Genomic DNA, 55,172 nt, shown 5'->3' with positions numbered 1-55,172 from the left:
CGACGTACAATAATATCCCAACCCTTGATTTCGGGCAACAGATCACGGTGCTGGAACAAGTCAATAGCGGGATTTGCACCAATCTTCGAAAACGCCTTTTAAAAAACTACAACACACTCCTCGCCCGTAAATCGCGAGTTATAGACGATCCCATCAACGTCGGTTTTATCATGGAGCGCTTTCGATAAGGCTTGACCTTGTGCATGATCACGAGCGCCTTTTGCATCGGTATCCATGCCGATTTCATAGGCTTTGCCACCACGCAAGTCTAACAACATGACGTGCGATGATGTATCGATGACCGCAATCGCCAGGCTATCAAGCCGTTTGTAACTGATATATCTGCTTGACTTACCTACATACATGTCTCGAATGACCGCTTCGGCAAACGATGTTTTAAAATCGCTTGCGATGTATAGGACCTTGCATGAATTGTCAGGGCTACTGAAACGACTTGAACCATAGCCTGCAGCTTACGGCGTAGCGCGATGCTTTGCGGTTATAATACGAAGCCATCCAACAAAGCGAAAGGTTACGATAGAGCAATTTAATTAACTGAGACTGATCTTCATTAGAAGTCAACCGACCCTTCTGCCGCGCTCACAACCTCATCAGCCCGCCCTTCCAGAAGTCGGTCAATAGGAAGAGCCCCATCCATTCCATAATTCTTTGTTACAAGCCATTCCCACGCCGTTTCGTCATCTTCAAAATGCTTCCAGACTTCCGCAATGCCTTCTACAGGTGCATTTCTGTTGAACTGTCGTATCGGATAAACGAAATTTCTTACGCCCTTCCTGAGCGCCAGAATTTTATGTTGATTTCTCCAATTCGCAATCGTCTGAGGCACGATGCCGAGTTGCTTGGCCAAGGCGCCCACACCCATCACCTTGGAGTTGACCCATGCATCCAGGGGTACGTCCTGGCTGATATCAGCAATGAGTTTGCGCCCTTCCTCGGGCGACAACGACTCACCTAGACCGGGCCCCTTTTGGATGTTCATGAGCACGTAATTGTCAGGGGCAGGATCACTACCCGCCCCTTGCTTCCCTTGCTCCGCTTCCTTAGCATCCTTCGCTACGCTATGGATGTTTTCGAAGATCATACGCAGGGCTTCGGGATTCTCTGTCAGGACAGATTGCAACCGCGCCAGCATATTGGGCTTATAGGAGCGAATCTGTGCGAGAAGCTTGCCTTCAACGTCCGCAAGGATCGAGACACGTTCGCGCTTTTTGATGGCTGACATATCGGCCCCCCCTTTTGTCCATTCTATCCAGTATGGCCAATTTGTTAATTCCCATCCTCCTCTCGCGTTGCCATGGTGAGAAACTCCGGCGCCGCGCACTGCGTAAGGGATGGTTACCCCGGAGGGGGCGTGGCAGCTTTGCTGGCTTGGTGAACCTGGTTTTGCTGGCACCTTCGGCGAGCACGAAACCAAGCGAGTACATCCCGGTCCCTTAAGGCTCGAGCTTACAGGGAGGCATCCAAATCCTTGCTTACCAACTGAATGCGCCTTGAGCATTTGATTTTGACCGTTCGCCGCCACCTGCCGCGCCCAGGCCGATGAGTTGGGGTTAGACCAAGCAACACGCCGCGCCATCGTCGCAAAGGCCGAAGCCCGCGCCGCTGCCGGGCCCGACCTCGGCATGGACACGCGCAGGACGGCCGCCGATCGCGCCGTGGCTTTCGCCGCCGCCAGCCTGTCCGAGCGGGATGCGACCTTTTCCGCTGCCCTGCTCGAACGGGCGGCAGGAGAGGCGGCGCAGCGCCACCGGGGGCCTGCTCGTCTCCACCGCCTCCGTCACCGCCATCCATGGCAGCGCAGGCACCGCCAAGACCACCACCGTCCTCGCCACCTATGCCAGGACCGACCGCGACGAGGGGCTTGTCGTGCGCGACCTTGCGCCTACCGCGACCGCCGCCGATGTGCTGGGCCGCACCGTAAACGCCGAGCCCATGACGGTCGCCAGGATGCTGAACGGCGGCGAAGAGATCGAGCAGGGCCGTGAGGCCTGGATCGTGGACGAGGCGTCCATGCTCTCCGCCCGTGATGCAGCGAGGCTGCTGGCTCTGGCCCGCGAGGCTGGCGCGCGGCTCGGCACCTATCTGATCAACAACGGCCTGCTGCCCTGGTTGCCCCCGCAGTACAAAACGGTGTTCCACATGCCGGTTAATGGCTCGATCCACTATGGCTTCATCATGTCAGGCGCGGCGCTGATCGCCGCTTTCGCATGCGCTTTGGCCATCGACAAGGTCGGGCGCCGCCGCTGGTATGTCGGCGCGCTGCTGTTCGCCCCACTGCCCCTGGCAGCGCTTTATTGGCAGGGCGCAACCTCGGCCATGGCCGTGCTGTGCCTGGCCACCCCCGCCTTTGCCGCGATGCAGACGGTGACCTATTCGCTCTACCTCTTTCGGGTGATCTGGGCCGGCAGGGTGTGATCCGGGGAAGCCCGTGCGCACAACGCTCAGCAACAAGGCCGCGCCATGTCCGCTCGATCACGTCAACCAGCAGTTCATGCCCCGGCGATCAACATGCCGCGGGTGTCGGACTTCATCTGTGGACGCCCCGAAAGAAGCAAGAGGTAATTCAGGTATAAACGGCGGGTCGTCGGATGCTGCCATCTGTCCGGCCTGTTGGTGCAGCATGATGCTGCTGGCCTGTATGGAAGTACGCGGACCGGATCCATATCACAACGGCGTGCTTGGTTGGCACGGTGGAGTCCTCTGGTTTTTCCTGCCCCGTCTCATCGACTGTTTCGCAATACACTCCTTTGTTCACCGACCCTACCGACGACCTCTGATCGTGGCTGTAGCGCTTATGCTATCGCCACGTTCGGAGCCCGGTAATCCTCCTTGCTGACAAGCAACGCCAACACCACGCGTGCCATCTTGTTGGCCAGGGCCACGGTGACCAGCATGCGAGGTTTGCGCGCTAGCATGCCTTCAAGCCATGATCCAGCCGGGGGCCTCTTCTGGCGGCATGACGGACAACAACGCTACTGCCGTTGACCAACAGCCGCCGTAATGTGCGATCACCCATTTTCGTAATTCGTCCCAGCTTCGTCTTGCCCCCAGTGGAGTGCTGAAGCGGTGTGAACCTCAGCCAGGCAGTAAAATCACGCCCGCGCCGGAAGGTCTCGGCGACCGGCGCCAAAGCGGCAATAACGGTCGCGGTAATTGGCCCAATGCCTGGAATGGTCATAAGACGCTGGCACACCTCATCCTCACGAGCCCGCCGCCCAATCTCTTTGTCGAGCCCATCGACCCGGGCATCAAGGAACGTGAGCATCTCATGCATGACGCGCAGCATCGACCGCGTACCCTTGGGCAGACTTTCGCCCATATCGTCGTCAAGCAGATCAGCCAGCATCCTAACCCATGCCGGGCCCTTTGGCGCGACCCAGCCATATTCTGTCAGATGGCCACGGATCGCATTCATCAGCAGAGTGCGCTATAGAAGATCGCGGGCACGAAATACGAGTCCCGAAGCCTGATGTTCCTCGCTCTTCACGGCCACGAACCGCATATCGGGTCGCTGAGCTGCTTCGCAGATCGCTTCGGCATCAACAGCATCGTTCTTCTGCCGTTTCAAAAAGGGCATCACATAGGACGGCGGGATCAACCGGATCTCATGCCCCTGGCGTTGCAGCCCACGAGCCCAGTGATGGGCACCGCCGCAAGCCTCCATCGCGATTGTGCATGCAGGTTGGGCCGCGAGGAATTCCAGCACCTTGCCGCGCGTGAGTCGTCGACTGAATAGCCCTCGCGCATCGGCGCCATATGCCTGGAAGACATTCTTCGCGATATCCAATCCGATAATGCTAACCTCATTCATGGGACGCCTCCTCACGCAGGTGCCCTATGACACCCACCTTGCCACATTCGTGACGTCGGGGGGCGTCCATCCCATCACAACACATTGGCCACTCAAGATCATCCCGCTCGAAGCGCGCCCTTCTCATGCTGACAAGGTGGTGTTTCCGGTTTTGAGCAACCTGAGCAGAAGCAGTCACTTTTACTCTTCCGAGGTCTTGCTAAATGCCGGGCCTAACCGCCCTACCCACCCTTGGCCGTGTGATCCAGCCGCAGGAACCGCGCTGCATTGTTATAGAGAATGTCACGCTTCTGCTCCGAGGTCAGATAATCGGCGTTCTGCACGATGCCGATCGAATAGGCCATCAGGCCGGGCCAAGCCAGCTGATCGGTGCCGAACATCACCCGATCCTCGAAACCGGCGTCCACGATCCGCTGGATGTAGCGGTTCACCTCTTTCAACGGATAGCTCCAGATCAGCCCGGCAATGTCGACATAGACGTGGCTGTTGGCCTGAAGAAGGGTCAGCATGTTGTCAATCATCGGATAGCCGGCATGCATCACCTGCACCCGCAGGCGCGGATGGCGCGCCAGCAACTCCTCCAGCAGCAACGGGTTTCCTGCCGAACCGCGGAAGGCAGGCATCGCCACATTGGCCCGCCCCGATCCGCCCGTGCCCATGTGAATGGCGACGGGAACATCCAGCTTTTCGGCCAGCGCGAAATAGGAGTCCACGCTCATGTCGCTGGGCGATGTGCCCTGATATTGCAGGCCGATTTCGCCCATCACCTTGAAACCGTCGCGCGTGAAAGCGATGTTGAGCATCTTGAGCTGCTCGGCCTCAGGCGCCGTGTGGGGGCCGGTCTGGAAGGCGGTTCCGGGGATGACACGCCCGGGGGCGGCCTCCTGCCATTTCCTAACCTCCTCGGGCTGACCAAAGACCACGCCGATAACATTCAGCCGTTCCATCTCCGCCAGCACATCCTTGCGGTATTCGCCCTTTTTCGCCGGATAAAGTTTGGGCGTGCAATCTTCCTGAGACCAGCCAAAGGATGCTTCCCTGCCGTCACGCGGGTCGGAGGCGAGGAACTTCGACTGGTTAGGACACACCGGCTGAGCCCATGGCGCATCCTCCATGGCATGCATATGCACATCGATCACCGGAGCGCGCTCGCTGCCGGTGTTCTGCGCGAAGGCGGCCGGGGCGCCGAGCCAGCTCAGGGCCGTCAGCGCGGCCATGGCACAAGATCCTGCTCGCATTGCTTGTCTCCTGATGGGAAAGAAAGGGCAGCCGCGCCCGCAATTGGCGCGGCTGCCCATAAGGGTCAGTAATGGAAGCCCGCGCGCAGCCCGAAGGTGCGCGGGTCAGACATGGTGACCGAGCTGGCGCTGCCAGCGACCAGCGAGACATTGTTTTCGATGTTCTTGATATAGGCGCTCAGATACCAGCGGTGGCCGGGCGCATTGTAGGTGACGCTGGCCTGGGTTTTGGTCTGGGCCGGGGTCCACAACTTCAGCCAATAGGGCCCGTTGTCGCCGAAGACAGTCACCGAATAGGCCGTGGACAGGCGCGTGCCCACATTCAGTTGCACATCACCCTCGCCCACCGGCACCAGATAGCTGGCATTGACGTAGATGACGCGCGAGGGCGTGCGATCCAGCTTCTGCCCGGCATAATTGGCCAGCTGGCCACTGGAATTGACGGTGCAATTGCCGGAACTGTCCAGGCCGCTGGGGCAGAACTGGCGATAATGGCCGTCGGTCAGATCGATGCCGGTGGTCAGGTTGAAATTGTGGACGGGGGTGAACTGCGCTTCGAATTCCCAACCAAGCACCGATGCCTTGCCGGCATTGGTGGTGATCGTCTGGTTGGCGCCATTGACCGGAACGATGGCGCTCAGTTGCAGGTTCTTATAGTCGTAATAGAACAGGTTGGTGTCGATCTTCACGCCGGGAAAGATCGTGCCGCGAAAGCCCAGTTCGTAATCGACCAGGGTTTCGGGTTGGTAATAGATCGCATGCTGGTCACCCAGGGCATAGTTGCAGCGTTCTCCCTGCGTCGTCACCAGTGACTGGCCCACGGCTCCACTGGAACATCCGTCGCCAAAACCGCCTTCCTTGTAGCCGCTGGCCACCGAACCATAGAGCAGGCCCCGCCCGATATCGGCGTCGAAGCCGCCACGCCACGTGACCTTGTTGCTCCTGATCTCACCGTCATTGACATAGCTGCGGTCGGCCGCACCGGGTGTGAGGTTGTAGAGCCCGCCAGCATAGACATTCGATCCAAGGCTGTTGATGTGAACCGTATGGCCATAGCGGCTGAGATCGTCGGCGGTGTAGCGTACGCCGGCGGTCAGGCGGATGTGGTCGGTCACCTTGTAGGTGCCCTGCGTGAAGGCACCCTTGGTGGCCGAAATCGTGTGCTGCGGGAAGCCGTAGATATAGGTGTTGCCAAAGGCTGCCGGCGCCAGATTGTAGATGTAATAGGCGATTCGCGATTCTTCACGAAAGTAATAGAGGCCGCCCTGGATTTTCAGCGGACCCTGCCCCGTGCTGGCCAACCGCAGTTCATGCGATTGCTGCGTATAATCTCCATTGAAGGTACCCGGAAGATTGACGCCAATCAGCGCATTGCCGTTTTCCTTGGCATTGTATTGTCGCACCGATCCCAGATAAGTTCCCTTGAGCGGGCCAAAATTATAGTTCAGTTCGGCATCCAGATTGTAGGCAATGTCGTTTACATCAGGCTTGGAGGAATTGACGTTGCCGCCACCATACTGATTGGGAGATATCCCTGTCGGCAAAGGCGTGTTGAATGAGGCAGAGGCCAGCGTGCTGGTCAGCGCCTGGCTGGTGTTGCCAATCGGCGCCCAGGTGGCGGTGCGTGGCGAACCGGCGGTGGCACCGGGCTGGATGTTGTAGAAATTGCTGGTCGGCAAAGAAGAATCACGCGATCCATTCAGCTTGGAATAAGCTCCGCGCAGCAGAAGGTCGCCATTCTCGCCCAGCTTGAAGAGGCCCTGCAGGCGCACGCTGATATTCGTGCGGAAGTTCTTGTTGAAATAGGGGTCATTGCCGGCCGGTTTGGTGTATGTGTCCCGCGAGTCATAGTTGACTGAAAGACGGAATGCCGCCCAATCCGTCGCCTGAGCGTTGAAGAAGGCATCGGCATTGATGGCATTGTACTTGCCATATCCGATATTCCCTCCCGCCGAGAGCTTGCCGAATTCGGGCTTGTTGGTGATAACATTAATCACACCTGCCGTGGTGTTGCGGCCATAAAGCGTACCCTGCGGCCCCTTGAGAACCTCGATATGGTTGATGTCAAGGAAGCTGACATCCGCCTCCTGCGGGCGGGCAATGTAGATGCCATCGAGCAGGAAGGCCGCGGAAGGATTACCCTTCTCGGTGCCATCCGTGCTGGTCACACCACGGATGGTGATCTGCAGGCCATTGGTGCGGTCGATCGAGAGGTTCGGTACCTGCTCGCCCAGATTGGCTGGATTGGCTATGCCCTTACTGCGCAATCCATCACCGGATATTGCGGTGATCGCCACCGGCGTCTTGGATAGCAATGTGCTTTCGCGCGTTGCAGTAACGATGATGTCACCATCAGGTCGTGATTCATTTGTTTGAGCATTAGCGTTCGACGACGCAACAATGGATATGGCGGATACAAGGCCCGCCAAGGCAATCTTCTGCATTTCCCCTCTCCCAGCTGGCATTCACGTTTCTCGTGATCTGCCTTCTTATAGGTTTTACAACGGAGGTTTTCTGTCAAGTCCAGCAAACGACTTGAAGGAAACTGTGACAATTTGGCATCTTAAACTGCAAATGCGATTATCATAGGAATCCATGCAGATAACAATCCATCTGGAAGATTTTTACCTCTGCGCAGGCCACAGTACGGAGAATGAATTCCTATGCGCTCCTCCTGCACCAAGACCGCAGATGAACCAAAAACGGACTGCACGGGAGGGGTTTGAGGATTCGCGCTTGCCCAGCATCAGGAAGCGCCCGCTCCATCTCGCGGGCAGGCACAGGGCAAAGCCGATATCAGAGCCCGAAACAGGGTGCAGAGGCTTGCTGACGGGACACACATCAGCTTCGCTTTCGACCGGGACTTCCGTCGCAACCAATGTGGCACATGACATTGCCGAGGCAGCAGTGGCGGTGGCCAATAGCAAGGCCCCAACCAGACTCATCTGGTCAATCCCAATTGTCGGCTACAAGCTCTGCGTGGCATCGTGTGCAACAACACCGAAATGATCGGCATGCTACCGACCTTTTCCCTCACCACCATGGCTTTTGCTTCCATGTTGTCCGTTCAGGAGGCTACACCCCTGGCACCCAAGCGCCTGCAACGCGTGCGCCCTCCCTCATCCCCAATGTTTACAGCTGGCAGGATGGGGAACCGCCTCTATGATGTGAAAGACAATAAAGATATAGTCTTATAAGTTCGTGTTATAAGAACGTTCTCACCGAGGCAGAAGCGATCCACAACGCGAAAGGGAAGAGCCCATGCTTTGCTTGGCGGAAAGAGGACAGGATCAGAGAGGTCCGTCATGACAAGAGCCAATGTCTGGCGAACTGGCCGACAGGTATCGCTAACATTACCGCCATTCATAGCGCTTGATCCGGCCGTCTAAACCCTCCCTCCGTTAGCTTGATTTCGTCACCAGTGCATGACCGGGTCGCCTAAGGCGTCTTCGCTTGGACGCGTGCATTGCACCCTTCAGGCATAACAGGAGCAAGACCATGTCATTCACGCTGGAACCGATCGGCCATGTGCAGGGCGGGCGGGCCGAACCGCTCGACGATCACTGGGGCACGAGCCGCTCCGCCATCGCGCTTGACGAGGTGCGGTTCGGACCGGATGCACTGGCGGCCCTCGCCGCTTTCAGCCATGCCGAAGTTCTCTTTCTCTTCGATCCTGTGGCGGCGAAAGCGGTCGAGACCGGTGCACGCCACCCACGTGGGCGCGGGGATTGGCGGGTAGCCCGCTCGATCGGAAGCTGAAGATCGATCATTTGAAAAGGCTTCTTGAGAATGGGATATCCGCGGAAGCGCTCATCAACCCCTTGGCGGAGCATAGCTAATCGCCATGCCCGCTTCGCACATGTCAGAAGCTGAATGCGACGCGACCGTAATAATAGCCCCCACTGGGATTATAGGGCGAAGGGCCGTAATACCCCTGCCCGGTCTGGGGACTGCCAGGACCGTTGGTGCCAGGGCGCACGTTGAACAAATTGGTAGCCCCGAGCTGCAAGGTCGCAAAACGGGTCACCCGCGCCGATATGCTGGCATCGGTGATCCAGCTGGCGTCGAAATGGCGATCATCGCCACTGGCCTGCCGATACCAATAAGCGCCGTAAAGCGTGGTCGAGGCATTGAGCGTGAAGATGCCCTTTTGCCAGTTGGCGTTGACGTTCAGCTTGGTCTTGGGATTGATATCGGTCAGTTCGCCGCGCCGGTCATTGCCGAAAAACACCGATCCCGAAGACAGCGCAACACCATTGAGCAGCGCAGGCAGCGGCGCCACCCAACCGGCCCGCGTGCGGTTGTAATCGAAGGCCACCGTCAGGTTTACTTTGCCGAGCGTGCCCAGCCCCTTGCGGTAATCGGCCACCAGATCGAGGCCGATGGTGTTGGTGTTGGCGGCGTTGAGGAAATATTCCACCTGCGTGCCGGTGCCCGAAACGCCATTGGCATTCAGAATGGCATCGATGCCGCTGCCATAGAGGCGCCCCGATCGCTCGATCCGATTGTTGATGCGGATCCAGTAACCATCCAGCGTGACGTTGACGTTGCGCGCGGGGGTGAACACCACGCCAAGCCCGGCATTGAGCGAGCGCTCGGCCCTGAGCGGCTGCGCGCCCAATTGGCGGCCCAAGGCGGAATTGGCATTGACCAGCTTGGCCACCGTCGGTTGCACCGTCGAGACGCCATTGACCGAGACGACCGCCGTGCGCCCATCGGTCTGGGTATAGCTGGTCTGGGTCAGCGAAGGCGCGCGAAAGCCGCTGCCCACCGTGCCGCGCAGGGCAAAGACCGGTGAGATATCATAGCGCGAATTGAACTTCACCGACAGCGGATTGCCCGAGGAATCGCTGTATTGCTCGGCGCGGATCGCGGCATCGACAAACCAGGCCTTGGTCACATAGGTCGAAAGATCGAGATATTGCGCGAAAACCCCGCGCGAAGCATTCACCGCATCGCTGGCTGACAGCACGATGGCCCCCTGCACCACCGGCGAGGCCAGGGCGCCCACATTCCAGTCGTAGGTCTGGTCGCCCACCTTGTAATAATAGCTGGCGTTCTGCCATGCGGAGGGATCGCCCGCCCAGGTCTGGAAGGCATCGCGACGATACTCCAGCCCCGCCGCCACGGTGAGAGGCGCGGCCAGCCCGATATCGACATTGCGGTTCACATCGAGGTTGCTGTCCCACTGGCGGATTTCAAAGGTGGCCAGATTGGGCCAGAAGGTCGGCCCCGTCGGCCCCAGCGCGGGGCGCAGGTTCAGCTGCGACCATTCATGGTTGCGGTTCTTGCCATAATCGGTGGACAGATCGACATGCCAGCCCGCCACCTGACCGCGTAGGCCGATGGTGCCTTCGGCATCATGCTCGGTGAAATTGATGAGCGGATAATAGCCATCGGGGAAGATGGCGGAAAAATCAGCCGTGCCATTGGCGCGGCGATAATTGTTGCCGATCGCCGAATCCCGGTGCGAATAGGTGCCGAAGCCATAAAGCTCAAGCGAGCCCAGCGGCACCGCCGTGTCGATCACGATATCATGCGCGCGGATGCGGGGATCGCCGTTCTGCGCACCATCACGGTTCCAGGCGGCGTTCCTGGCATTGGCGGCGGCAATGTTGGCATTGACCTGCGCCACGCTCTGGCCGCTGGCAGCGGCCACGCCCGCTGCCGTGCTGCCCGAGGGCAGGCCATAGGCATTGGTGTCGGTGGCCAGCAGGGTCCACCAGTTCATGCCCCGAAAGCGATAGTCGGCGGCGATATGGAACCAGCCCGTGTCGCCAATCTTCAGACCATAGGCGATCTGGGCCTTCCAGCTGTTGCGGTTGCCGCGCCCATTGTAGCTTTCGCCATCGGTAAAATCCGCCTTGAAGCCGGCGGAATGGTCAAGGTTCAGGTTGAACACGCCGGCAATCGCATCCGAGCCATATTGCGCGGCGGCGGAATCCTTCAGCACCTCCACCTTACCCACCGCGATGGCCGGGATCAGATCGAGATCGGGCGCATTGGCGCCGCTGGTGTCCTTGGGCGCGGCATTGGCCATCAGGCTGGAATTGTGCCGCCTTTTGCCATTGACCAGCACCAGCGTATAGGCCGAGGGCAGGCCCCGGTTGCTGACATTGCGCACCACCGAGAAGAAACCCGCATCATTGGCCCCGAAATTGAGCGCGGGCAGTGCCTTGGCCAGCCCCTCGGTCAGCCCGACGCTGCCCGTCTGGGCAAATTTGGCGCCATCGACCACCTCGATAGGCGCAGGACTGTCGGTCACGGTGCGCGGCACACCGCGCAAACCGGTGACGATGATAGCGTCCTTTTGCCCGGCCGCATCATCGGCCGCCGCTGCGGCCGGAGCCTTGGCCACGGCATCGTCCGGTGCGGCCTGCGCCACCCCGGCAACAGACGCGCAAGCGGCGGCGCTGGCCAGCCACAGGCTGCGCCACGTTCTCTTCACTTTCATTGATCCCCCCCTTGAACAGGCCTATGCGCGGCGCATGCCTGACCGATGGTCAGGCCGCCGTCCGTCATCAGTTTGAAAAGGCGCCCCTGAACCGCTCAACCGGCGAGCACGCCCAGCACCGCATCGCGCCGAACCACCCGGCGCTGCACCAGCGCGATCAGGGCGGATTCCAGCGGATCGCTCCCGCGCAGGATGATATGATCGACGCCGATGTCGTAATAGGCCAGCACGGCCTCCACGACCTGATCGAGCGTGCCGACCAGATTGACGGCATCGCCTGCCGGGGCGACCAGAGCCTTGCGCGGAGCCAGCCCGAGGCGCTGCAACATCGTCGGCCCGGATTTTTGCCCGGCATCCTTATGAGCCGCCATGACAGGGCGAATGGTCAGCGCGATCCCAGGCGAATGCCCCTGACGTTTGCTCTGCGGGCGCAGGCTGCGGGCCTGACGGGCGACCTCCGTCGCTGCTCCGGGTTGCAGGAGGTGGATGGCCGGGGCCGTCGGATCGATCGTATCGGCGGAGGCCGTGAAGCTGATGGGCATGTCGGAAAATCTCGCTGTCGGAAGATGGCGCGAGAAATGAAGGAAAGTCCTCCCCGTTCAATCGAGTTATGGTCGCAAAATATCAGCACAACTCATAAAGCATTTTTCATGCAGAAAACGTGCTGTTAAATCGAGATAAAATCATCAAATCCCGGCACGTAAAGATTTACTTTTCCACCAGGGAAATCTCCTTTGTCACGTCAAGACCAGCACGGGCTGGCCGTTTTTCGTGGATCTATCACCCCTGCTCATATGGCTATTGGATCTTGTCGTTGGCGGCATCTGTGCCCGCCTTTCTAATCTCTCATGCGATTGCCGGCATTCGGCCCTCACCAGCGCCAGAGAAAGCCTCGCCCATGACCCAACAGCCTCAACGCCTGCTCAAGCTCGGCCTCGTCACCACCGGCGTGGGCGGCCCCGGCGAATTCAGCCGCTGGCTCGATCCGGAGATCCCGGTGGACGCCAGCGTCAACATCGACTGGTACATCGACATCGTGCGCCAGGCCGAGGCGGCCAAATTCGATCTGGTCTTCATCGTCGACAGCCAGTTCATCACGCCTGACAGTCCGCCGCATTACCTCAACCGCCTCGAACCGCTCACCCTGCTCTCGGCGCTGGCCGTCGCGACCAGCCATATCGGGCTGGTGGGCACACTGACCACCTCCTACAACGCGCCTTTCAATCTGGCGCGCCGCCTCGCCTCGCTCGATCTCATCAGCAAGGGCCGCGCGGGCTGGAATGTCGTCACCAGTGGAGACGCGGGCACATCGGCCAATTACGGGCTGAAGCAGCACTATGATTACGACACGCGCTATGGCCGCGCGCGCGAATACATCGATGTGGTGCAGGGCCTGTGGCGCTCCTATGAGGATGACGCCCTGCCGCGCGACCGCGCCACCGGCCAGTTTCTCGACCCCACAAAGCTCCACGCGCTGAACCACGAGGGGCCATATTTCTCCGTCGCCGGGCCGCTCAACATCCAGCGCTCGCCGCAGGGCGAGCCGGTGATCTTTCAGGCCGGTGACAGCGATCAGGGCCGCGATCTGGGCGCGGCTCACGCCGACGCCATCTTCACCCACGCCCAGACCCTCTCGCAAGGCCAGGCCTTCTACGAGGACATCAAGCGCCGCGCCGCCGCACTGGGCCGCGCCCCCGAACAGATCGTCATCATGCCCGGTTTCACCGTCTTTGTGGGTGACACCGACGATCATGCCCGCGAGCTGGAGCGCCACTGGCGCGCGCATGACCATTCCTTCGCTCAGGCGCTGGGCGAGCTGGGCCGTGCCTTCGGCTGGCACGATTTCCGCCAATACGATCTGGACGCCCCCTTCCCCGCCGCCGCGCTGGAACACGCAAAACTGAGCTTCTACACCCAAGCCAAAAAGCTGACCGACCATGCCGTGGCGAACAGCCTCACCTTGCGGCAGGTGGTGGAACAGAGCCGCAGCGGGCGCCGCAATCCCTTCGTCGGATCGGCGGAAACCGTCGCGCATGAGATCGCCCGCTGGTTCGAGGGGCGCGCACTCGACGGGCTGAACATCCACGCCGGCCATCCAAGCCAGTTCCGCCGCTTCACGCAGGAGGTGGTGCCCATCCTTCAGGCGCGCGGCCTCTTCCGCACCGACTATGCCCATACCACGCTGCGGGGCCATCTGGGCCTGCCCATTCCCGCCAACCGCCGCGAAGCCGCGCGTGAGGCGGTGGAGGCGTGACCATGACCATCACACGGCGCAGTGCTCTCCGGGGCATGCTGGCAGGCACTTTGGCCAGCACTGTCGCCCTTGCCGCGTGCAAGCACCGCGCCAGGGGGCTGGTGCTGGGCGATCAGGTCCATCTCATCGAATCCAAGCTGAGGGCCGCCCATGCGCTCGATGGCACGACCTACCCCCTCAGCTTCGCTAATTTTCAGGGTGCCGCGCCCCTGCTCGAAGCGCTCAATGCCGGAGCCGTGGACACCGCCCCGGCAGGCGACCTGCCGGTCATTCTGGCCGCCGCCGCCGGGTGCAAGCTGAAGATCGCCGGGATCAACCAGACCAGCGGGCGCTCGATGGCGATCGTTGTGCCGCCCCGCTCGCCCATCGCCTCGGTCAAGGATCTGGCCGGGCGCAGCGTGATCGTGTCGAGCGCGCGCGGCAGCATCTCCCATTATCTGCTGCTCGAAGCGCTGCGCGAGGCGCATGTGCCCATCGGGAGCGTGAAGATCGGCTTCATGCTACCCACCGAGGCCGCCGCCGCCTTCGCCTCGGGCCAGATCGAGGCCTGGGGGACCTTCGGCATCTATCAGGCCAAGGCGGAGGCCGCGGGCGCCCGCATCCTGCGCGACGGCACCGGCATCGGGCCCGGCTATGGCATCATCGCTGTGTCCGAAGCGGCTCTGGCCGATGCCGACAAGCGCGCGGCGCTGGCCGATGTGCTGGCGCGCAGCCGGACCGCCAACCAATGGTGCCGCGACCATATCGACGCCTATGCCGCCCTCTATGCCAGACAGACCGGCATCGCACCCGCGCTGGCCCGCATCATGGTCGGGCGCGAGAACCCTGCCCTTGTCGCGCCCGACGCGGCTTTCGTCGCCGCGCTGCAAAGGGCGGCAGACCGCTTTCACGAGGATTACGGCGTGCTGCCCCGGCGGGTGGACATCGCCGCGCTGATCGCGCCGGGGCTGCTCCCGGCCTGAAGAACCCTCCGGCTTACCCTTCCGTCAAGGAGACCGTTATGACCACGCATCGCCATTTGCATCTGGGCGCCATTCTTGAAGGCGTCGGCGCCGAACACACCAGCTGGCGCGATCCGGCCCTGCCCGGCAATGCCAGCATCGATATCGACTGGTACATCGCCCATGCCCGCGCCGCCGAGCAATCGCTGTTCGATCTGGTGTTCATCGTCGACAGCCCCTTCATCACGCCCGAGACCGCGCCGCATTTCCTCAACCGGCTCGAACCGCTCACCCTGCTGTCGGCGCTGGCGACGCACACCTCGCGCATCGGACTGGTGGGCACGCTGACCACCTCCTATTGGGAACCCTACAATGTCGCGCGCCAGTTCGGCAGCCTCGACCATATCAGCCGGGGCCGCGCGGGATGGAATGTGGTGACCACCGGCCTTGAGGGCGCCGCCGCCAATTACGGGCGCGACGCCCATTTCGACCATGCCGAACGCTATGCGCGCGCCGCCGAATTCGTCGATGTGGTGCAAGGCCTGTGGGACAGCTATGAGGACGATGCCTTCCCCCGCGACCGGGCGGCAGGCGTCTTCCTCGACAAGGCGAAACAGCATCGGCTCGATCACAAGGGCACACATTTCAGCGTTGCGGGTCCGCTGGCGCTCAGCCGGTCGCGGCAGGGGCAGCCGGTGATCTTTCAGGCGGGCGAATCCGACGCTGGCCGCCAGCTTGGCGCCCGCATCGCCGAAGCCACCTTCGCCTCGGCGCAGGACATCGAAAGCGGCATCGCCTATTATGCCGACCTCAAGCGCCGCGCCGCCGCGCTGGGCCGCAATCCGGACCACATCAAGGTGCTGCCCGGCCTGTCACCCACGCTGGCCGACACCGATGAGGAAGCCCGCCGCATCGCCCGCGAGGCCGAGGAAGCGCTCGACCTCGACAAGCTGCTGGTGCAGTTGGGCCGCGCCTTCAACTATCACGATTTCCGCCAGTACAAGCTCGATGCGCCCTTTCCCGACCTGTCGGGCGTGACGCTCAACAGCTACAAGGGCCATGCCGAGCGGATCATCCGCGTCGCCGCCGAAAAGCGCTACACCCTGCGCGAGGCCGCCTATGCGCTGGGCCGCTGGCAAAGTCCCTTCGTGGGCGGCCCGGAAACCGTCGCAGACGAGATCGAGCGCTGGTTCACCAACCGCGCCGCCGATGGCTTCAACCTGCGCGTGACGCGGCCCGGCGATTTCCTGCTGTTCCGCGAAAGGGTGGTGCCGCTGCTGCAACGCAAGGGGATCTTCCGCACCCGCTACGAGCATGACACGCTGCGCGGCCATCTGGGCTTGCCGGTGCCCGAACATCGCCATGCCAGCCAGCTGGCGCAGGCCGCCGAATAGCATGGGCGAACCGATCCGCCTCGCTTGCGACGTGCTGGTGATCGGCGGCGGCATGGCGGCGGCTTGGGCCGCCATCGCCGCCGCCGAGGCAGGCGCCCATGTGGCGATGGTCGATAAGGGCTATTGCGGCACCAGCGGCGTCACCGCCACGGGCGGCCCCAACCACTGGTGGGTGCCCGAAGACCCGGCGCTGCGCGCTCAGGCCATCGCCCGCCAGTCCTCCAAGGCGCAGGGTCTGGCCGATGAGGCATGGATGGAGCAAATTCTGGCGCTGACCTTCCGCCATTTACCCACGCTGGCGCCATGGTATCCCTTCGGGTCGGACGGCGCTGGCGGGATCTATCATTCGGGCGTGCGCGGGCCGGAATATATGCGCGCCCTGCGCAGCTTCGCGCTGGCGCGCGGGGTGACCATTCTCGACCATCACCCCGCGCTCGAATTGCTGGCCGACCGGGAGGCGCGGGTTTCAGGCGCGCGCGGCCATGCCCTGCGCCACGATGCGCCATGGGACATCCGCGCGGGTGCCACCATTCTGGCGACCGGCGGCTGCGCCTTCCGCTCGGGGCTGATCGGCAGCGCGCTCAACACCGGCGATGGCTATCTGATGGGCGCCGAGGCCGGGGCCGAGCTGTCAGGCATGGAATTCTCCATCGCCTTTTCCCTCTCCCCCGCCTGGGCCTCCACCCGCACCCTGCCCTTTACGGCAGCGCGTTTCTTCGACGAGGCGGGCCATGAAATCGACGTGCCCTCGCCACGTGCCGGCCATGCCCATCATCAGGCGCTGGGCCGGGCCATGCTGGCAGGCCCCGTCTATGCCGACCTCTCCGAAGCGCCCGCCGCCCTGCCTCCGATCCTGCACCGCATCCAGCCGCTGACCACCGCCAGTTTCGCCCGCGCCGGGATCGACCCGTTCCGCCAGCGCTTTCCCGTCCGCCTGTTCGGTGAGGGCACCATTCGCGGCACAGGCGGCCTGCGGATCCTCGACCAGGAGTGCCGCACCAGCGTCGCCGGGCTCTTTGCGGCGGGCGATGCCGCCACGCGCGAGCTGGTGGCCGGGGCTGCCAGCGGCGGCGGCGCGGTCAATTCAGCCTGGGCCCTGTCGTCCGGACGCATCGCCGGGGAAGCCGCCGCCAGAGAGGCGCGCCCCATCCGCCCGGATAGCGCGCTGACGGGCCTTGGCCGCGCGGGTTTGCACCCAACCGCGGAAGCCCGCGCTCTGGACCAGCGTGGCCTTGCCGCCAGCATCGAAAGCCATATGCACCATTACGACCGCGCCCTGTTTCGCCGCCGCGCCTCGCTGAGCGCCTCGCTCGATACGCTCGGCTGCCATTGGGATTTCATTGCCGCGCATGGTCAGGCCACAGGCGCCGCCGCCCTGCCCCTGCGCGAACTGGCCGCCATGGCCGCCACGGCGCGCTGGTGCACCGCTGCCGCGCTGGCCCGCGACGAAACGCGCGGTGTGCATGTACGGATCGATGCGCCTGACCTCGCCCCCTCGCGCGGCCACCGGCTGATCGTGGGCGGGCTCGACACGGTGCGCCTGCGCCCCGATGTGCTGCTGGAGGATGCGGCATGATCGAAGTCATTCGCGAGGATCTTTGCACCAGCTGCAACCGCTGCGTGGAGGTCTGCCCGACGCTGGTTTTCGATGAGGGAGGCAAGACCCCGCTGATCGCCCGGCCCGATGCCTGTCAGACCTGCTATCTGTGCGAACTCTATTGCCCCACCGGCGCGATCCATGTGGGGCATGACCAGTTTGCGCGACAGTCCCCGGCCCCCGATCACAGCCTGCACGCCAGCCTCATCGCCGCCGATCATGGCTGGGCGGCCCCGCTCGATGCCGGGCAGCTTGATGATTACCGGCTGCTCGGGCCCCTGCTCAACGAAGGGGTAGAGATCGCCGCGCGGCGTCAGATCAAGGGTTGAAACGCTTCGGCCACGGTGCGGTGCGGCACCAGCGCCTTGCCCCAGGCGTAAGTGTCCACCACCTGTTGCTGGGCTGCGATCAGCGCCTTATCGAGCGGTGCGGCCTGAAACGCATTCCTTTCCGCCACAACCCGCGTGATCGCCAGCGGCATGCCGGTTTCGCGCGCCAGAACTTGTGCGTAGGCCTCCCGGTGCGAGAGTGCCCATTGCTGCGCCCGGCTCTCGCGTTGCAGGAAATCGGTGAGCGTCGCGCGCTTGTCCGCCACGGCCTGACGGTTGGCGACATCGAAGCCGGTCGTCACCATCAGATCATGCCCATCGACCAGCACCCGCGCGCCATCGGCCAAAGCGAGCACGGTGTAGGGCGTCCATGTCGCCCATGCGGCAACCGCGCCGCTGCGCAAGGCCGCCGCCGCATCGCTTGGGGAGAGGAAGACGAAATGCACCGCATCCGCGCTCAGCCCGGCCTGATGGAGCGCGCGCAGCGCCAGATAATGGCCAATGCTGCCGCGCGTGGTGGCCAGTCTGCGCCCGGCCAGATCGGCCAGCGTGCGTGCCGGCGATGCGCCCGGCACCAGAATGGCCAGCGTCTCTTTCGGGCGATCGACCACCCGGCGCGCCGCCACGGCAAGGATGGGCTGGCCCGCCTGCCAGGCAAAGGCGAAAGGCCCATCGCCAACCAGGCCAACATCGACCGCGCCCGAGGAAATGGCTTCCAGCAGATTTTGCGCGGCGGGAAATTCGGACCATTCCACGGCATAGGGCGCCCCCGCCAAAGCGTCCGAGGCCAGCATCAGCGCCTTGGTGCCGCCTTTCTGGCTGCCCACCCGCAGCCTGTCGGCAGGTCCATGGCATCCTGCCAGAGCCCCTGCCCCCAGCGCGGCGGCCAGCGCGAGAACACCGCGCCGGTGCATCCGCTCAGGCAGCATCGCGTTGACGGCGCGCGGCGGTGTAACGGTTTTCCGGCACATCGAGCCCCAGCGTTTCGCGGAAGGTGGTGCCGGGGTAATCGCTCTTGAAGATGCCGCGCTGTTGCAGGATCGGCACGACCTGATCGACAAGGACCTCAAGTTGGCCGGGCAGGGATTCGAACAGGTTGAAGCCATCGGCTCCGCGATTGTCGAGCCAGAGCTGGAAGCGATCGGCGATCTGTTCGGGCGTGCCGGTGAAGTGGCTGCGCGGCGTGGCCACCTTGAACGCGATCTCGCGCAGCGTCAGGCCCTGAGCCGCCCAGCCCAGAATGCGCTCGGAGGCACTCTGGTTCGACTTGCGGCCCTCCTCAGCCACCTCCAGCGGGAAGGCGCCATCGGGATCGTAGACGCTGAAATTGTGATCGTTGAACGATCGGCCCAGCGCGCGCAGCGCATTTTCAAGCGTCACCAGCCCGGCCAGCTCGCCATGCAGCCGCTCGGCCTCCTCCTGCGTCGATCCGATCAGGGGCCGCGCGCCGGGCAGGATGGCAAGCTGGTCGGGATCGCGACCGAAGCCACGCGCCCGCGCCTTCACATCGGCATAAAAGGCCTGAGCCTCGGCCAGATCCTCCTGATGGGTGAAGATCGCCTCGGCATGGCGCGCGGCGAAATCGCGCCCGTCTTCGGAAGATCCTGCCTGAAAGATCACCGGCTGCCCCTGACGGCTGCGCGCGATGTTGAGCGGCCCCTTCACCGACAGAAAGCGCCCCTTGTGGTTCAGCTCATGCAGCTTTTCGGGATCGAGGAACTGGCCGCTCGCCTTGTCGCGCACCAGCGCGTCATCCTCCCAGCTGTCCCACAGGCCCTTGACCACATCCAGATATTCCTGCGCCAACGCATAGCGTTCGCCATGGTCGAGATGGCGGTCGCGTCCGTAATTGGCGGCGCTGCCCGCCAGCCAGCTGGTCACGACATTCCATCCGGCGCGCCCGCCGCTGATATGGTCGAGGCTGGCGAATTGCCGGGCCAGATTGAAGGCTTCGGTGTAAGTGACGGTGGCCGTGGCGACCAGACCGATATGGCTGGTCACCGAAGCCAGCGCCGAGAGGATGGTGAAAGGCTCAAAGCGGTTGAGGTAATGCGGCGAGGAACGCGCATTAATCGACACACTGTCGGCGACGAAAAGATAGTCAAGCTTGCCGCGCTCGGCCGCCTGCGCCTGGGCGATATAGAAGGGCAGGCTGGTCGAGGCATCGACCTGCGCCTGCGGGTGGCGCCAGTCATCCCAGCCCGGCCCCACGCCATGCAGAATAAAGCCGAGTTTCAACTGCCGCTGCGCCATATGTCCATCCTTCCAGAGCTTTGGCCGATGTTACCCTGCCCGCTTGCGCACCACCAATTGGAAGGGCTGATAGCAGGCTGAGAAGTTCTCAAGCCCGGCGAAGTTCTCAAGCCCGGCAAGGCCCCTTCACGAAAAAGGGCGCGCCAGGCAGGCGCGCCCTGTTCCCGATACCTGCGGCGCGGATCAGAGATCGTAGCCGGGGGACAGGCGCCCCACCTTGCGCAGCACCGCTTCCCAGGCCAGCTGGTCATGCGGTTTGCGCTTGTCGCGGTGAACGCCTGCGGTGCTTTCCCCGGCCACCTGGCGCCGGGCTTCCTCCTGCGCCTCCTCGGGCGCGATCAGCACATGATCGCGCCCGACCGACAAGGCCGCCACCTGCGCCGAGCAGGCCTTTTCCAGCCCATAGATCCCCGCCCAGGCCTCGCCCGGGGCGCGGCCCAGCGCCAGCGTGCCATGGTTGCGCAGCAGCATGATCTTGCGGTCGCCCAGATCGTCGCGCAGCCTTTCGCGCTCGTCGAGATGCAGCGCCACCCCTTCATAGTCGTGATAGGCCAGACGCGGGATCAGATAGAGCGCGCTTTGCGTCAGCGGCAGCAATCCCTCGGCATGAGCCGAGACACCAACACCATGGGGCGTGTGGAAATGGGCGATGAACTGAGCATCCTCACGCGCGGCATGGATCGCGGAATGGATGACATAGCCGGCATAGTTGATGCCATAGTCGCTCGGCCCGATGATCGTCCCGTCCAGATCGACCTTGACCAGGCTGCTCGCGGTGATCTCGTCGAAGGTCAGGCCAAAGGGGTTGATCAGGAAATGATGTTCAGGCCCCGGCACCCGGGCCGAAATATGGGTGTAGAGGAAATCATCGAAATGATGGAGGGCGGCAATACGATAGAAGGCCGCCAGATCCTTGCGCACCTGCCATTCGGCCGGGCTGATGGTGTCGGGGCGGGTCTCGGCTTCGCGTTCCAGAACGGTGGCCATGATGGTTCTCCTCAAGAGCATCGCGCGAAAAGGTGGGATCCGGTTTTTCGCGACAAGGATGCGGCAGCAAACGCCCTAGCTGGCGAGCGCGGGCGCTTTGGTGCCTTGCGCTTCGAATTCTGCGATACGGCGGCGCACCACGGGGATCAGGTCGCGCCCATAGGTGATCGCATCGGCCAGCGGATCGAAGCCACGGATCAGGAAATGGTCGATGCCGATGCGATAGTAATCGAGCAGCGCGTCGGCAATCTGCTCGGGCGTGCCAACAAGGCCGGTGGAATTGCCCTGAGCGCCGGTCAGCGCGGCGATGCCGGTCCACAGGCGGGCGTCGCGCTTGTTGGCGCTGGCGGTCTGCAACAGGCGCAGCGAGCCTTCATTGGGCGGGCGGTGGCCGCTGGTCGGCAGCCCCGCCGCCTCGCGGTTGGCGCGCACCTGCTCCTCCAGCTCGCGGGCGCGTTTCCAGGCGGCTTCCTCGGTGTCGGCCACCACGGGGCGCAGCGAGAGGGAAAAGCCCGGGTTGCGGCCATAATGCGCGGCGGCATGGCGCACCGTGCGCACGCTTTCGCTCACCTGCTCGAGCGTTTCGCCCCACAGCGCATAGACATCGGCATGGCGCCCGGCGACAGGGATCGCCTCTGCCGAGGAACCACCGAAGAAGACCGGCAGATTGTCCGGCTTGATCGAAGCAAAGCCCTGACGGACCTCATAGAAAGCGCCCTTGTGATCGAAGGGACGCAGCGCGGTCCATTCCTGCCTCAGGATCTCAAGATATTCGTCCGTGCGGGCATAGCGCCGCGCCTTGGTGGTCTGCGTGTCACCGTCGCGGGCCATTTCCTCGTCAGCGCCGCCGGTGATGATATGCACCGCCACGCGCCCGCCCGAAAGTTGGTCGAGCGTGGCCAGCTGCCGCGCCGCCAGCGTGGGCTGCGTGAAGCCGGGGCGATGCGCCACCAGAAAACCCAGCCGCTTTGTGATGGCTGCGGCATGAGCCGCCACGATCTGGCTTTCTGGGCTGGAGGAGCCGAAGGGGATCAGCACGCGGTCGAAATCGCCCTCCTCCTGAGCGCGCGCCGCTGCTTCGACATAGGCAACGTCGAGCACGCGATCACGGTTGGCGGCATGGATTTCCGAGCTGTTGTTGAAGCCGATATAGCCGATGAATTTGACGGACATGACGAAGGTCCTTTTCAGATGACGAAGAAGCCGTGGGTGCCATCGCGCTCCAGTTGCGCGACAAGGCCATATTCCCAGTCGAGATAGGCCTGCATCGCGGCCTGTTTGTTGTCGGTGCCCTCATAGGGGCGCTTGTAGCGGCCCTCCGGGCCACGCGGAGCGGGAGCGCCGTCAGGGCCGATGGCCAGTTCGCCGCTGGCTGCATCGGCGTCGAGGACATAGACCTCCCAGCCCAGCTGGGCGAGCCAGCTCGCGCTCATGTCGGCGCGGGGGCCAAGCGTATCGACCAGCACGATGCGCGCGCCGCGCACAGGCGCGAAATGGTCGGTTTCCTGCACCAGCTGCCCGCCCTGCGCATTGCGGAAGCCGGGAAGGTGACCAGCCTCGTAATCCTCGGGCAGGCGCACGTCATATTGGTAGAGCGTGCGGGTGGTGTCGGCGCGCAAATGGTCGAGTTCGGTCAGCGTGAGGCGTTTGACCCCGGCGCGATAGGCAACCTCGCGCGCCTTGGTGCGTGCCTCGTCGGCCAGCGTGCCTTCCGGAGCGGGGGCGCGGCGCTGCTGGCCGGTTTCCAGATCCTGGCCGGCCAGGGTCCAGCCGATGGTGCCGTTGCGCAGCGCATAGATGCGGTTGGGCAGCCCGGCGTTGATCAGCGACTGGGTGCCGATGATCGAGCGCGTCCGTCCCGCGCAATTGACGATGATGGTGGTGTCGGGATCGGGCGCCACGGCGCGGGCGCGCAGCACCAGTTCGGCACCGGGGGTGGAGACACCGCCGGGAATGCTCATCGTGGCATATTCGTCGAAGCGGCGCGCGTCGAGAATGGCAATGTCGGCCTTCTCGTCGATCAGCGCCTGCACATCGGGAGCGGGCAGGCTGGGCGTATGGCGGCGGTGCTCGACCAGTTCGCCAAAAGCCTTGGAATAGCTGTTCACATCCTCGAACAGCTCGTAGCCGGCCTCGCGCCAGCCCTGAAGCCCACCGGCCAGAGCCACGGCGCGGGTAAAACCAAGCGCGCGCAACTGGTCCAGAGCAGGGGCGACCAGGTCATCCCCGTTGTCGTACACGACCACCTGCGCATCCTTGCGCGGCAGGCGCCAGGCAGCTTCGGCCTCGATCCGGCGGAGTGGGATCTGCGCGGCGAACAGCGGGTGGCCCAGCGCGAACTCGGCTTCCTCGCGCAGGTCGATCAGCGCGATTTCCTCGCGGGCTAGCAGCGATTGACGAACATCCTGAGGGCGAATTTCCTGAACACTCATCGCCTGAATCATCATAGACTTTCGGACCTTTTCCAGAGATTGGGGAGGCGGGCATTGGCGTAGCCCGAGATGAAGCGCTTTTCGCGGCCAGCCAGGTCATAGGTGGCGCGCGCCACCGCCCCGATGTTGCCGCCATAGATATGGATGGAGATCGAGGGCGCATCGGCCAGCCCGTTGCTGACGCGATGGATGTCGCCCTGTGTGGGGGACAGCAGCTCGATATCGCCGCGTTCCAGCAGGCTGGTGCCGGTGGCGTGCAGGCTGCCATCAGGCCGCCGCGCGAAATGCTCGGAGCGTTCCTGACCGCGCAGCACGCCAACCAGACCCCAGACGCGGTGATCGTGAATCGGCGTGCCCTGCCCCGGCCCCCAGACGAAGGAGACGATGCTGAAGCGCTCAGCGCTGTCGCAATGGAGCAGATATTGCTGATAATGATCGGGATGGGGGCGCGCGAATTCGGCGGGCAGCCAGCCGTCACGTGCGATCAACCGCGCCAGCAGCGGGCGGACGGCAGGCAGGATTGCCTCATCCCCAGCCTCGAACTGTTCGACCAGAACGCCAAGGCCGGTGACGAGATCGCGCAAGGGGGCGAAATCCTCCTGCGCGCGCGGCGCGGGCGCCAGCACTGTGCTCACAGGGCCAGCTCGGCGCGGAAGGGCACCACGCTTGGGATGCTGGGGGGCACGCTGGTCAGCGCGCCCTGATCGCCCCCCAGGACGGAGAGCAGACGGGAACGCAACCCATGCGCCAGATCCCCACGGGCGCCGCGCGGCGTGGTGATCCGCTCCTCGGCCACAATGCGCCCCTTGTCGAGGACCAGCACGCGATCGGCCAGGGCAATGGCCTCGTCAACGTCATGGGTCACCATCAGCACGGCGGGCTTGTGCCTTTGCCACAAGTCCAGCACCAACTGGTGCATGCGCAGACGCGTCAGCGCATCCAGCGCGGAAAATGGCTCGTCGAGCAGCAGCAGCTTGGGCTCACGGACCAGCGCGCGGGCCAGTGCCACGCGCTGCGCCTCACCGCCCGAGAGCGTCAGCGGCCAGGCTTCCAGCCGGTGCCCCAGTTCCACCTCGCGCAAGGCCGCCTCGGCGCGCTCACGCCGTTCGGCGCCCTTCAGGCCCAGGGCGACATTGCGCCATACCCGCTTCCACGGCAGCAGCCGCGCATCCTGAAACACCACCGCGCGCGAGGATGGCACCTGCACATCCTGCTCCGGCGCCGGATCGAGGCCCGCCAGCGTGCGCAGCAGCGTGGTCTTGCCCGAACCGGAGCGCCCGAGCAGCGCGACAAACTCTCCCTCGGCAATATCGAGGTCGAGCCCGTCGATCACGATGTTCTCGGCAAAGCGACGATGGAATTGCCGCAGGCGCACGACCGATGGCGCAGGCTCTGCCGGAACCGGTGTCTGGTCAGGAAAGGCGAAATAAGAGAGGCGAGCGTCCATGGTCCAGGTCTCCGGGCGAAAATGGGAAGAAGGATCAGGCTTCGGCGATCAATTTGGGGCGCCAGGCCAGAGCGCGGTCCTCGATGGCGCGCACCAGCGCATCGGCCCCCAATCCCAACGCCGCATAGACCAGCAGGCAGACGACGATGATGTCGGTGCGCATGAAATCCCGGGCATTGTTGACCAGATAACCCAACCCTGCCGAAGCGTTTACCTGCTCAGCCACCACCAGCATCAGAATGGCGATGGACAGCGAATAGCGCAGCCCCACCAGCAGCGAGGGCAAGGCCCCGGGCAGGATCACATGCCAGATCTGCTCCAGACGCGAGAGGCCGAAGCTGCGCGCGCTTTCCACCAGCCGCACATCCACGCCGCGAATGCCGCCATAGAGGTTGAGATAGACCGGAAAGATCGAGGCAAAGGCGATCAGCGCCACCTTGGGTGTTTCACCAATGCCGAACCACACGATGAACAGCGGGGTGAGCGCCAGGGCGGGAATGGTGCGCTTGATCTGGATGATCGGGTCGATGGCATATTCCCCGCGCCGGGACAGACCTGCTACCAGGGCCAGCACCACGCCGATGCTGACCCCGATCGTCAACCCCAACGCCACGCGCCAGAAGGAGACCACAAGGTTCTCCGCCAATTCTCCCGACGTGATCATCTGCACCAGCGACTTGATCACCGAGGAAGGCGCGGCCAGCGTCCTTTCCGGGATCACGCCGAGCCGCGAGGCGGCTTCCCATACAGCCAGCAGAACCACGGGGGACAGCCAACGCGTGGCGCCGATCCGGTGCTGGAAGGAACGGTTCTGGGGCATGGCTTCGCTTTCCTGTGGCCGATGTGCCGACGAGAGAACGCCTCAAACTCTACATTATCAATTGAGTTTTAATGCCCACTTATGCGGGATGCTTATAGATGGCGACGAAAACACTCGTCCGGCCTTGTGTTTCGCGCTCCTGTCCCGCGCTACCGAACAGAGGAAGAAATACTTCCCCTCACACAATCTCTATTTTTTTGGTAGGAATAAAAGGATCGCTCATAAGCCTGGCGAGAACCCCTCCCATCATCGAGAAAATCATGCCCGTCAATCTGCCGACCAACCTGCTGCGCAGCTTCGTGGCCATCGTCGATACCGGCTCGATGCTCAGTGCCGCCGACAAGGTCTTCGTCACCCAGTCCGCGCTCAGCCTGCAAATCAAGCGGCTGGAGGAACTGCTGCAACTGCCGCTGTTCAACCGCGACGGGCGCCGCCTCTCCCTGACGGCCAGCGGCGATCTGATGCTGGGCTATGCGCGCCGCGTGCTGCAATTGCATGATGAGGCGGTCAATGCGGTGACGGTCGGTCATTTTGCCGGGCCCGCCCGCATCGGCATGGTTCAGGATTTTGCCGAAACCCTGCTCTCGGGCCTGCTGGCCCAATTCGCTCAGTTGCATCCCGATGCACATATCTACTCCCGCGTCGCGGGGACCGCCGAACTGATCGACCTGCTGGACAGAGGCCAACTCGATATCGTGCTCGGTTTCGCCGGGGGCCATGATGCCCATGCCGTCACCCGCGCCCCCATGGGCTGGTATGGCAAGAGCGACACGGCCAGCGCCGGTGAAGTCCGTCTGGCCGTGCTCGAAGCGCCCTGCCGCTTTCGCGATGCCGCGATCCGCGCTCTGGACGATGCGGGGCGCCCCTATCGCATCACCGTCGAAACCCCCAATCTGACGACCTTGCGCGCGGCGGTGGAGGCGGGCCTTGGCGTGACCTGCCGCACGCGCCTGTTCTCAGCAGAGGAACCACTGGTCACCCCCGACCTGCCCGGACTTCCTGATGTCTCCTGCATCCTGCGCACCGCCCCGACGCTGGACGGGCCGACCGGACATCTGGCCAATCTGGTTCGCGATACGGTTGGCGCTCTCTGACCGGGCAAAACCGGAGCGTGGGCATATAACCGATTCTCAAGGTTTGAGCCCTCCTTCTCATTGGGCAAGCCCTGTCAGCCAGCGCTAATCTTGCGGTATCCAACGCAAGAAGGGCCCCGGCATGACCGCAACCGCCTCCTCATCACCCCATCCCCTCACGGATCTCCCCGTAGCGACGCCGCTGTCCGCGCGCTTTGCCGCGCTTCAGGCGGAACGGGAGGCCAACTGGCCACCGGCTCAGCTCTCCGCCAACGCTCATCAGCGCAAGCTGCTGTTGGATGCGCATGATGCGCAAAACCATCCGCTCCCCGGCGCACCCATCGCCCCGTTCACGCTGATCGGCGCGGATGGCGCCGCCATCACGCAGAACGATCTTGCGCCGAACGGACCGGCGGTTCTGCTGTTCTATCGCTTCGGCACCTGCCCCGCCTGCAACATCGCCCTGCCCTATTACCAGGAAGCGCTATGGCCAAGCCTGAAGGCAGCGGGCATCCCGCTGCTGGCCATCAGCGCCCAGACGCCGGTGGACACCGGCATCGCGCTGCGCGGTAATCTGACCTTCCCTCTGGCGAGCGACCCGGATTATGCGCTGGCACAGCGCCTTGGCATCACCTTCTTTCCCGAGGCGCAACCGCCTGTCGAGCCCGGGCAGGACTGGATCGGTGCCACGCTGGGCACGAACAGCTATGAGATGGTGCAGCCCGCCGCCGTCATCCTGAATGCGGATGGCACATTGCGGCATCTGATAGTCAGCCCCGACTGGCTGGACCGCCCCGAGGCGGAAGATATTCTCGCCCACCTGCCCGAAGTGGCCTGAAGCAACAACAGGCGGCGGCCCTCCGCCGCCTGACTCATCAATACCCTCTTTCAACATCCACCAGATCGTGCGGTTTCTGTCCCCGCGCAAAACGGTCGATGTTGTCAACCAGCTTTTCCAGCAGACGTGCGCGAGCATGGGTGTAATTGGACGAGATATGCGGCGTTATCCGCACCCTGGGATGCGTGTAGAGCCGATGGCCTTCGGGCAAGGGCTCGGGGTCGGTCACATCCAGCGTGGCAAAGCCCAATCGACTCGTATCCAGCGCCCCCAGCAAGGCCTCCTGATCCACCACGGACCCCCGCGCCACATTGACAAGATGCGCGCCAGGCCGCGCCCTGGCCAGCAGCCGGGCGTTGAAGAGCTGCAGCGTCTGCGTCGTAGCAGGCACGGCGATCACGATGTGATCGGCGCGTTCCACCACGGCGTCCACGCTGGCCAGCACCTCCACGCCGGCGATGGCCTCACCGCCCCCACTGCGTCTGGCCGCGACCACGCGCGCGCCCAGAGCCACCGCACGCCGCGCCACCGCCTGACCGATCGCGCCCAGCCCGACCAGCCCGACCGTGGACCCGGCCACCTGCCCCAACGGAATCTGCCGCCATTCCGAGGCGCTCCTGACCCGCGCGGCGTCCAGATCCTTGGCCTGACGGTAGATCGCGGCGATCACATAATCGGCGATCTCTTCGGAGGCCGTGCCCCGCCCGCAGCTGACCAGCGGCGCATCCAGCAGCCATTCGGGATAGAAATCGATCCCCGCCGAGGCGGAAAACACCCAGCGCAGCCGCCCCGGCCATCCGGCGGGCCGCGCGATCCCCTGCCTGCGCGAGGCGATCCATTCCGGCGAGGGGCGGATGATCAGCACATCGGCAGCCTCTGCCGCACGCCATGGCTCTGCGCCGGGGGCCGGGATCACCTGCGGGCGCAGCGGCAGGCCGGACAGGGCCTGATTGATGTCCGCATCCATCTGGCTGGCAACGATCAGGCTCATGATGCGGCCCCCGCCTGTGCCAGCGCGGCGCGACCGGCTGCCACCAGCACCGTATCGGCCTGAGGGGAATGGATGCGGCTGCACAGCACATCGCGGTAATGCCGTTCGAGCGGATTGCGCCGGCTGATCCCGGGATTACCGGTCAACTCCAGAGCGATTTCAACCGCGCGGATGGCATTGGCATTGGCGGTATGCTTGATCAGATTGGCCTCCACCGAGGACGGCACGCGGCCGTCATCGGCGGCGCGGGCCGCATTCCCGATCAGCACCTGGTTGGTGTGGAGAAGCGCCTCGATCTCACCGAATTTCTCCTGCACGCGCGGCAGGGTGGCCAGCGAAGCCCCCAGATTGGCCGGCGCACGTTCGTTGAGATAGGTCGCCAGCCAGTCACGCGCCGCGCGGGCCACGCCGTCATAGATGGTGCCGATGGCCAGCGCGTTCCACAGGATCTGCGTGTTGGGCTCGCCCGGTGCTGGCGCCCAATCGGCCGGCGCGCGCAGGTCAACCGCCCATGCGGCGGGCGTCGGCGTGTCGGTGAAGACCACCTTGTGGCTGACCGTGGCCCGCATGCCCAGATGGTCCCACTCCTCGACGATGGCGATGCCGGGACTGTCGGGCGCGACAAGAAACAGGCCGACCTGCGGGTTCTCGCCCTCGGTCCGGGCCCAGACGGCGAACCAGTCAAGACCGGTCGATCCGGTCGAATAGATCTTTTCGCCGGTGATGGCCCAGCCCTCGGCGGTGCGGCGCGCGATGGTCTTGGGCAGGCCGCCGCGCACCGGGGTGCCAAGTTCCGGCTCGACGCGGAAGGTGCCGATCAGGCCGCGTCCCGCCACCGCATCCCCGGCCAGCCTGGCGTAAACATCCGCTGGCCAACGGGTGGTCTTTTCAGGCGCAGCGTGAAAGGCATAGGTCATGAACAGGATCAGCGCGGTGGAAGGTTCGCCCTTCGCCACCGCGCCCAGCACGCGCAGCGCATCGACAAAGCCCGCCCCCGCGCCGCCATGCGACGGATCGACGGTGAGGCCGATCAGCCCCTCGCGCGCGAGCAGGTCGAAATTCGCGCGTGGGAACGTGCCCGCGCGATCATGCTCCTGCGCGGTGGCGGCGAGAAGCGCGGTGATGCGGGCCAGATTGGCGTCCGAAAGGTCGGGTTGCAACTCGGTGTGCGCGGGGCGGGTCGCTGTGGCGAGCGTGGCCATGAATCATGCCTTTCCGGCGTTGACGTCGTTGATGACGGGATTGAAACTGTCGTCCCAGAGCGGGCGAACATCGGCGCGATGCGGCAGCAGCTTCTGCGCGGCGAAGACATCGGCGACCGCCTGTTCCGAAGCGATGGCGGCCGCAGTGACGGGTTGCAGCGTGTAAAAATCGCTCCGCTGATGGAACTGGGCCAGCACATAGTCGACCGGAACACCAATTTCCCTGGCGACCACCTGCGCCCATGCGTCCTGATTTGCCTTGGCCCAGGCCAAGGTCTGCACCTGCAGCTTGAGGAAGCGCGCGATCCAGTCACGGCGGACCGGATCGGCAATGGCATCCTTATGCGCGGCCACGGCGTAGTTGCCGGAGAGAAAGCCCTTGGCCGTGGTCAGCACCCGCGCGCCCTGCGTGGCAATGGCCCGCTGGATCGGAAATCCGTAGATCGCCCAGGCATCGAGCGAGCCACGGTCAAAGGCCTGCGCCGCGTCGGCAACCGTCATGGCCACAGGCTGAATATCGCCCCAGCCCAGCCCCACCGATTGCAGCATGCGGATCAGGAAATATTGCGCGGTGGTCGCCCGCACATAGCCCACACGCTTGCCCTTCAGCTCGGACAGCGACTGGATCGGCGAGCCCTTGGGCACCAGCACCACCTGATTGTTCACATCGCCGTGCAGCACGCCGATCTGGCGGAAATTCTGGGCCGGCCCCGCCGCCGCGAAAGAGGGCGGAATTTCACTCATCCCGCCGAAATCGAGCCCGCCAGCGTTGAGCGCCTCAACGATCAGATGGCCGGATTCAAAATAGGAAAAGCTGATGGGAAAATCGGGCTTGATGCCGGAATGCTGCAGCAGCAGGCGCACATCCAGTTCCCCCTTGCCGGTCAGGGCAACGCGCAAGGCCTGAGACGTGGATGCACCGTGATGGCACCCCGCCAGTGCCGCGCCCGTCAGGGCCGCCGCGCCGCCCAGCAGCGCACGGCGCGACCAGGCGCCTGCCGCCTGATCGCGCGTCGGGGCTTTCTCAAATCCGGTCACAGGGCCATCTCCAGCCTAAAAATCTACCTTATTGGTAGGCATTGGAGCGTGCGCGGCAAACGAGATTTCCTGATGACCTATAAAGTGCGCGCATAGGTCGAGGGGACGAGTGAACCAACTCGATCCATATAACCGCCATGCCATTTCGCGATCACCGCAGTCATCTCAAATCAAAAATGGCAGACGCCTTCAGTCGTTTTTCTTTCTCTTCGTCAAGACGCTCTACCACCCCCTGAAATTACGGAATCCCTTGTTCGATCTATGAGCCCCCCTGATGATCTCTTGTGAAAAACTCGCTTCCTCGGCTTTCAGCGCCTGACTAGCCCTGACGGCAACACATCACCGTGAGGGTTCCCGACATGACTGCTTCCAACCCCACCGCCCCCGAGCGGTCTGCCCGCGCTTTCACCCGCTTTCCACGCAAGGCGCTCCTGCTGTTGGCTGGCGCATCCCTGCTGCCCGGCATGGTGCTGGCCGATACGCCGAATGTCGCCACCAAGGCGGACACCTCCGATCCGACGCCTCAGGACGGTTCGGCCAGCGCGGTGGGTGATATCGTGGTCACCGCCACCAGGCGCGAGAGCAAGCTGCAATCCACGCCCGTCGCGGTCAGTGTGCTGGGCCAGGGCGAGATCGCCGCGCATAACACCATCACGGCGCGTGATCTGGCCGGGCAGATCCCCGGCTTCTTCATCGCCCAGTCTGGCATCACGCCCAGCACCCAGATCTTCTACATTCGTGGCATCGGCAATTCCGATCCGATCTTCGACCCTTCCGTCGCCGTCTATCTGGACGACACCTATCTGCCGCGCGCCATCAACGGCATGACCGACCTGACCGACATCGAGCGGGTCGAACTGCTGCGCGGGCCACAGGGCACGCTGTTCGGCCAGAATGCGGCGGCGGGCGCGATCCGCTACATCACCAAGACGCCAACGGAAAAGCTGACCGCCAAAGGCGATGTCTCCTATGGCAGCTACAACACGGCCAATGTCCATGGCTATGTTTCAGGCGCGCTGATCCCCGGCCTGCTGAGCGCCAGCCTTGCCGTCGCGCATGATCAGCATGAGGGCTACACCTGGAATCCCACACTGAACCGGCGCGTCAACGATCAGGACACCACCGGCGGGCGTTTCAAGCTGCTCTTCACCCCATCGAGCAAGTTCAAGGCGCTGATCACTCTGGACGGCACGGTCGATCATTCCTCGACCGCCTATTACACGCCCGTGCGCCCGATCATCGGCGGCACGCTGGCCAGGCCGGTCTATGGCGCCTATCAGCCCAACACAAGCTATGCCTCGCAGGCGCCGCTCAACAAGTCCTGGACCAGCGGCGCCTCCGCCAAGCTGAGCTATGAGATCGATCCCCACCTGACGGTGCATGCGATCAGCTCGCTGCGCCGTTTCGCGCAGGATCCGGTCAATTACAACAATGATGGCCAGCCGCTGGTGCCCTACAGCACCAGCGCGCCGCAGCTGGTGTCGATCTCCGACAATCTGATCAAATATCACGAGAAGGAATTCACGCAGGAGCTGCAACTGCAAGGCCAGTATGGCCCGGTGGATTTCACCGGCGGCCTGTTCTACCTCTATGAGGATTTCAGCAGCGACCGTATCGGCTATGTGGTGTCAGCCACGGCGGCCAGTGCCAATCCAGCCAATCCCTTCGACCAGATCGGCGACACCAAAACGCATAATTATGCCGCCTATCTGCAAGGCAACTGGCATGCCACAAACAGGCTCACCATCACGCTGGGCGGCCGCTATTCAACCCAGAAGCGGCAGTTCACCTTCGCGGGCATCACCACGGATTTCAACGGAAACCCGATCAGCTCCGCGGCCAATTTCACCTATCAAGGCAGCAAGGTGTGGCGCAATTTCACGCCCAAGGTGGGTCTGTCCTACCAATTCGCCCCCACGATCTTCGGCTTTGTCAGCGTGGCCAAGGGGGTGGATGCCGGTGGTTACAACAACCGGGCGACCTCGCTGGCCAGCGCCCTGCCCTATGATCAGGAAACCGTCACCACCTATGAGGCCGGCTTCAAGACCGATTGGCTGGGCCACCGCCTGCGCATCAACGCCACGGGTTTCTACAATGACTATCGCAACCTTCAGGCTACCGCTTCGGTCATCAGCCCGGTGAACAACACGCTGGTCTCCGCGCGTTCCAACGCGCCCAAGGCCCATACCGCCGGTTTCGAGCTGGAGACCACCGCCCAGCCCACCAGCCGCCTCACCGCCAATGCCAATGCCAGCTATCTACTGACCCGCTATGATAATTTTCCCAATGCCGGGGGCACCACCGCAGCCAATCTGATCAGCGTGACCGGCAACCAACTGCCCTTCAGCCCGCGCTGGCAGCTCTCGGGCGGAGGCAGCTGGCGCCTGCCGCTGCGCGTTCCGGGCGAGGTCAGCCTGAACGCCAATGCCACCTATGAGACATCCTATTTTTCCGATGTCTACAATTACGCGCAGGCGCGGGTTCCCGCTCAGGCCTATCTGAACGCCGGGCTCAGCTACACGCCGGCGGGCGGCCACTGGACCCTTTCCGTGACGGGCAAGAATCTGACCAATCACATCGCCTACCAGTCCATCACCTGGGGCGGCACGCCCAGCCTGTGGCTCGGGCCGCAGAATCCTCCGCGCACCGTGGTTGCCAAGATCGCCTTCGCGTACTGACAGGCGGGCGGGAATGGGCAGTCGATCCGGCTGCCCATTCACCCAAAGAACATGTTGCCGGGCATGATCAGGCAAAAGCATTGAAGCCTGTGCGGAAACAGGCATTCAAAGCTGGCTGATCATGGGGTTCATGCGCAAGCCCTTCGCGACGATCGAAGGCGTCGCATTCTGATTGTTGTGGGTCACCTCACGAGGATCTTGGCCTTGACCAATCATCGTTTCTGCCGTTGAAGTCGACATGGCAGCGAAATCTCCTCCTCGCGCCATGGAGGCAAAGCATGACCGGGACTATCTCCCGATCATGCTCGCAAACGCGCCCTGCGCCCTTAGTCACCTGCCCCGCCATCTCAAAGATGGAAGGTCAGTCCGGCCAGAACGCTGTGGCTCTTGAGATTTCCGTCGATTTCATTGCCATTGGCTGTGCGCAGATGCAGATTGGGGACAATGAAATATTTGTACTTGATCGTCACATCGGTGCGCCTGTTCAGCGCATAGCGGAGACCCGCCAGCCCCTGCCAGGCGAACGCCGTCTGCAAATCGTTGGAGAAGGCCACCGAAGTCGCCTTGTCGAGCGCCCAATGGCCGCTGGCAACACGCGCCAGCCCCAGACCACCGCCCACAAAGGCCCCAAACCGAGCATCACGCGCCCCCAGATCGACCAATCCATTGGCGAGGAAGGAGAGCACACCTGTCCGCCCTCCGGCATTGCCGTAAAGCCCGGCGACCGGCGTGGCGACATCGCGCTGCAACAGCAGCGGGACGCTGGCGTTGTTATAGGCGATGGCGCCGATGTTGTAGCGCTTGTACCCCGCCTCCACTTCACCACGCAGGCGGCCAAAGCTGTACCCCAGTGCGGCATCGAGATCCCAGCCTGCCTTCTGGTGGACATAGAGGCCATTGGCGACAGGCGCGGCGCTGGTGTTGGTGGTCTTGTTGACCGTGGTGGCGTTGAAGCCCAATGGCGCCGCCACACCGCCTTCGATCGAGAGATAGGCACCGTTCCGCACCCGGTCATTGCTTCCGCTTGCGATCACGGGCGGCGAACCGTCGTCGTGACGGGAACCATTCAGGGCAAGCTGCGCGCTCAGGCTGAAGGTACGTGGCGCCCCCGGCGAGATGGTAGTGCCGGTTGCGCCCGGCACCCAATAGCGCTGATCGGCGACGTTGAGCACATTGGCGCGCAGCAGCACATCGTGTCCCTTCGCGCTCAGCGCATAGCTGGCGCCCAGATCGCCGATGGTCGATGCGCCATAGATAAAGGAATTGTCCGAAAAGCCATAGGAACGGCCGGAGTGGCGCAGACCGCCATTGATCCTGACACCGGGCGCGAAAGGCAGGGCATATTCGGCCTGACCCGAAATCTGGAAGCCGGTCGTGCCGGGCACTTTCTTGCCGACGATGGCGGCATTGCCGGAGATTTGCCTGGCATCCAGCAAGGCAACCGATCCGCCCAGAAACAGGCCCTTGACCGGGGTCAGCGTGACATTACCCTCAATCCCCTGATAGCGCGCCGTGCCATCGCGAACGAAAGTGTTGGCGGCATTGGTATATTCCGATGGCGTGGCGATGCGGTAGACTGCCAGGCTGGCGCTGCCCCAGCGACCCTGGCTTTTCAGCCCGGCTTCATATTGGGTGGTGGTCAGCGGGCCATAGGACGCATTCGGATTGCTGGCCGTCACCGGGGCAAGGCCGCCACGCTGCAACGCCTCGACATAGGTGACATAGGCGCGCAGCCCATGCGCGATGTCCAGCGATACCGAATAGACCGGCGACACCGGGCGATAATGGAAATAGGAATATCCCGATGTCGCCGTGGTCGTGACATAGGGCGCGGTGGCCGTGGTCGCCGTCGTGGCATAGGGGTAATTGATTTCCTCATAATCGGTGTAGCGCAGGCCCAGCAGCACCGAAACCGGCCCCCAGCTCAGCGTGTCGGAGGCATAGGCCGCTTTCTGGTGGATCTCCTGATAGCGCTGATAGTTGGGCGGCCGGTTGGCGGTAAGCGCATTGGCATTGCCCAGGATCGATGGCGTGGAATTGGGATTGTAGATGTTGGCGGTGGTGGTCAGCGTATAGGGCGTGGGATTGTCGTAATCGAACTGGACGGTGATCGAGGACAGGCCGCCGGTGATCAGATGATGGATCGGCCCTGTATCGAACTTGCCCTCGATGCTGGCGTCGCCCACGTAATAGCGGAAAAGCCGGTTCATGTTAAAGGCGGTCTCGGTGTAATCGCCGGCATTGTTCGTCACGGTCACCGTGCTGCCGGGAAAACGTTCATCCAATGCGGCATAGCGCGCGGCGAGGCTGGCCTTCCAGTCATGGCTGATCTGATAGTTCAACCGGCCCGTGATGCTGTCCACATCGTTGAACTTCGTGCTGCCCGCCGCACCCGGTTGCAGATCGCCGCTGACCGTGGCGAGGTTCGTCACCCCCTGCTTGAGCGAGATGGTGTTGACCTGATTGTCCTGCCTGGTGCGTTGATAGAAGCCATCAAGGCTGGCGCTGAGCTTGTCGCTGAGCTTGAAATCAAGCGCGAGCGAAAGGAACTGATCCTTGTTGTAGGCACCATTGTAGAGCGTGCCCTGTTCGTTGACGGCATTGAAACGGAAGCCCACCGTGCCCGCTTCGTTCAACGGCCCACCAAGATCGACATGTTCACGCAGGATGCTTGATGAGCGATAGCTGATGTTGGCCAGAGCCTGGAAATCCCGGGTCGGGCGTTTCGAGACCATGTTGACCACGCCGCCCGGCGCCGCAAAGCCATAGGCAAAGCCACCCGCTCCCTTCAGGATCTGAAGTTGCTCCAGATGCTCGATCGGATGGTCCTGAAACCAGTAGGGAAAGGCGAGGCCATCCAGCTTGTAGCCATTGGTGCGGTCTATGCCGATCCCCCGCACCGAAAAGGTGTTGCCAGAGGCCACACCGGAATTGTTGGAACGCACCCCGGCGTCATAGGCGAAGGCCGCGTCGATGGTGGTGGCGGCATTGCGCTGGATGTCGCCAGCATCGACCTGAGCCACTGAAAACGGCGTTTCAAGCACCGAGCGCGCGCCCAATGCGCCCGAACTCACCGTTTCCGGCGGTTTCGAGCCGGTGACGGTGATGCCGGGGCCTTCCGCATCGGCGTCCCCCGCAGTGACGGCCGCATCGGCGGGGCGGGGCGCGATGCCCGGCACATCGGGAAGCGGCGCCAGAGGCGCGGCCGTCCACCCCGGTGAGGGATGCAGAGCGGTGCCTGTCAGCAGGGCCAGTGTCAGAAGGTGAATGGAGGTGGCAACAGGGCGCCGCGCCCCCTGCGCGGTGGTCAGGACAGTCACAGAGAAACCTTTCATGTGGATAGGCCGAAATCCTGAAGCACCCCGGCGATCATGGCCGGGGCGCCACAACAGGAGATGCCCTCAGGATCAGAGATCGGCCCAGAGCGGTTCGTCGGCGATCAGCACGCGGTCGAGCAGACGCGGATAGTCTCCGTAATTGCGCACCGCGTAATGCACGGCACCGCGATTGTCCCAGAAAGCGACCGAGCCCGGCCTCCAGTTGAAGCGGACCTGAAATTCAGGTCGCTTGTATTGCAACAGCACCGCCTCAAGCAGGGCCTCGCTCTCCTCAAGGCTGACGCCCAGAATCTGGGGGGTCTGGGTAAAATTGACCCACAGGGTCTTTTCGCCGCTTTCTCGATGGGTGCGCACAACCGGATGGCTGACAATGGGATAGTCATGCCCCGCAGCTTTCAACGCCGGGCGGAAATCATGCGTGACGTAAAGAACCTCCAGCCTGTCGCGCAGATCTTGTGGCAGGCCCTGCCATGCCAGATGGGCATCCACCCAGACCGTGTCGCCACCGATGGGCGGCAGATCGACCGCACGCAGCACAGCGCCCCATGTGGGCACCAGCCGCCAGCTTGTATCGGTGTGATAGGCCTCGCCCGGCTTGATCGGGCGGGTACCAACCAGCTTGTCATAATGGCGGTTGTCGGCCGCGGCGATCTTGTGGATCGGCGACAGCGCGGCATCATGGCGGGTGGTGGGATGGGTATAGAGCGGTCCGAAATGGGCAGCAAAGGCGGCTTGTGTTTCGGCGGTCAGTGTCTGGTCGCGAAAGAACAGCACCTTGTGTTTGATAACCGCCGCGCGGATCGCATCGCGCAACGTGGGCGTGAGGGGTTGGCTGATGTCGATGCCGTGAATTTCTGCGCCGATCGTGGGCTGAAGCGGTCGAATGTCGAGAACCGAGGCAGCGTCGGCATCTTTCGCCAATGTGTCGATGGACATGGAGTTCCCTTTCCGGTTGGTCACGGCCCGAGCAGGCCCGGGACAACCATGCAAAAAGTCTCCGCCGAAATTATATTGATTTAACTGATGGCAATTGAGGTGATCTCAATCTATTTTCATTTCTCGAATTTCACGATCGATTTATGAAATTATTCCATCACCAAAGACATCCGGGCGAGTGATATCGGGGTTCGATAAATTTTTTTTGCACCGTCATCAAAAAATTCTTTTGCAGTTAGCATCATGGCGATCGCAATCACACCATCCACTCGCATCGTCACACGAATGATGAGCATCACGATCGAATATTGAGAAATTCATATTGGACGACGACACGATATTCCGGATGTCTATCGATGGTTGCCGATAGACATCTGGAGCACGCTGCGAGTATGACCTCCGAACAGTCATCAACCGGAGAAGGTCGGGGTATCCGCCGTTGGCGCCTTCTCGCCGGGGTCGGTCTGGCGCTCGCGGCTTTGCTCGGAGCTTCCAGCTGGCGGCATGGCCCCCAACAAGAGGCCTCCGGCGCCAGCCCCGCGTTGATCGTGGGTGACCAGCGCGGCGGGGTTCAGGCGCTACTCAAGGCGTCGGGCGAACTCGACCATATGCCCTACACCATCGAATGGGCGATGTTCCCGGCGGCGGCCCCTCTGCTTGAGGCGCTGAATTCCGGCGCCGTCGATGTCGGTGGCCTTGGCTGCCAGCCCTTTGCCTTCGCTTATGCGGGCGGCGCGAAAATCAAGGTCGTCCAAGCCGGATTCCAGCACCCGAGCCCGACACGCGGGCGCAGTTCGGCGATCATCGTGGCGGGCACATCGCCGCTCAGATCCTTCGCCGATCTCAAGGGCAAGCGCCTGGCCACGATCCGTGGTTCGGCGGGACAGGATCTTGCCCTGCGTCTGCTTGAGCGCGAACATCTTCAGCCCGGCGACATCCACTGGGTCTATCTCAACAATGCCGAGGCCAAGGCCGCGCTGGCCAGCGGCGCGGTCGACGCATGGTCGACGTGGAGCGCCTATGTCGGCTATGCGCTGCTGCGGGACCATGAGCGATCATTGGCGGATGCGACGGCCTTGCCGCCCCAACCCGTCTTCTTTGCCGCCAGTGACAAGGCCATCGCCGGCAAACACACCCAGATCGCCGATTTTCTTCAACGCCTGTCGCGGGCACGGCATTGGCTTGCCGGACACAAGGACGCCTATGCCGCTGTGCTGGCCAGGGAAACCGGGCTACCCGGCGATGTCGCCCGCTTCACAGTCGAGGATCTGAGCAGCGATCCGGTCCAGGTCGATGACCGCCTGGCCGCCGAGGAACTGGCGATCCTGAAACGCTACAAAGCCACTGGTATCATCGACAAGATTCCCGATCTGACCGGGGCTTTCGATGGTTCGTTTCCGATCAGATCCTAGCTTTCGCGGGACTCCCGGACATGTGCCCCCGATCTGATGGCATGATGTCCATCCAAATAAGCGATGAGACAGGCGCGCTATGCACAAACCTCTCTGCCTCCCCAGCCCCAACGATGTTGCGATCCAATTCGGCATGAAAGCGGGTTTCCATGGCAAATCTTGATGAAAATGACGACATTGTCGAACCCGCGCCCTCCACCCCTTCGCCCGCCATCGGACGGCGCGGACTGCTCGCTGGCGGCGCGGCTTTGGCCGCAAGTGCCGCAGCGATCGGCCTAAGCCGCTTTGGGCACCGCGAATTGCCAAGAAGCGCGGATGGCAAACGCCGGATCAAACTGGCCTGGAATGCCAATGCTATCTGCCTCGCCCCCGCGCTTCTGGCCAAAAGCGAGGGAATTTACGCCCGTAACGGCCTCGATGTCGAACTGGTGAACTTCGCCGGATCAACCGACCAATTGCTGGAAGCGATCTCCACCGGCAAGGCAGATGCCGGCGTGGGTATGATCCTGCGCTGGATCAAACCGCTTGAGCAGGGCTTCGACGTCAAGCTGATCGCCGGCACGCATGGCGGCTGCATGCGTGTGGTCGGATCCCGGCAGCGCGGCATCACTGACGATCCCCAGAGCCTGCGCGGCAAGACCATCGGCCTTGCGGACATCAGCGGCGCGGGGCGCAACGCTCTGGCTGTGCTGCTCAAGGCGAACGGGATCGATCCCAACAAGGACGTCACCTGGCGTGCCTTCCCCGCGCCCTTGCTGGCCGCGGCTGCGCAAAAAGGGGAGATCCATGCCTTCGTCGACTCCGATCCGCTTGTCTATCAACTCCAGAAAGCCTCGGGCGGCGATCTGGTGGAGGTGCTCTCAAACCTCTCCAAACCTTGGCAGAACCGCTTTTGCTGCACGCTCGGTGCCAGTGGTCGTCTGTTGCGCGATGATCCCGCCTCCGCCACGGCTCTCGCTTTGTCCCTGACGCAGGCGGCCTCCATCTGCTCACAGCAGCCGGAAGCGGTGGCGCGCGTCTTCGCCCCCTATGCCAAGGCCAGTGAAGCGGACCTGGTCGCCGTGCTGCGCAGCCAAACCCACAACCACCACCCGGTGGGCGCGGAACTGACGCAGGAAGTCGCGCGCTACGCCGCCGAACTGCGCGACGTCGGCGTGCTGCGCGAAAGCACAGTGCCGGAGCTGTTCGCGGCAAAGGTGACCCACAATGTCCTGGCTTGAGGATCAGCGATGAACACCATGAGCACCACTTTCGCCCCGACCGAGGCGCCGGGGACTGCGCCGGCCTTCCGCCTCCGCACCATGTCGCACACCAACCTCGCGGCGGTCGCCGCCTGGGGAGGAGCAGCGGCGGTGACTGCGGCATGGCCCGACCAGACATCATGGCTCCGCACCTCCTTGCTGGCGATCTTCGAGGTGCTTGGCGCCCTGTCGCTTGCCATCGCAGCCTTCGCGCTGCCTGCCGAGCGCCTGCCATGGCTGAATCGGCTGGCCCCATGGTTCACCGCCCTTCCCATTGCCCTGTCTGTCTGGGAAATGCTGACAGCCAAGACCGGCCTTCTTCCGCTGCCCTTCTTCCCGCCACCACAAGCCATTCTCGAGGTCTATACCGACGACAACGGCCGCCTTGCCGAAAGCGCTGCTCGCTCGATGATTCTGCTGGTGCCGGGCTATCTCGCCGGCGCGCTGACGGGGTTTGCGATTGGTGTGGCGGTCGGATGGTCGCGGGCCGTGAGCTATTGGGGCCATCCGATCCTGCGCTTCGTCGGCCCGCTTCCAGCCACCGCATGGCTGCCCATCGCCTTTTTCTTCCTGCCAAACTCATGGAGCGCGAGTACATTTCTGATCGCACTGTCCACTCTGTTCCCGGTTGCAGTGCTGACGTCCTCGGGCATTAAGAGCGTCAGCAGCAGCTATTACGACATTGCCCGGACGCTGGGTGCAAACGAGCGCTTTCTTGTGACGAGGGTCGCCGTTCCAGCTGCGCTTCCTCATGTCTTCGTGGGCCTGTTCATGGGGCTCGGGGCGTCATTTGCCGTGCTGATCATCGCCGAAATGATGGGCGTGAAGGCAGGGCTGGGCTGGTATCTGCAATGGGCGCAGGGTTGGGCAGCCTATGCCAATCTCTATGCCGATCTGGTCCTGATGGCGCTGCTCTTCTCCGCGATTATCAGCCTGTTGTTTTTCGTGCGCGATCGTGTGCTCGCATGGCAGAAAGGGATGGTCCGGTGGTGACTGCGACACACAAAACGGCGCCAGAAGCGGGTATCACCGGCATCTCGGTTCAACTCCGCAATCTCAGCCACTGGTTCGACAAGGGGAGCGAACGTCTGCCTGTGCTCGACCGCATCGACCTCGATGTGGCGGCAGGGGAATCGGTTGCATTGCTCGGGCCGAGCGGCTGCGGGAAATCGACGCTGCTACGGCTGATGGCCGGCCTCGACGCGCCAAGGGAGGGCAAGGTCGGGGCCGACAAGGTCCGCATCATCGGTCCTGACCCTTCGCGCCTGCTGGTTTTTCAGGACCCCACGCTTTATCCATGGCGCACAATCCGGCAGAATATCGCCCTTGGGCTGGAGGCGAGAGGACTCGCCTGCGAACACGGCCACCGGGTAGAAGCGACTTTAAAGCAGGTCGGGCTCGAAGGGTTCGGCACTGCCCTGCCTCACGAACTGTCAGGCGGCATGGCGCAACGCGCGGCGCTTGCACGCGTTCTCGTCAACGATCCCGGCCTTTTGCTACTCGACGAACCGCTCGGGCGGCTTGATGCCCTGACCCGCCTGACGATGCAGGCTGAGTTGCTCCGGCTGTGGCAGGACGCTGGCTTCACCAGCATCCTGGTGACACATGACGTCGAAGAGGCGTTGTTGCTTGCCCAGCGCATCATCATCTTCAGCGCTCGCCCCGCCCGTATATTGCAAGAAATCCGGGTCGACGCCCCCTATCCACGTCATCGCGACGCGCCCGAGCTACAAAATTTGCGCCGCGATATTCTAGAGACGCTCGGGCATAGCCATGAACTCTAGCGTCAAAGGCTAGCCAAAAGAAGCGGACGACACCCTGGATGGAAGAGCCAAATTAACGGCAGCGGGTCATCGCCGCCCGATATGGGAGGTCGAACGGTTCACAAAGAACGTTTCTCTGCCTGTTGCCGTCATATTTTCTTTCAGCAGTGACTGGAGAGGAGAAGCCTTGCGGCCCGCCCCCATCCATGGACGAGTCCGGATCTGACCTAGCAGTTCGCCACGCCCCGATAGGCAGCCTTTCAGGAACGCTCGCATGATGATCATCGATCGTATCGAACCCTTCCTCTTTTCCGCGACGCCCGGGGCAGCCTTGCTCTTTGTGAAGGTCTCGACGCGCGATGGTTTGGAAGGCTGGGGCGGTCGCGCGGCTATTCGCGCTGCGAGATGTGGTCAGCCCCGATGTGGAGATCATGGTGAACGGGCATAGGCGGCTGCGCCTGGGATCGCCAATCGCCTCGCACGGCGCTTCGCGAAAGCCGGTATCAGTTGGTATGAGGAACCCTCCCCTTCGAAAAGTCTTGCGGAAACGGAGCAGGTCCGCAACGCTATCGACACACCTGTCGTGGTGGGTGAGGCACTGTGCACACCGCAGCAGTTCCTGCCAGTCTTTGCGGCTAGGGCAGCCGACATCGTCAACCCTGACGTCTGTGCGGTGGGCGGCATTGGCGCCATGCTCGCGATCAGCAGCCTCACGAGGATGCATGCTGTCGCTGTCAGCCCGCCTATTTCAAATAGCACAGTGGTCGGGCTGGCGGCCACTGTGCATGCCGCCGCGCTGATGCCCAATTTCGTGATCGCGGTGGCTTTCGTCAATCTAAACATCCCCAAGCTGCATCGCGATTTCCGTCACCGAGCTTTACGTGCTGCATTCCGAACGGACCAGCCAGGCCGCCCGCAACTGTTTCCAAGACCATGCCCCGATGGCACGCCGAAGCGTCACGCCAGCCATCCTTGCGCCCGGAACCACGCGACTTCATCCTGCAACGTGACCTCCACCGGCCTGAACGCAAGGCCCAGCTCGACCTGGCTCTTGGCGGCACTGAAGCGGGATCGCTCGTTCTCGGTCGACAAAGCGCGGGCCATGGCCCAGCTGAAAAGGACAGGCTTACCCGTCAGGCGAGCCTGGATTTCGCCAATCGCGGCAATGACATAGAGAAAGGCCAGAGGGATGCGCCGCGTGGGCACCTTTACACCCAGCGCCTTACCCATCAGCGGCATCAAATCCGCCATGGTGAAGTGGCACCCTGCCGCCAGATAGCGTTCGCCTCGGCGTCCCTGTCGGTGGGCCTGTATCATGGCCTGCGCCACGTCGCGCGCATCGACGAAGCAGACCGAACCGGGCGGCACACCGGGCAACTTGCCATGGGCGACATCGAGGACGGTCTGACCGGCAGACGTCGGCCCCATGTCACCGGGCCCATGCATCCAGCCGGGCAGCACCATCGCGGCCCAGAAATCCGCATGATGGTCGAGAAAGGCCAGCACCTCACGGTCCGAAAGGATCTTGCTGCGGTAGTAATCGTCGGCATCGCGCTCGTCGCGCAGCATGGTTTCGTCCACGATCTGGCCACGCTCGCCGCGCAGCACAGCGATGGAACTGGCATGGACGAACCGGCGCACGCCTGCGGCATAGGCGTGCTGCAACAAGGCTCTGGTCCCCAGCACATTGGCGGCGTGGAGTTTGGCCCAATGGCTGCCGCCGGTATAGGAATCGCGGAAATAGGCCGCCGTGTGGAACACCACATCGACCCCCGCCAGTGCCGGGGCGAAACCCTCGACAGCCAGCATGTCGCCGGTCACGATCTCGACCTCAAGGCCGGCGAACTGCTGCTGCGCCTTTTCGGCCGAACGGACGAGGGCACGCACACGAAACCCTTCGGCCAACAGCTCGCGCACCAGATTGTTGCCCAGCAGGCCCGTCGCGCCTGTCACGAAGGCAAGGGGCGTCTGCGCGGAAGAAACATCATTCATATCAAGGCTCCACAAGGGGGAGCCATGGCCTATAAGGGTGAACCAAGGTTCATGGTCAAGGGCGCAATGCATGCTGATTGGAGATTTCGCGAAACGGACCGGATTGAGCGCCGCCACCATCCGCTTCTATATGCGCAAGCGGCTGCTCGCCCCGGAAAGCGGGCAGTTGGGCGGCAGCAATCCCTATGCCCGCTTCACCGAGCGCGACATCCAGATTGCCGCCATGATCCGCTTTGGTCAGTCGCTGGGCATGTCGCTCAAGGATATCGCCCGGGTGAATGACGAGATGCAGGCCGAGGGTTTGTCGCGCGAGCGCGCGGTCGAGATCATGGATACCCAGCTTGCCATTATGGAGCGCAAGGCGTGCGATCTGGCGGTGATGACAGATTACCTGCGCGCCAAGCGCAACTGGATCGCCGGGGGTCAGACAGGGGAGGAACCGCGCTTCGCCGCAAGCCTGCCGTGCTCGCTATAACCAGAGGCGCAGGCCTATGCCAGCGCCTGCCACACGATCCAGCCCACGGAGATCAGCAGGGCCAGGGCCATGGCGCGATTGAACAGGCGCATCGCTCTCTGGGGGATGCGCGAACCGACCCAGGCCCAGAGCGCCAGCGATGGCCAGCAGATGAGGCCGGACAGGAGGACGAAAGTCACCAGCCCCGCGCGTGGATCGCCCAGCGGCAGAATAAAGGTGGAGAGCGCCGAGAGCACGACCAGCCATGCCTTGGGATTGAGCCCCTGCACCATCACCCCGGACCAGAAGCCCGGAATGCCGCGCCGGTCCGCAGCACCGATCGCGCCGTCGCTGCGCGCCAGCCCCCATGCCATCCACAGCAGATAGGCCGAGCCCAGCAGCGTCATGGGCCGCGCCACCAGCAGGACTGGCCCGGCCTGAGCCAGCATGCCGGTGCCGCAGATCAGCAGCAGAGCCAGGAAGCTGACGGTCGCGCCTGTCACGAAAGGCAGGGCCCGGAGCGTGCCGTGCCGCGTGCCTGTCATCGCGCCGATGATGTTGACCGGGCCGGGCGTTGCCGATCCGGCCAGCGCAAAACTGCCCATCGCCAGCAGCGTTTCGACAGGCGGCAGCATCATCGCCTCTCCGATGCGCTGGCGGGATGAAGGGTAGCAGGGGGCGAAGACATGGGCAGTGATCCTTTCGCCGCCGTGCTGGCAGCAAAAGAAACGTCGCGATTGAACGAAATTGACCTGCTCAGTGGCGGATCAACGCTCCCGGCGTCACGCCGTAATGGCGGCGGAAATGACGGATCAGATGGGCCTGATCGCTGAAACCGGCGGCAAGCGCCGCTTGCGCCGCGGGCATTCCGTCCAGCAACAGGCGCCGGGCAAACTCGACACGGGCGTGCAGCACATGGCCATGCGGCGTCATGCCGGTAGCGCGCGCGGTGGCGCGGATAAGGTAGGAGGGATTCCAGCCGGTGTCGGCGGCCAGATCGGCGAGGCTCAGGGCCTCGCCGGTTTCCACGCCGGATCGGATGCGGTCGATCATCCTCTGAATGGCGACGGGTTCCCGGCCCGGCTGGCGCAGGTCGGCCCGGGCGTAATGCGTGAAGGTCAGGGCCAGAATGTCATGCATCGCCTCCTCGGCCACCAGTCGGCGGTCCGTGGTGCCGGGGGCATGGAGGCCATGCGTCAACCGTGCCAGCGCGCGTGTGACCTTCAGATCGCGGTCGCGCGTGGCAATATCGGGGAAACCGCGCAGCACGCGCAGCCCCAGCACCGCCCTCACCGCGCTTTCGCTGGCATAAAGCATGCTGTAGCGCACCTGGCCCGCGGCGGCATGACCGGTATGCGCCTCTTGCGGGTTCATCAGAGACAGCGATCCGGCGGGAACGGTCATGCTCTCGCCCCGGCAGACATAGCCGCCCACGCCATCGACAATCGCGCCGATGGCAAAACCTTCATGCGCGTGGCGGGCAAATGTCTGGGTGCTGAAGGCTGCCTCGAACAGTTCCATGCCATGATACCAGGCGAAATGATGATACCGGTTGCTGGCCACGGAAACCCCATAACGCCAAAATGGCCGGAACAGAAGGCCGCCGACGGAGCAGACCTTCAGCTCATCGACACTGCTCGCTAACAGCACTCATCCCTTCACATCCGGGATATCCCATCCAAATCTGGTTTCACCCGTCCAGACAATCGGGCGGCGTAAAAGGACAGCAGCAAGAGGGGCATCACACTCCAGGCCAGAGCCTTTACGCCCAAGCCTTCAAGGATCAGCCCGCCTGCCAGCCCGCCCCCGGCAATGGCCAGATTCCACACCGTGACGATCATCGACTGCGCGATATCGGCATGGTGGCCCGCGGACTCAGCCAATGCTGTCTGAAACAGGGTGGCCGCGCCGCCAAAGGCAAGCCCCCACAAGACGACACCGCCATAGATCACCAGAGACGTGCCCCCGAAAGCCAAAGGCAAGGCCGCCACAGCAAACAGCACGATTGCCGCCATGGTCAGGCGGTGCAGGTGGCGATCGACCAGCACGCCGACCACCCAGATGCTGGCCAGCGCTGCCACGCCGAACACCAGCAGCACGCGGCCTGTCTCAGCCGCCATACCGACCTGCGCCAGAAACGGGGCAATGTAGGTGTAGAGAATGTTATGCGCCAACACGAAACCCAGCGTGACCAGCAAGGTCGTGGCCACCCTCGGTATGGTCAGCACATGCACCAGCGATACGGACTGGCTTTTGCGAACACCGGCAAAATCGGGCAAGGTCAGCCATGCCCAACCGACCAGCAACACGGTCAGCCCGCTCATGATGCCAAAACTGACCCGCCATCCCACCAGGGCCCCTAACCAGGTCCCGGCGGGCAGGCCGATCGACAGGGCCAGCGGCGTTCCGACCATGGCGATGGCGATGGCCCGCCCTTGCAGATGGGCGGGGACCATGCGTCCGGCATAACCGGCCAGCAAGGCCCATAGCAGGCCCGCCGACACGCCGGCCAGAAACCGTGCCCCCATGATGACCGCGTAAGAGGATGACAGTGCCGTCACGAGATTGACGCCGGCAAAGCCCGCGATGGCCAGCAGCAGCAGGGGGCGTCTTGGCCAGTGCTGGGTGGCTTTGGTCAGGGGAATGGCGGCGAGCAGCGATCCCAGCGCGTAGATCGTGATCATCTGCCCCGCCATCGCCTGCGAGATGGTAAGGCCTTGAGCGATCTGCGGCAGCAGGCCAGCCGGAAGAGCTTCGGTCAGAATGGTCAGGAAGCCCGAGGCGGCCAGCGCCAATAGGCCGGGAAGCGGGAGGCTGTCGCGCCGTGAGGCCACAAGAGCGGTCATGAGGCCAGGGCTTCAGCAGAGGCCGGAAAAATAAGTTCCCCAACGCGATAGGTGTGAAATTCGCTGGTCGACACGGCATCGAGCCGGGCAAATTTCTCGACGAACACCGGATCGCCAAAGAAGGCGCCCACGCGGTCGGGATCGGCAATGGCCTCGATGTTGACCACCGTCTTGCCATTGGTGCTGCGCGAGAGGTTGCTCCACAGAAAGCCGGGTTTGCCTGAAGCGTGGCGCACGACATCCTTGATGATGGCGAAGGCTTCGTCCTGCTTGCCGGGATGCGCGTGGATGACATTGACGATGAAGACCGTCGGTTGCGGCATGGAAGCAAAGCTGGCCTGGGGCGTTGTGGGCACGGTGGGGACTCCTCGATTGCGCCGGGGTTCTTCGGCACCCACGACATAAGCGCCACCATAAAGCGGAAAAACATGCTACAATTCCGATCAGACAGGACTCTGATGTCCGCAATGAAAGGACCATCTCTTTGGACCGCTTGAGTGCCTTGAACGCCTTTGTGCGCGCCGCCGAAGCGGGCAGCTTTGTCGCTGCCGGGCGCGATCTGGGGATTTCAGCCTCTGCGGTCGGCAAAGCCATCGGCAGGCTGGAACACCGGCTGGGCGTGCGCCTGTTCCATCGCAGCACGCGCAGCATGACGCTGAGCGCCGAAGGTCTCCAGTTCCTCGATCATTGCCGCCGTATCTTCGAGGAAATCGATGCCGCCGAAGCCATGCTGATCCAGTCCACCGCCGCGCCGCAAGGCGTGTTGCGGGTCAGCTTGCCGATTGCCGGCATGCTGTTGATGCCGATCCTGACCGCCTTCATGCGCGCATGGCCCGCCATCCGCATGGACCTCGATTTCACGGATCGCATGGTGTCGGTGATCGAGGAAGGCTTCGACGCCGTGATCCGCACGGGTGACATCGCCGACAGCCGGTTGATGAGCCGCAAGCTGGGCATGTTCCGGCACCGGATCGTCGCCTCGCCCGCCTATCTGGCGCGGGAAGGCACACCCCTGGCGCCCGAGGATCTGCTGAACCACGACTGCCTGCATCACCGTTACATGAACACCGGGCGGCTCGAGCCATGGCCACTGGTGCGCGATGGCGTCGACCTGTCGCTCGATTTGCCCAGAACCACCATCGCCAGCACGATCGACCCCCTGGTCCATCTGGCACAACAAGGTTTCGGTGTGGCCTGCCTGCCGCCCTTTGCCGTGGCGGACCATCTGCGCCAGGGGACGCTGGTCAATCTGCTGGATGGACATGTCCGAGATAGAGGGGCTTTCCGCGTGCTCTGGCCTGCCAATCCCTATCTGCCCCCCAAGACCCGGGTCTTCGTCGATTTCCTCGCCGAACATCTTGTTCTGGAATGACGACAGGCCTCGCTGACAAAGACAACGTTCACGGGCTCATTCGCAATCGTCGAAAGCGGGCTTTCGTTCAGCGGCGCCTCAAAGCCTGGACTCTCCGGCAAATCCGGGGTGATTCACATTTCTCAGCCATGCCTGTCACTTTACAATGAAGATGAGCCTCATTGCCCGGCTGGGGAACGACGGCCCGCGCCTTGCATCGAGAGCGCAATATGGCCTGCTTCAGGTTTGACGGGTCATCGCGACACAGCGCGCCTTCGCCGATTTGCACTGCACTTCGCGAAAATCGCCGTGAATGGCGGCGAGGTTGGCGTCATCGGTTCATAGGCGGATCTGCCTCTTCACAGGTCAGCACATGACCTATCACTCACACGACCAAGTAAAACGAATCTCATAACGGAACAAAATTGATTTCGTCAATACACCATGGCGATTATTGCTGAAATAAAGCAAAATTCCAATACGTCAGATCCGATTTACAAATTTTACATTTGAAATTTCTTTAATGAAATCGGGGGCGATTCATGAGACACATTAAATACCTCTGCGCAATTCCTTTGATGGCGACGTTTTATGGACAAGCCGACGCGCAGGATATGAGCGGGAAATTGTTTCAAGTCTATGGAACAGTCACTCAACCATCGTCCACAAATCCCACAAACTTTTCTTTTGGCATTTCCAACGCATCCGATGCTGTTCTTTTGATCAACTCGGACTATTTTCACAGCATCGTTCCCTCATCCAGCCAATCGACATCGGGCATCAATGCAACGGTCAATTTCCGCGGCGTGCCGATTGCCCTGGCCTTCCCGGTCAACAGCTCTGCCCTGAGCTTCGCCATTCCGTCGCTTGGCGTCCAGCAACAGTTCAATGGGGGCAGTCGCGGGGCATCGCTCACGATGCTCAAGGATTATCTGCTCAAGAATTCGGGCGATTTCACCCGGCGCTTCGAGCAGGCCCTGATCAAATCATCGCCCAATGATCCCACCGCGGGCAATCCCAACAGCCTGCAATCCTCCATGATCGCGCAGGACTTCAGCAACGCTGGTTTCGACACCACGGGCGTGGGTGACGCCATCAGCGCGGGGGCGGGTTCAGCGGCGGCCTCGGCAGCGGCGAATGCGGGCAACAAGGTGTTCGTCGGTCTGCAGGCGGGCACGTTTACGGCACAAGGCGTGACGGGCAAGACCATCACCGCGCCGCTGTCCTACACCATCCGCTTCGACCGCGATCCGCGTTACCAGCTGCAATTCGGCCTGCCGGTCACCTATATCGAGCAGGCCGGCGCCAAGACCGCCGCCGCGGCCTTCAGTGTCGGCTTCCAGTTTCCCTTGCTGGCCTATGAATCGCGCAACCAGTGGTATCTGGCGCCCCGCGCGAGCGTTGGCGCCACCGGATCGGCCGACGCCGCCGCCGCCAGCATCCTGAGCAATTTTTCGCTGACCAGCCGCTATGTCATGCCGCTCACCAGCAAGGATCAGCTGACCATCGCCAATATGGTCGCCTACAACATGAGCATTCCCTTCAAGATCCAGTCTTTCAATGGCGACTATGGCATCAAGAATGTCGCCTTCAAGAATGGTCTTCTGTACCGCAGAAATCTTGATTTCAGGCTGTTCGGATCATCGGGCACGGCCATTCAGGCCAGCTATGCCTTCACCTATTTCACTGGCACCGACCTCTATATGAACAGCTACCATGAAATGGCGCTGACGGTGGGCACGATCAAGCACAATGGCGCGCCCTCATTGCTGAGGTTTGGCGTGAACGGAGCACTTGGGCGCCAATATCAGAAAATCGCCGCATCGCTGGGCTACGTCTTCTGACCCCTTGAGGATGGAGCCCGGTCTGGCTCCCGGTCGCCCGGCCACGGCGTTCCGGGAGCCAGCTTTGCCTCTTTTGCCCATGTCGCCTCACGGGCCCTGTCGCCTCACAGGCCCACGTCACCCCACAGGGAGGTCGGTGATCTTGTCTCTTCTGAACGCCGCGCGATCGCGCCAGGGCCTTGCCGTGATGGCGACCTTCTGCATGACGTCGCTGGGGCTGGCCGCCGCGCGCCCGGTCATGATCTTCGCGATCAACCACACGGCGCTGGCCGCCAGCGGGGTGCGGATCGTCTCGGCGCAATCGCTGTGGATCGATCCCATCGGTCTGGTGACAGGGCAATTGCATCTGACAGCCAGCCATCTGGTCGTCGGCCATCGCCTGATCGACAGCAATCTGGCTTTCGACAGCTTCGCTTTCGACAAGGATATGGTGCAAGGGCGGGGCCAGATGCGCTTTGCCTTTGGCCCCTATCAGGGCCAGTTGCGCTTCGCCCGGTCGGGCCAGGCCCAGCAGTGGGATGGCGATGTGGGGGGCGGCGCGCAGGGCCATGTGCTACTCCATGCCACCCGGTCCGATCAGGGCGATCTGGGTTTTCGCGTGACAGGCACACACAGCGCTCCGCTGCTGGCCGCGCTGCTGGTGCGGCCATCGCGTGACCTGTCGCACCTGCCCGATGCCATCGATCTGAGCCTGACGCAGGATGGCCCCCATGGCGCACAACTGCTCTCCTATCGCCTCACCGCGCAGGCCTTTACGGCCTCCGGGCAGGGCCAACGGGATGCCGCGCGCAACAGCATCCGGCATCAAGGCAAGCTGCAAATTTCAGCCTGGCCCGCATCGGCAGCCACCAACACCGATCCCTATGCCGCACTGCGCGAACAAATGGGGCTGCTGGCCGATGGTGTTGCACGGTTGCGAACCATGGATGTCGATATCGGGCTGGCGTTGGCGGCGCCCGATGGAGCGCATTATGCGCTGAAGCTGACAAAACAGGCCTCGCCCGGCAGCGCCCTGCGCTTCGCGCTGGCGCGCGGCGACGGCCCCCCCGCCCCTCCGCTGATCGATCTGACCTTCCTCGCGCCGCAAGCCGGACAGCGCCTGCGGTCTTCGGGCATGCTGGGCCTGTGGGCTACGCCAAGGCCCTTTGGCCTGACCATCGAAGGCGATCCGGGCAAGCCGGTATCGGGCATGGCCATGGGTCTGGGCGGATCATTGCAAAGCCCCGATCTGCGCCTCCATGCTCAGGCGCGCACCCTGTTCTTCAGCCGCTCCACCGCACTGGCCGTCATGGCCCACGGCCGGCTGGCGCTGGGGCCGATCAGCCCCGCCCTGCCCGCCCAATGGACCAGCATGGCCCAGCAGGTGGGCGCCGCGACCCATGGCGCCCCGTCGCTCCAGATCGACAGCGCGCTGCGTCTTGAGCCCGCCCGTATCCTGATCGACAAGGCCGATCTGGCCGGAGGGCCCTTGCGGCTGGCGATCAAGGGCAAGGTGGAAGGCGGAGCCACCACGCTGGACCTGCATGGCCATCTGCCGCTGGTCACCGCACCATGGCTGGCGAGCATGGGAGAGCTGGCCAAGGCCGGCGGTGGCAGCCATGGCCCGTCATCGGGCCCGATGTCGATCCATGCGCAGATCGATGTCGACCGGCTGGATTTCGCGCCCCTCGCCTTCGACGGCGCCTCTCTGACCTATGACAGCGGGCAGGACGCAAGGCTGCATTTCAACAGCGCCTCGCTCAGCGGCCATCGCCTCGTCACCGATGGGCAGATGACTTTGCCCGCCACGCTGCGGGCGGCTCAGGCGATCAGCGCCACCGCTCATACACCCTATGGCGGGGCGAGCCTGTCGTTCCGGCCCAATGCCGCGGGGCCACTGGCGGAAAGCCTGCACAAGGGCGGGCAAATTTCAGGCCAGTGGCCAGGGCTGCGCGTGGCAGGGGTGCTGGCGGGCACGCAGGAAGGCGCCCTGCACCTCACGCTGGTCAGCGATCCTCTCTCGCAGATCAAGGCGCTGCGCGATCTGCTGGGCTCGGAGAGCCAGTACCTGCCCGATGAGACCGTCAATGGCGAGATCGACCTGACGATGGCCCATGGCCTGCGCAGCGCCACGCTGACCTCCCGAACCCTCTCGGCCACGCTGCGCCCGCGCGAGGATGGCGCGATGACCTTCGCCATCGAGGGCAAGGCGGCCACGGTGCTGCAGAATGTCAGCAGCGCGAAGGGCCTGTTTGCCGCTGATACCCCGCTTCATCTGGCGGGCACCATGACCCAGTCGAACCGGGATACGCAGCTGTCCGATCTGGTCGTGCGGCTGGGCGATGTGCAGGCCAAAGGCGCGGCGCGCATCATGGCGGCCAGCAGGATCGACGCCCAGATGGTGATCGAGGCAAAGCGCGCGGAAAGCGTCATGCGGCTGTTTCCCAACCTGCTGGCGATCGTGCCGGCCAGCATGATGGACAATCCGGTCAGCGTGCCGGTGCATGTTCAGGGCGATGCGCAAAAGATGGACCTTGCCGCGCAGGACGCGCGGATCGGCGGGGTGCGCTTCACCACGGCGCTTTCCGCCGCCGGGGATGGCGCGCTGACCGGGCGGGTGCGGGTGGAGGGCCCCATCGCGCAGATGATGATGGCGGGCGCGCCGGGCTGGCTGCGCGATCTGATGGGGCGCCAGCAGGCCATCGACAGCCAGGTCACCCTGACACCCCATCGCCTGTTGCGGCTGAGCGATCTGCGGCTGGATGGCGACCGCATGGGGATGACGGGCGATATCGTGATCCCGCTGCGCGACGGCAATTTCGACTTTCCCGCCACGCAGGGGCAAGTGACAGGCCTGCTGAGGGACGCTCATTATGAGCTGCTGGGCTTTCCCACCATCCGTTTCCAGTCCAGCCTGGGCAGCGCGGACAAGACCGCGCATGTCGTCTTCGCGATGGCCGGCGGCGGGCAGGCCGTCGCCGATGTCACCGTCAGCCATCAGGCGGTGGGCGGTGTGAACGCCCATGCCAAACTGTCATTGCGCGATGTCGATCTGGGGGCTCTGGCGCGCGATACGGGGATGCGCTTCTTCGGATCGGGGCGCCTCAATGCCGATATGGATGCCGCCCTGCCCGCCGAAATCTTCCGGACCACCAGCACCACCGATGCGCTGGGCCGGATGATGGCGCAGGCCGGTTCGGGCGGGGGGCATATCGAGATCGCCAATGGCACGCTTTCCAATGTCAGCTTTGCCGATCAGGCCAAAAATGGCAGCGGCGGCGTGGCCCAGGGTCGCAGCACCGCCTTCCGTGAGATCAGGGGGCAGCTGGTCCTCAATCATGGGCTGCTCGAACTGCGCGAGGGCCATGTTGCCGCTCAGGATTTCAACCTCGACGCCGATGGCACGATCAAGGTTCCCGCCATGGAGATGAACCTGACCATGAAAGGCAAGATCGCCCTGGTGTCCGGCGTAAACTCTGGCAAGGCCCTGATCAGCAGCGCTTTCCCGCCTTTGCACATCGCCGGAACCTTCGACCGCCCAACCTATGATTTCGGCAAGGGCAGCGCTTCGGTGATCAGGACGGCGATCGGCGTGGTCAACCAGATCGATCATGTGAGCAAGAAGCTGGAGGTCATCGACCAAAGCATCAGCACCACCGTCAACCGGCGCTTCTTCGACAAGGTTCTGCCGAAAAAGGCGCGTTCCGTCACGCACACCGGTCCCTTGCCCGCCGGTGTGGATTAGAGCATCGCGCGAAAAAGCGGGAACCGGTTTTTCGCGGAAAACGATGCGACAACAAAAACCTGGTGCGCCGTCAAGCCGTGAACCTGACAAGCAGACGGATCATATCCATCTGGCGATTGGTCTGCGTCTTCATAAGAAGGTTTCTGACATGCACGCGGGCTGTGGTCGTGCTGATGTCCATGCAGGCGGAGGCCGTTTCGACCGAATGCCCCCCAACGAGATATCTGGCGAATTCGGTCTCTTTTCTGGTGAAGCCAAAGGCAGCCTGCCATTGATGATGCGCCGTTTCGGGAAAATCACCCGGCACGATGACCCTGACCATGGCCACCGCTTCGGGCGCGAGCACGAGCATCCGCCGCGGCAGAGGATAGCCGGTCATGACATAGGGCGCCTTGCCGGAGGGGCGCGGGATGCTGCAGCTTCGCGTGAAGCTGAAAGCGGAAGCCAGCGATCCGACAAAGGCATCGAGCGGC

Annotated in this window: 46 protein-coding genes and 2 pseudogenes (1 of these 48 only partly in view); 20 read left to right on the top strand and 28 right to left on the bottom strand. The window is 63.1% G+C overall.

The genetic code is table 11. The features are described 5' to 3' along the window. Positions 1-188, top strand: a 188-nt coding sequence (locus SR3_RS32180; protein ID WP_218018791.1) for a hypothetical protein, incomplete at its 5' end; no start/stop codon positions are given. Here SR3_RS32180 and SR3_RS32780 read toward each other — a convergent pair. Then, complete coding sequence (locus SR3_RS32780) at positions 99-413, bottom strand: RES family NAD+ phosphorylase (RefSeq protein WP_407668159.1); 315 nt, start codon at positions 411-413, stop codon at positions 99-101. The genes SR3_RS32180 and SR3_RS32780 overlap by 90 nt on opposite strands. A gap of 158 nt (positions 414-571) precedes the next feature. After that, a complete protein-coding gene (locus tag SR3_RS10090) occupies positions 572-1,243 on the bottom strand; it encodes an antitoxin Xre/MbcA/ParS-like domain-containing protein (RefSeq protein ID WP_068084724.1) in 672 nt (223 codons plus the stop codon). 467 nt (positions 1,244-1,710) lie between these two features. Between SR3_RS10090 and SR3_RS10085 the strand changes: the two genes are divergently transcribed. After that, positions 1,711-2,436, top strand: coding sequence for an AAA family ATPase (locus tag SR3_RS10085; protein ID WP_068084721.1), 726 nt, complete (start codon positions 1,711-1,713; stop codon positions 2,434-2,436). Between the two features lie 377 nt (positions 2,437-2,813). Here SR3_RS10085 and SR3_RS10080 read toward each other — a convergent pair. The 3 genes and pseudogenes from SR3_RS10080 to SR3_RS10070 form a co-directional block, all read right to left on the bottom strand. After that, positions 2,814-3,832: pseudogene (locus SR3_RS10080) on the bottom strand (IS110 family RNA-guided transposase). Positions 3,833-4,053: 221 nt separating this feature from the next. Then, positions 4,054-5,049 (bottom strand): amidohydrolase family protein, encoded by a 996-nt coding sequence (locus tag SR3_RS10075; protein ID WP_218018790.1) that lies wholly within the window; start codon positions 5,047-5,049, stop codon positions 4,054-4,056. Positions 5,050-5,135: 86 nt separating this feature from the next. Further along, the gene (locus SR3_RS10070) at positions 5,136-7,385 is read right to left on the bottom strand and encodes a TonB-dependent receptor (protein ID WP_169805605.1); all 2,250 of its coding nucleotides are present in this window, start codon (positions 7,383-7,385) and stop codon (positions 5,136-5,138) included. Positions 7,386-8,568: 1,183 nt separating this feature from the next. Between SR3_RS10070 and SR3_RS10060 the strand changes: the two genes are divergently transcribed. Continuing rightward, positions 8,569-8,829 (top strand): hypothetical protein, encoded by a 261-nt coding sequence (locus SR3_RS10060; protein WP_068084705.1) that lies wholly within the window; start codon positions 8,569-8,571, stop codon positions 8,827-8,829. Between the two features lie 103 nt (positions 8,830-8,932). Here the strand turns inward: SR3_RS10060 and SR3_RS10055 are convergent, their stop codons facing one another. Then, a complete protein-coding gene (locus SR3_RS10055) occupies positions 8,933-11,524 on the bottom strand; it encodes a TonB-dependent receptor plug domain-containing protein (RefSeq protein ID WP_068084702.1) in 2,592 nt (863 codons plus the stop codon). A 95-nt stretch (positions 11,525-11,619) separates the two neighbouring features. Then, a complete protein-coding gene (locus SR3_RS10050; protein ID WP_068084698.1) occupies positions 11,620-12,066 on the bottom strand; it encodes a hypothetical protein in 447 nt (148 codons plus the stop codon). A 356-nt stretch (positions 12,067-12,422) separates the two neighbouring features. On the opposite strand from SR3_RS10050, the gene SR3_RS10045 reads away from it, so the two are divergent. Genes SR3_RS10045 through SR3_RS10025 form a run of 5 tightly spaced genes read left to right on the top strand, consistent with a single transcriptional unit; the run spans position 12,423 to position 18,039 of the window. Continuing rightward, on the top strand, positions 12,423-13,778 hold the full coding sequence (locus SR3_RS10045) for an LLM class flavin-dependent oxidoreductase (protein WP_068084691.1): 1,356 nt from the start codon (positions 12,423-12,425) through the stop codon (positions 13,776-13,778). Between the two features lie 2 nt (positions 13,779-13,780). Continuing rightward, the gene (locus SR3_RS10040) at positions 13,781-14,740 is read left to right on the top strand and encodes an ABC transporter substrate-binding protein (RefSeq protein ID WP_068084685.1); all 960 of its coding nucleotides are present in this window, start codon (positions 13,781-13,783) and stop codon (positions 14,738-14,740) included. Between the two features lie 38 nt (positions 14,741-14,778). Next, on the top strand, positions 14,779-16,113 hold the full coding sequence (locus SR3_RS10035; protein ID WP_068084681.1) for an LLM class flavin-dependent oxidoreductase: 1,335 nt from the start codon (positions 14,779-14,781) through the stop codon (positions 16,111-16,113). A 1-nt stretch (position 16,114) separates the two neighbouring features. Beyond that, entirely contained in the window at positions 16,115-17,689 is a 1,575-nt protein-coding gene (locus tag SR3_RS10030; protein ID WP_068084676.1) for an FAD-binding protein, read from the top strand. Further along, entirely contained in the window at positions 17,686-18,039 is a 354-nt protein-coding gene (locus SR3_RS10025) for a 4Fe-4S dicluster domain-containing protein (protein WP_068084672.1), read from the top strand. Before SR3_RS10030 ends, SR3_RS10025 begins: the two co-directional genes overlap by 4 nt. On the opposite strand, the gene SR3_RS10020 is transcribed toward SR3_RS10025, so the two are convergent. From SR3_RS10020 to SR3_RS09985, 8 genes are all read right to left on the bottom strand, one after another. Next, complete coding sequence (locus SR3_RS10020) at positions 18,024-18,953, bottom strand: ABC transporter substrate-binding protein (protein WP_068084753.1); 930 nt, start codon at positions 18,951-18,953, stop codon at positions 18,024-18,026. The genes SR3_RS10025 and SR3_RS10020 overlap by 16 nt on opposite strands. 4 nt (positions 18,954-18,957) lie before the next feature. Beyond that, entirely contained in the window at positions 18,958-20,292 is a 1,335-nt protein-coding gene (locus SR3_RS10015) for an LLM class flavin-dependent oxidoreductase (protein ID WP_068084670.1), read from the bottom strand. 183 nt (positions 20,293-20,475) lie between these two features. Beyond that, on the bottom strand, positions 20,476-21,279 hold the full coding sequence (locus tag SR3_RS10010) for a class II aldolase/adducin family protein (RefSeq protein WP_068084662.1): 804 nt from the start codon (positions 21,277-21,279) through the stop codon (positions 20,476-20,478). A 75-nt stretch (positions 21,280-21,354) separates the two neighbouring features. Further along, positions 21,355-22,452, bottom strand: coding sequence for an LLM class flavin-dependent oxidoreductase (locus SR3_RS10005; RefSeq protein ID WP_068084660.1), 1,098 nt, complete (start codon positions 22,450-22,452; stop codon positions 21,355-21,357). A 14-nt stretch (positions 22,453-22,466) separates the two neighbouring features. After that, positions 22,467-23,711 carry a rhodanese-like domain-containing protein gene (locus SR3_RS10000; RefSeq protein WP_157098763.1) on the bottom strand — a complete coding sequence of 415 codons (1,245 nt, stop codon included), beginning with the start codon at positions 23,709-23,711 and terminating at the stop codon, positions 22,467-22,469. Positions 23,712-23,722: 11 nt separating this feature from the next. Then, a complete protein-coding gene (locus SR3_RS09995) occupies positions 23,723-24,346 on the bottom strand; it encodes a cysteine dioxygenase family protein (RefSeq protein WP_281198716.1) in 624 nt (207 codons plus the stop codon). Continuing rightward, complete coding sequence (locus SR3_RS09990; protein ID WP_084455313.1) at positions 24,343-25,158, bottom strand: ABC transporter ATP-binding protein; 816 nt, start codon at positions 25,156-25,158, stop codon at positions 24,343-24,345. Before SR3_RS09990 ends, SR3_RS09995 begins: the two co-directional genes overlap by 4 nt. Before the next feature lie 34 nt (positions 25,159-25,192). Continuing rightward, the gene (locus SR3_RS09985) at positions 25,193-25,978 is read right to left on the bottom strand and encodes an ABC transporter permease (protein WP_068084654.1); all 786 of its coding nucleotides are present in this window, start codon (positions 25,976-25,978) and stop codon (positions 25,193-25,195) included. Between the two features lie 260 nt (positions 25,979-26,238). On the opposite strand from SR3_RS09985, the gene SR3_RS09980 reads away from it, so the two are divergent. Both SR3_RS09980 and SR3_RS09975 read left to right on the top strand, forming a co-directional pair. Further along, a complete protein-coding gene (locus tag SR3_RS09980; RefSeq protein ID WP_068084649.1) occupies positions 26,239-27,072 on the top strand; it encodes a LysR substrate-binding domain-containing protein in 834 nt (277 codons plus the stop codon). 121 nt (positions 27,073-27,193) lie between these two features. Continuing rightward, on the top strand, positions 27,194-27,889 hold the full coding sequence (locus SR3_RS09975) for a peroxiredoxin-like family protein (protein WP_068084648.1): 696 nt from the start codon (positions 27,194-27,196) through the stop codon (positions 27,887-27,889). A gap of 37 nt (positions 27,890-27,926) precedes the next feature. Here the strand turns inward: SR3_RS09975 and SR3_RS09970 are convergent, their stop codons facing one another. Genes SR3_RS09970 through SR3_RS09960 form a run of 3 tightly spaced genes read right to left on the bottom strand, consistent with a single transcriptional unit; the run spans position 27,927 to position 31,120 of the window. After that, positions 27,927-28,880, bottom strand: a complete 954-nt coding sequence (locus tag SR3_RS09970) for an NAD(P)-dependent oxidoreductase (RefSeq protein ID WP_068084645.1) — start codon at positions 28,878-28,880, stop codon at positions 27,927-27,929. Next, positions 28,877-30,082: an acyl-CoA dehydrogenase family protein gene (locus tag SR3_RS09965; RefSeq protein WP_068084635.1), complete on the bottom strand. Its 1,206-nt coding sequence runs from the start codon at positions 30,080-30,082 to the stop codon at positions 28,877-28,879. Before SR3_RS09965 ends, SR3_RS09970 begins: the two co-directional genes overlap by 4 nt. A 3-nt stretch (positions 30,083-30,085) precedes the next feature. Next, positions 30,086-31,120, bottom strand: coding sequence for an ABC transporter substrate-binding protein (locus tag SR3_RS09960; RefSeq protein ID WP_068084630.1), 1,035 nt, complete (start codon positions 31,118-31,120; stop codon positions 30,086-30,088). Between the two features lie 359 nt (positions 31,121-31,479). Between SR3_RS09960 and SR3_RS09955 the strand changes: the two genes are divergently transcribed. Then, complete coding sequence (locus SR3_RS09955) at positions 31,480-33,798, top strand: TonB-dependent receptor (protein WP_068084626.1); 2,319 nt, start codon at positions 31,480-31,482, stop codon at positions 33,796-33,798. A gap of 105 nt (positions 33,799-33,903) precedes the next feature. Here SR3_RS09955 and SR3_RS32630 read toward each other — a convergent pair whose 3' ends face one another. The 4 genes from SR3_RS32630 to SR3_RS31255 all read right to left on the bottom strand — a co-directional run bounded on the left by SR3_RS32630 (position 33,904) and on the right by SR3_RS31255 (position 38,371). Continuing rightward, on the bottom strand, positions 33,904-34,038 hold the full coding sequence (locus SR3_RS32630; protein ID WP_281198715.1) for a hypothetical protein: 135 nt from the start codon (positions 34,036-34,038) through the stop codon (positions 33,904-33,906). A gap of 107 nt (positions 34,039-34,145) precedes the next feature. Next, complete coding sequence (locus SR3_RS09950; RefSeq protein ID WP_245653855.1) at positions 34,146-37,118, bottom strand: TonB-dependent receptor domain-containing protein; 2,973 nt, start codon at positions 37,116-37,118, stop codon at positions 34,146-34,148. Between the two features lie 87 nt (positions 37,119-37,205). Beyond that, positions 37,206-38,072, bottom strand: coding sequence for a TauD/TfdA dioxygenase family protein (locus SR3_RS09945; protein ID WP_068084617.1), 867 nt, complete (start codon positions 38,070-38,072; stop codon positions 37,206-37,208). A 149-nt stretch (positions 38,073-38,221) separates the two neighbouring features. Beyond that, positions 38,222-38,371 (bottom strand): hypothetical protein, encoded by a 150-nt coding sequence (locus SR3_RS31255; protein ID WP_157098762.1) that lies wholly within the window; start codon positions 38,369-38,371, stop codon positions 38,222-38,224. Positions 38,372-38,551: 180 nt separating this feature from the next. Between SR3_RS31255 and SR3_RS09940 the strand changes: the two genes are divergently transcribed. From SR3_RS09940 to SR3_RS32775, 5 genes and pseudogenes are all read left to right on the top strand, one after another. Next, the gene (locus SR3_RS09940) at positions 38,552-39,484 is read left to right on the top strand and encodes an ABC transporter substrate-binding protein (RefSeq protein WP_218018789.1); all 933 of its coding nucleotides are present in this window, start codon (positions 38,552-38,554) and stop codon (positions 39,482-39,484) included. Positions 39,485-39,732: 248 nt separating this feature from the next. Beyond that, positions 39,733-40,704, top strand: coding sequence for an ABC transporter substrate-binding protein (locus SR3_RS09935; protein WP_245653854.1), 972 nt, complete (start codon positions 39,733-39,735; stop codon positions 40,702-40,704). Positions 40,705-40,713: 9 nt separating this feature from the next. Then, positions 40,714-41,718: an ABC transporter permease gene (locus tag SR3_RS32175; protein ID WP_068084606.1), complete on the top strand. Its 1,005-nt coding sequence runs from the start codon at positions 40,714-40,716 to the stop codon at positions 41,716-41,718. Next, positions 41,715-42,509 carry an ABC transporter ATP-binding protein gene (locus SR3_RS09925; RefSeq protein WP_245653853.1) on the top strand — a complete coding sequence of 265 codons (795 nt, stop codon included), beginning with the start codon at positions 41,715-41,717 and terminating at the stop codon, positions 42,507-42,509. Before SR3_RS32175 ends, SR3_RS09925 begins: the two co-directional genes overlap by 4 nt. Before the next feature lie 442 nt (positions 42,510-42,951). Continuing rightward, a pseudogene (locus SR3_RS32775) lies at positions 42,952-43,314 on the top strand (enolase C-terminal domain-like protein); the annotation flags it as partial. A gap of 131 nt (positions 43,315-43,445) precedes the next feature. Here SR3_RS32775 and SR3_RS09920 read toward each other — a convergent pair. Next, a complete protein-coding gene (locus SR3_RS09920) occupies positions 43,446-44,480 on the bottom strand; it encodes an SDR family oxidoreductase (RefSeq protein WP_068084600.1) in 1,035 nt (344 codons plus the stop codon). 70 nt (positions 44,481-44,550) lie between these two features. On the opposite strand from SR3_RS09920, the gene SR3_RS09915 reads away from it, so the two are divergent. Continuing rightward, a complete protein-coding gene (locus tag SR3_RS09915; protein WP_068084598.1) occupies positions 44,551-44,955 on the top strand; it encodes a MerR family transcriptional regulator in 405 nt (134 codons plus the stop codon). 14 nt (positions 44,956-44,969) lie between these two features. Here SR3_RS09915 and SR3_RS09910 read toward each other — a convergent pair whose 3' ends face one another. From SR3_RS09910 to SR3_RS09895, 4 genes are all read right to left on the bottom strand, one after another. Beyond that, complete coding sequence (locus SR3_RS09910; protein ID WP_068084595.1) at positions 44,970-45,572, bottom strand: LysE family translocator; 603 nt, start codon at positions 45,570-45,572, stop codon at positions 44,970-44,972. A 118-nt stretch (positions 45,573-45,690) separates the two neighbouring features. Beyond that, on the bottom strand, positions 45,691-46,497 hold the full coding sequence (locus SR3_RS09905; protein ID WP_157098761.1) for an AraC family transcriptional regulator: 807 nt from the start codon (positions 46,495-46,497) through the stop codon (positions 45,691-45,693). 95 nt (positions 46,498-46,592) lie between these two features. Continuing rightward, entirely contained in the window at positions 46,593-47,780 is a 1,188-nt protein-coding gene (locus tag SR3_RS09900; protein WP_068084592.1) for an MFS transporter, read from the bottom strand. Further along, positions 47,777-48,136, bottom strand: coding sequence for an antibiotic biosynthesis monooxygenase (locus tag SR3_RS09895; protein ID WP_068084589.1), 360 nt, complete (start codon positions 48,134-48,136; stop codon positions 47,777-47,779). The genes SR3_RS09900 and SR3_RS09895 overlap by 4 nt, the downstream gene beginning before the upstream one ends. Positions 48,137-48,264: 128 nt before the next feature. Between SR3_RS09895 and SR3_RS09890 the strand changes: the two genes are divergently transcribed. The 3 genes from SR3_RS09890 (at position 48,265) to SR3_RS09880 (ending at position 54,699) form a co-directional block, all read left to right on the top strand. Next, positions 48,265-49,152, top strand: a complete 888-nt coding sequence (locus SR3_RS09890) for a LysR family transcriptional regulator (RefSeq protein WP_068084586.1) — start codon at positions 48,265-48,267, stop codon at positions 49,150-49,152. Positions 49,153-49,850: 698 nt separating this feature from the next. Continuing rightward, the gene (locus tag SR3_RS09885) at positions 49,851-50,975 is read left to right on the top strand and encodes a hypothetical protein (RefSeq protein WP_068084583.1); all 1,125 of its coding nucleotides are present in this window, start codon (positions 49,851-49,853) and stop codon (positions 50,973-50,975) included. A 136-nt stretch (positions 50,976-51,111) separates the two neighbouring features. Continuing rightward, complete coding sequence (locus SR3_RS09880; RefSeq protein WP_068084580.1) at positions 51,112-54,699, top strand: hypothetical protein; 3,588 nt, start codon at positions 51,112-51,114, stop codon at positions 54,697-54,699. 70 nt (positions 54,700-54,769) lie between these two features. Here SR3_RS09880 and SR3_RS09875 read toward each other — a convergent pair whose 3' ends face one another. After that, on the bottom strand, positions 54,770-55,172 hold the 3' portion of the coding sequence (locus tag SR3_RS09875; protein ID WP_068084577.1) for a helix-turn-helix transcriptional regulator. 695 nt of this gene lie beyond the right edge of the window; only the last 403 of its 1,098 coding nucleotides appear in the window; its start codon lies off the right edge, out of view; the stop codon is at positions 54,770-54,772.

Source organism: Novosphingobium rosa NBRC 15208 (genome assembly GCF_001598555.1).
Lineage (GTDB): Bacteria > Pseudomonadota > Alphaproteobacteria > Sphingomonadales > Sphingomonadaceae > Novosphingobium > Novosphingobium rosa.
The sequence above is the reverse complement of the archived record's forward strand: the minus strand, read 5'-3'. Positions and strand labels throughout refer to the sequence as shown.

What these genes read in the sequence shown, in the direction of transcription:
- SR3_RS10090 (WP_068084724.1), bottom strand. Translation starts at nt 1,243, where the DNA reads ATGTCAGCCATCAAAAAGCGCGAACGTGTCTCGATCCTTGCGGACGTT.
- SR3_RS10085 (WP_068084721.1), top strand. Translation starts at nt 1,711, where the DNA reads ATGCGACCTTTTCCGCTGCCCTGCTCGAACGGGCGGCAGGAGAGGCGG.
- SR3_RS10075 (WP_218018790.1), bottom strand. Translation starts at nt 5,049, where the DNA reads ATGGCCGCGCTGACGGCCCTGAGCTGGCTCGGCGCCCCGGCCGCCTTC.
- SR3_RS10060 (WP_068084705.1), top strand. Translation starts at nt 8,569, where the DNA reads ATGTCATTCACGCTGGAACCGATCGGCCATGTGCAGGGCGGGCGGGCC.
- SR3_RS10055 (WP_068084702.1), bottom strand. Translation starts at nt 11,524, where the DNA reads ATGAAAGTGAAGAGAACGTGGCGCAGCCTGTGGCTGGCCAGCGCCGCC.
- SR3_RS10050 (WP_068084698.1), bottom strand. Translation starts at nt 12,066, where the DNA reads ATGCCCATCAGCTTCACGGCCTCCGCCGATACGATCGATCCGACGGCC.
- SR3_RS10045 (WP_068084691.1), top strand. Translation starts at nt 12,423, where the DNA reads ATGACCCAACAGCCTCAACGCCTGCTCAAGCTCGGCCTCGTCACCACC.
- SR3_RS10040 (WP_068084685.1), top strand. Translation starts at nt 13,781, where the DNA reads ATGACCATCACACGGCGCAGTGCTCTCCGGGGCATGCTGGCAGGCACT.
- SR3_RS10035 (WP_068084681.1), top strand. Translation starts at nt 14,779, where the DNA reads ATGACCACGCATCGCCATTTGCATCTGGGCGCCATTCTTGAAGGCGTC.
- SR3_RS10030 (WP_068084676.1), top strand. Translation starts at nt 16,115, where the DNA reads ATGGGCGAACCGATCCGCCTCGCTTGCGACGTGCTGGTGATCGGCGGC.
- SR3_RS10025 (WP_068084672.1), top strand. Translation starts at nt 17,686, where the DNA reads ATGATCGAAGTCATTCGCGAGGATCTTTGCACCAGCTGCAACCGCTGC.
- SR3_RS10020 (WP_068084753.1), bottom strand. Translation starts at nt 18,953, where the DNA reads ATGCACCGGCGCGGTGTTCTCGCGCTGGCCGCCGCGCTGGGGGCAGGG.
- SR3_RS10015 (WP_068084670.1), bottom strand. Translation starts at nt 20,292, where the DNA reads ATGGCGCAGCGGCAGTTGAAACTCGGCTTTATTCTGCATGGCGTGGGG.
- SR3_RS10010 (WP_068084662.1), bottom strand. Translation starts at nt 21,279, where the DNA reads ATGGCCACCGTTCTGGAACGCGAAGCCGAGACCCGCCCCGACACCATC.
- SR3_RS10005 (WP_068084660.1), bottom strand. Translation starts at nt 22,452, where the DNA reads ATGTCCGTCAAATTCATCGGCTATATCGGCTTCAACAACAGCTCGGAA.
- SR3_RS10000 (WP_157098763.1), bottom strand. Translation starts at nt 23,711, where the DNA reads ATGAGTGTTCAGGAAATTCGCCCTCAGGATGTTCGTCAATCGCTGCTA.
- SR3_RS09990 (WP_084455313.1), bottom strand. Translation starts at nt 25,158, where the DNA reads ATGGACGCTCGCCTCTCTTATTTCGCCTTTCCTGACCAGACACCGGTT.
- SR3_RS09985 (WP_068084654.1), bottom strand. Translation starts at nt 25,978, where the DNA reads ATGCCCCAGAACCGTTCCTTCCAGCACCGGATCGGCGCCACGCGTTGG.
- SR3_RS09980 (WP_068084649.1), top strand. Translation starts at nt 26,239, where the DNA reads ATGCCCGTCAATCTGCCGACCAACCTGCTGCGCAGCTTCGTGGCCATC.
- SR3_RS09975 (WP_068084648.1), top strand. Translation starts at nt 27,194, where the DNA reads ATGACCGCAACCGCCTCCTCATCACCCCATCCCCTCACGGATCTCCCC.
- SR3_RS09970 (WP_068084645.1), bottom strand. Translation starts at nt 28,880, where the DNA reads ATGAGCCTGATCGTTGCCAGCCAGATGGATGCGGACATCAATCAGGCC.
- SR3_RS09965 (WP_068084635.1), bottom strand. Translation starts at nt 30,082, where the DNA reads ATGGCCACGCTCGCCACAGCGACCCGCCCCGCGCACACCGAGTTGCAA.
- SR3_RS09955 (WP_068084626.1), top strand. Translation starts at nt 31,480, where the DNA reads ATGACTGCTTCCAACCCCACCGCCCCCGAGCGGTCTGCCCGCGCTTTC.
- SR3_RS32630 (WP_281198715.1), bottom strand. Translation starts at nt 34,038, where the DNA reads ATGTCGACTTCAACGGCAGAAACGATGATTGGTCAAGGCCAAGATCCT.
- SR3_RS09945 (WP_068084617.1), bottom strand. Translation starts at nt 38,072, where the DNA reads ATGTCCATCGACACATTGGCGAAAGATGCCGACGCTGCCTCGGTTCTC.
- SR3_RS32175 (WP_068084606.1), top strand. Translation starts at nt 40,714, where the DNA reads ATGAACACCATGAGCACCACTTTCGCCCCGACCGAGGCGCCGGGGACT.
- SR3_RS09920 (WP_068084600.1), bottom strand. Translation starts at nt 44,480, where the DNA reads ATGAATGATGTTTCTTCCGCGCAGACGCCCCTTGCCTTCGTGACAGGC.
- SR3_RS09915 (WP_068084598.1), top strand. Translation starts at nt 44,551, where the DNA reads ATGCTGATTGGAGATTTCGCGAAACGGACCGGATTGAGCGCCGCCACC.
- SR3_RS09910 (WP_068084595.1), bottom strand. Translation starts at nt 45,572, where the DNA reads ATGATGCTGCCGCCTGTCGAAACGCTGCTGGCGATGGGCAGTTTTGCG.
- SR3_RS09900 (WP_068084592.1), bottom strand. Translation starts at nt 47,780, where the DNA reads ATGACCGCTCTTGTGGCCTCACGGCGCGACAGCCTCCCGCTTCCCGGC.